Origin of the sequence: Streptomyces sp. NPDC019890, from assembly GCF_044903445.1 — a bacterium.
In the GTDB taxonomy this organism is placed as follows: Bacteria; Actinomycetota; Actinomycetes; order Streptomycetales; family Streptomycetaceae; genus Streptomyces.
Window position 1 is genome coordinate 223,499 of the sequence record NZ_JBJDQK010000001.1, and the last position, 57,286, is coordinate 280,784.

The 57,286-nt window shown below is 69.5% G+C and carries 45 protein-coding genes and 5 pseudogenes (2 of these 50 cut by a window edge); 19 read left to right on the plus strand and 31 right to left on the minus strand.

All coding sequences use genetic code 11. From position 1 onward, the window contains the following. Both ACI2LP_RS00935 and ACI2LP_RS00940 read right to left on the minus strand, forming a co-directional pair. Window positions 1-176, minus strand: partial view of an ABC transporter substrate-binding protein gene (locus ACI2LP_RS00935; protein WP_404722398.1) — the 5' portion only. The gene continues 1,153 nt to the left of window position 1, outside the view; the window shows 176 of its 1,329 coding nt (coding positions 1-176); its start codon is at window positions 174-176; its stop codon lies beyond the left edge, outside the window. Between the two features lie 98 nt (window positions 177-274). Next, window positions 275-2,017, minus strand: coding sequence for an alpha-amylase family glycosyl hydrolase (locus tag ACI2LP_RS00940; RefSeq protein ID WP_404722399.1), 1,743 nt, complete (start codon window positions 2,015-2,017; stop codon window positions 275-277). 1,001 nt (window positions 2,018-3,018) lie between these two features. Between ACI2LP_RS00940 and ACI2LP_RS00945 the strand changes: the two genes are divergently transcribed. The 3 genes from ACI2LP_RS00945 to ACI2LP_RS00955 all read left to right on the plus strand — a co-directional run bounded on the left by ACI2LP_RS00945 (window position 3,019) and on the right by ACI2LP_RS00955 (window position 5,601). Further along, complete coding sequence (locus tag ACI2LP_RS00945) at window positions 3,019-3,525, plus strand: PadR family transcriptional regulator (RefSeq protein WP_404722400.1); 507 nt, start codon at window positions 3,019-3,021, stop codon at window positions 3,523-3,525. Window positions 3,526-3,902: 377 nt separating this feature from the next. Next, on the plus strand, window positions 3,903-4,358 hold the full coding sequence (locus ACI2LP_RS00950) for a GNAT family N-acetyltransferase (RefSeq protein WP_404722401.1): 456 nt from the start codon (window positions 3,903-3,905) through the stop codon (window positions 4,356-4,358). Window positions 4,359-4,782: 424 nt separating this feature from the next. Next, window positions 4,783-5,601, plus strand: a complete 819-nt coding sequence (locus ACI2LP_RS00955; RefSeq protein WP_404722402.1) for an alpha/beta fold hydrolase — start codon at window positions 4,783-4,785, stop codon at window positions 5,599-5,601. A gap of 93 nt (window positions 5,602-5,694) precedes the next feature. On the opposite strand, the gene ACI2LP_RS00960 is transcribed toward ACI2LP_RS00955, so the two are convergent. Beyond that, window positions 5,695-6,291: a DUF1349 domain-containing protein gene (locus ACI2LP_RS00960; protein WP_404722403.1), complete on the minus strand. Its 597-nt coding sequence runs from the start codon at window positions 6,289-6,291 to the stop codon at window positions 5,695-5,697. A gap of 620 nt (window positions 6,292-6,911) precedes the next feature. Here ACI2LP_RS00960 and ACI2LP_RS00965 point away from each other — a divergent pair. Then, window positions 6,912-7,155, plus strand: a pseudogene (locus ACI2LP_RS00965) (transposase); the annotation flags it as partial. A gap of 121 nt (window positions 7,156-7,276) precedes the next feature. Here the strand turns inward: ACI2LP_RS00965 and ACI2LP_RS00970 are convergent. Beyond that, window positions 7,277-8,062 (minus strand): aminoglycoside adenylyltransferase domain-containing protein, encoded by a 786-nt coding sequence (locus tag ACI2LP_RS00970; RefSeq protein WP_404722404.1) that lies wholly within the window; start codon window positions 8,060-8,062, stop codon window positions 7,277-7,279. A gap of 104 nt (window positions 8,063-8,166) precedes the next feature. On the opposite strand from ACI2LP_RS00970, the gene ACI2LP_RS00975 reads away from it, so the two are divergent. Beyond that, the gene (locus ACI2LP_RS00975; protein ID WP_404722405.1) at window positions 8,167-8,454 is read left to right on the plus strand and encodes a hypothetical protein; all 288 of its coding nucleotides are present in this window, start codon (window positions 8,167-8,169) and stop codon (window positions 8,452-8,454) included. Window positions 8,455-8,505: 51 nt separating this feature from the next. After that, a complete protein-coding gene (locus ACI2LP_RS00980) occupies window positions 8,506-9,120 on the plus strand; it encodes a gamma carbonic anhydrase family protein (RefSeq protein WP_404722406.1) in 615 nt (204 codons plus the stop codon). An 809-nt stretch (window positions 9,121-9,929) separates the two neighbouring features. Here ACI2LP_RS00980 and ACI2LP_RS00985 read toward each other — a convergent pair. From ACI2LP_RS00985 to ACI2LP_RS01010, 6 genes are all read right to left on the minus strand, one after another. Next, a complete protein-coding gene (locus ACI2LP_RS00985) occupies window positions 9,930-10,838 on the minus strand; it encodes a GlxA family transcriptional regulator (protein ID WP_404722407.1) in 909 nt (302 codons plus the stop codon). Window positions 10,839-10,848: 10 nt separating this feature from the next. Further along, entirely contained in the window at window positions 10,849-11,448 is a 600-nt protein-coding gene (locus ACI2LP_RS00990; protein WP_404722408.1) for an isochorismatase family protein, read from the minus strand. A gap of 81 nt (window positions 11,449-11,529) precedes the next feature. After that, window positions 11,530-11,760: a hypothetical protein gene (locus ACI2LP_RS00995; RefSeq protein ID WP_404722409.1), complete on the minus strand. Its 231-nt coding sequence runs from the start codon at window positions 11,758-11,760 to the stop codon at window positions 11,530-11,532. A gap of 189 nt (window positions 11,761-11,949) precedes the next feature. Continuing rightward, on the minus strand, window positions 11,950-14,082 hold the full coding sequence (locus ACI2LP_RS01000; RefSeq protein ID WP_404722410.1) for an AAA family ATPase: 2,133 nt from the start codon (window positions 14,080-14,082) through the stop codon (window positions 11,950-11,952). Between the two features lie 17 nt (window positions 14,083-14,099). Next, window positions 14,100-15,590 carry an HAD-IA family hydrolase gene (locus tag ACI2LP_RS01005; protein WP_404722411.1) on the minus strand — a complete coding sequence of 497 codons (1,491 nt, stop codon included), beginning with the start codon at window positions 15,588-15,590 and terminating at the stop codon, window positions 14,100-14,102. A gap of 30 nt (window positions 15,591-15,620) precedes the next feature. After that, on the minus strand, window positions 15,621-15,788 hold the full coding sequence (locus ACI2LP_RS01010; protein WP_404722412.1) for a hypothetical protein: 168 nt from the start codon (window positions 15,786-15,788) through the stop codon (window positions 15,621-15,623). A 711-nt stretch (window positions 15,789-16,499) separates the two neighbouring features. Between ACI2LP_RS01010 and ACI2LP_RS01015 the strand changes: the two genes are divergently transcribed. Beyond that, window positions 16,500-17,798, plus strand: coding sequence for a DUF2254 domain-containing protein (locus ACI2LP_RS01015; protein WP_404722413.1), 1,299 nt, complete (start codon window positions 16,500-16,502; stop codon window positions 17,796-17,798). Window positions 17,799-17,808: 10 nt separating this feature from the next. Here the strand turns inward: ACI2LP_RS01015 and ACI2LP_RS01020 are convergent, their stop codons facing one another. Continuing rightward, the gene (locus tag ACI2LP_RS01020) at window positions 17,809-18,156 is read right to left on the minus strand and encodes an ANTAR domain-containing response regulator (protein ID WP_404722414.1); all 348 of its coding nucleotides are present in this window, start codon (window positions 18,154-18,156) and stop codon (window positions 17,809-17,811) included. Between the two features lie 426 nt (window positions 18,157-18,582). On the opposite strand from ACI2LP_RS01020, the gene ACI2LP_RS01025 reads away from it, so the two are divergent. The 6 genes from ACI2LP_RS01025 to ACI2LP_RS01050 all read left to right on the plus strand — a co-directional run bounded on the left by ACI2LP_RS01025 (window position 18,583) and on the right by ACI2LP_RS01050 (window position 27,588). After that, complete coding sequence (locus tag ACI2LP_RS01025; RefSeq protein ID WP_404722415.1) at window positions 18,583-21,036, plus strand: glycosyltransferase; 2,454 nt, start codon at window positions 18,583-18,585, stop codon at window positions 21,034-21,036. Window positions 21,037-21,146: 110 nt separating this feature from the next. Next, the gene (locus ACI2LP_RS01030) at window positions 21,147-22,724 is read left to right on the plus strand and encodes an ArnT family glycosyltransferase (RefSeq protein ID WP_404722416.1); all 1,578 of its coding nucleotides are present in this window, start codon (window positions 21,147-21,149) and stop codon (window positions 22,722-22,724) included. Next, window positions 22,721-23,944 carry an alkaline phosphatase family protein gene (locus tag ACI2LP_RS01035; RefSeq protein ID WP_404722417.1) on the plus strand — a complete coding sequence of 408 codons (1,224 nt, stop codon included), beginning with the start codon at window positions 22,721-22,723 and terminating at the stop codon, window positions 23,942-23,944. The genes ACI2LP_RS01030 and ACI2LP_RS01035 overlap by 4 nt, the downstream gene beginning before the upstream one ends. Window positions 23,945-24,041: 97 nt before the next feature. Beyond that, window positions 24,042-25,022 carry a hypothetical protein gene (locus tag ACI2LP_RS01040; protein WP_404722418.1) on the plus strand — a complete coding sequence of 327 codons (981 nt, stop codon included), beginning with the start codon at window positions 24,042-24,044 and terminating at the stop codon, window positions 25,020-25,022. 26 nt (window positions 25,023-25,048) lie between these two features. After that, entirely contained in the window at window positions 25,049-26,125 is a 1,077-nt protein-coding gene (locus ACI2LP_RS01045) for an endo-1,3-alpha-glucanase family glycosylhydrolase (RefSeq protein ID WP_404722419.1), read from the plus strand. Then, window positions 26,122-27,588, plus strand: coding sequence for a metallophosphoesterase (locus tag ACI2LP_RS01050; RefSeq protein ID WP_404722420.1), 1,467 nt, complete (start codon window positions 26,122-26,124; stop codon window positions 27,586-27,588). The genes ACI2LP_RS01045 and ACI2LP_RS01050 overlap by 4 nt, the downstream gene beginning before the upstream one ends. Here the strand turns inward: ACI2LP_RS01050 and ACI2LP_RS01055 are convergent. The 6 genes and pseudogenes from ACI2LP_RS01055 to ACI2LP_RS01080 all read right to left on the minus strand — a co-directional run bounded on the left by ACI2LP_RS01055 (window position 27,578) and on the right by ACI2LP_RS01080 (window position 35,555). Further along, a pseudogene (locus tag ACI2LP_RS01055) lies at window positions 27,578-29,149 on the minus strand (aldehyde dehydrogenase family protein). The gene ACI2LP_RS01050 and the pseudogene ACI2LP_RS01055 sit on opposite strands and share 11 nt — an antisense overlap. 318 nt (window positions 29,150-29,467) lie before the next feature. Further along, window positions 29,468-30,106 (minus strand): HAD family acid phosphatase, encoded by a 639-nt coding sequence (locus ACI2LP_RS01060; protein WP_404722421.1) that lies wholly within the window; start codon window positions 30,104-30,106, stop codon window positions 29,468-29,470. A 238-nt stretch (window positions 30,107-30,344) separates the two neighbouring features. Then, window positions 30,345-30,449 (minus strand): annotated as a pseudogene (locus tag ACI2LP_RS01065) (sugar phosphate isomerase/epimerase); the annotation flags it as partial. A 109-nt stretch (window positions 30,450-30,558) separates the two neighbouring features. After that, window positions 30,559-31,739: pseudogene (locus ACI2LP_RS01070) on the minus strand (ROK family protein). 145 nt (window positions 31,740-31,884) lie between these two features. Next, window positions 31,885-32,847, minus strand: coding sequence for an FAD binding domain-containing protein (locus tag ACI2LP_RS01075; protein ID WP_404722422.1), 963 nt, complete (start codon window positions 32,845-32,847; stop codon window positions 31,885-31,887). Beyond that, entirely contained in the window at window positions 32,844-35,555 is a 2,712-nt protein-coding gene (locus ACI2LP_RS01080) for a molybdopterin-dependent oxidoreductase (protein ID WP_404722423.1), read from the minus strand. Before ACI2LP_RS01080 ends, ACI2LP_RS01075 begins: the two co-directional genes overlap by 4 nt. A gap of 177 nt (window positions 35,556-35,732) precedes the next feature. On the opposite strand from ACI2LP_RS01080, the gene ACI2LP_RS01085 reads away from it, so the two are divergent. Further along, complete coding sequence (locus ACI2LP_RS01085; RefSeq protein ID WP_404722424.1) at window positions 35,733-36,281, plus strand: TetR/AcrR family transcriptional regulator; 549 nt, start codon at window positions 35,733-35,735, stop codon at window positions 36,279-36,281. Window positions 36,282-36,363: 82 nt separating this feature from the next. Next, window positions 36,364-39,132, plus strand: a complete 2,769-nt coding sequence (locus tag ACI2LP_RS01090) for a LuxR C-terminal-related transcriptional regulator (protein WP_404722425.1) — start codon at window positions 36,364-36,366, stop codon at window positions 39,130-39,132. A gap of 23 nt (window positions 39,133-39,155) precedes the next feature. On the opposite strand, the gene ACI2LP_RS01095 is transcribed toward ACI2LP_RS01090, so the two are convergent. The 3 genes from ACI2LP_RS01095 to ACI2LP_RS01105 form a co-directional block, all read right to left on the minus strand. Beyond that, the gene (locus ACI2LP_RS01095) at window positions 39,156-39,830 is read right to left on the minus strand and encodes a GntR family transcriptional regulator (protein WP_404723029.1); all 675 of its coding nucleotides are present in this window, start codon (window positions 39,828-39,830) and stop codon (window positions 39,156-39,158) included. Window positions 39,831-39,922: 92 nt separating this feature from the next. Then, window positions 39,923-40,399, minus strand: coding sequence for an NUDIX domain-containing protein (locus ACI2LP_RS01100; RefSeq protein WP_404722426.1), 477 nt, complete (start codon window positions 40,397-40,399; stop codon window positions 39,923-39,925). An 89-nt stretch (window positions 40,400-40,488) separates the two neighbouring features. Beyond that, window positions 40,489-41,436, minus strand: a complete 948-nt coding sequence (locus ACI2LP_RS01105; RefSeq protein WP_404722427.1) for a beta-ketoacyl-ACP synthase III — start codon at window positions 41,434-41,436, stop codon at window positions 40,489-40,491. 287 nt (window positions 41,437-41,723) lie between these two features. Here ACI2LP_RS01105 and fdhD point away from each other — a divergent pair, with 287 nt between their 5' ends. Further along, window positions 41,724-42,563, plus strand: a complete 840-nt coding sequence (gene fdhD / locus ACI2LP_RS01110; protein ID WP_404723030.1) for a formate dehydrogenase accessory sulfurtransferase FdhD — start codon at window positions 41,724-41,726, stop codon at window positions 42,561-42,563. A gap of 24 nt (window positions 42,564-42,587) precedes the next feature. Here the strand turns inward: fdhD and ACI2LP_RS01115 are convergent, their stop codons facing one another. The 6 genes and pseudogenes from ACI2LP_RS01115 to ACI2LP_RS01140 form a co-directional block, all read right to left on the minus strand. Continuing rightward, window positions 42,588-44,261, minus strand: a complete 1,674-nt coding sequence (locus ACI2LP_RS01115) for a PHP domain-containing protein (protein ID WP_404722428.1) — start codon at window positions 44,259-44,261, stop codon at window positions 42,588-42,590. 29 nt (window positions 44,262-44,290) lie between these two features. Next, window positions 44,291-44,512 (minus strand): annotated as a pseudogene (locus tag ACI2LP_RS01120) (Tat pathway signal sequence domain protein); the annotation flags it as partial. Window positions 44,513-44,893: 381 nt separating this feature from the next. Further along, a complete protein-coding gene (locus ACI2LP_RS01125) occupies window positions 44,894-46,258 on the minus strand; it encodes a PP2C family protein-serine/threonine phosphatase (RefSeq protein WP_404722429.1) in 1,365 nt (454 codons plus the stop codon). A 54-nt stretch (window positions 46,259-46,312) separates the two neighbouring features. Beyond that, window positions 46,313-46,687 (minus strand): hypothetical protein, encoded by a 375-nt coding sequence (locus ACI2LP_RS01130; RefSeq protein ID WP_404722430.1) that lies wholly within the window; start codon window positions 46,685-46,687, stop codon window positions 46,313-46,315. 122 nt (window positions 46,688-46,809) lie between these two features. Next, the gene (locus ACI2LP_RS01135) at window positions 46,810-47,229 is read right to left on the minus strand and encodes a (2Fe-2S) ferredoxin domain-containing protein (protein ID WP_404722431.1); all 420 of its coding nucleotides are present in this window, start codon (window positions 47,227-47,229) and stop codon (window positions 46,810-46,812) included. Then, on the minus strand, window positions 47,226-48,353 hold the full coding sequence (locus tag ACI2LP_RS01140; protein WP_404722432.1) for a bile acid:sodium symporter family protein: 1,128 nt from the start codon (window positions 48,351-48,353) through the stop codon (window positions 47,226-47,228). Before ACI2LP_RS01140 ends, ACI2LP_RS01135 begins: the two co-directional genes overlap by 4 nt. A 125-nt stretch (window positions 48,354-48,478) precedes the next feature. Between ACI2LP_RS01140 and ACI2LP_RS01145 the strand changes: the two genes are divergently transcribed. After that, window positions 48,479-49,381, plus strand: a complete 903-nt coding sequence (locus ACI2LP_RS01145; RefSeq protein ID WP_404722433.1) for a LysR substrate-binding domain-containing protein — start codon at window positions 48,479-48,481, stop codon at window positions 49,379-49,381. Here the strand turns inward: ACI2LP_RS01145 and ACI2LP_RS01150 are convergent. Further along, a complete protein-coding gene (locus tag ACI2LP_RS01150; protein WP_404722434.1) occupies window positions 49,368-50,054 on the minus strand; it encodes a hypothetical protein in 687 nt (228 codons plus the stop codon). The genes ACI2LP_RS01145 and ACI2LP_RS01150 overlap by 14 nt on opposite strands. A gap of 79 nt (window positions 50,055-50,133) precedes the next feature. Then, window positions 50,134-51,111 (minus strand): Lrp/AsnC family transcriptional regulator, encoded by a 978-nt coding sequence (locus tag ACI2LP_RS01155; protein WP_404722435.1) that lies wholly within the window; start codon window positions 51,109-51,111, stop codon window positions 50,134-50,136. Window positions 51,112-51,227: 116 nt separating this feature from the next. Between ACI2LP_RS01155 and ACI2LP_RS01160 the strand changes: the two genes are divergently transcribed. Together ACI2LP_RS01160 and ACI2LP_RS01165 are read left to right on the plus strand one after the other, a co-directional pair. After that, entirely contained in the window at window positions 51,228-52,727 is a 1,500-nt protein-coding gene (locus ACI2LP_RS01160) for an MFS transporter (RefSeq protein ID WP_404723031.1), read from the plus strand. Between the two features lie 232 nt (window positions 52,728-52,959). Beyond that, the gene (locus tag ACI2LP_RS01165) at window positions 52,960-54,759 is read left to right on the plus strand and encodes an AMP-dependent synthetase/ligase (protein WP_404722436.1); all 1,800 of its coding nucleotides are present in this window, start codon (window positions 52,960-52,962) and stop codon (window positions 54,757-54,759) included. 77 nt (window positions 54,760-54,836) lie between these two features. Here ACI2LP_RS01165 and ACI2LP_RS01170 read toward each other — a convergent pair whose 3' ends face one another. The 3 genes in view from ACI2LP_RS01170 to ACI2LP_RS01180 are tightly spaced (at most 54 nt apart) and all read right to left on the minus strand, a layout consistent with a single transcriptional unit that may run on beyond the window. Continuing rightward, complete coding sequence (locus tag ACI2LP_RS01170) at window positions 54,837-55,928, minus strand: PQQ-dependent sugar dehydrogenase (RefSeq protein WP_404722437.1); 1,092 nt, start codon at window positions 55,926-55,928, stop codon at window positions 54,837-54,839. A gap of 54 nt (window positions 55,929-55,982) precedes the next feature. Then, entirely contained in the window at window positions 55,983-57,005 is a 1,023-nt protein-coding gene (locus ACI2LP_RS01175; protein WP_404722438.1) for a chitinase, read from the minus strand. 5 nt (window positions 57,006-57,010) lie between these two features. Next, window positions 57,011-57,286 carry the final stretch of a carbohydrate-binding protein gene (locus ACI2LP_RS01180; RefSeq protein ID WP_404722439.1) on the minus strand. It continues 1,452 nt past the right edge of the window, so only the last 276 of its 1,728 coding nucleotides appear in the window; its start codon lies off the right edge, out of view; it ends in the stop codon at window positions 57,011-57,013.

Below are 57,286 nucleotides of genomic sequence, written 5' to 3' on the forward strand. Positions count from 1 at the left end.
TTCTTGAAATTGTCCTGCTCGGCGTTGGTCCACACAGCCGCCACAGAAACCGTCTGGCCCTTGAGTTCCTGGCCGCCGTTTTCGGAGGACGAGCCGCCCTCGGTGCCGCCGCCGCAGCCGACTGCGGTGAAGACCAAGGCTGCTGTGGTGATACCTGCTCCCACGGTGCGCTTCATTGCGTTTCTCCTGTCTGGGAAGACCTACGGGTTGGAGGTTGGAGATGGGGAGGGACGGGGTTGGGGGGCGGTCCCCTTCCGGGGCCGGCCGTTGTGCGTCAGGCGGTGAGCTGGTCGCAGATCCACCAGGCCGCTGTGTTGCCCGGCAGGGTGGCGGGCGGGCAGTCCCGGCTGGCCAGCAGGGGGATTCCGTCCACTGGCGCCGGTACAGAGGTGTCGCCGAAGTTGATCGCGCACACCAGGCCGTCGCCGCGTACGAAGGCGAGAACCTGCGGAGGAGACTCGAGCCAACGCAGCGGACCCTCGCCGAGTTGAGGCAGGCTGCGCCGCAGGTGGAGGCCGTCGCGGTACAGGTGCCAGAACGACCCGGTGTCGGCCAGCGCCCGCTCGGTGGTGTGATTGGCGAACCATTCCGGCTGAGGGAGCCACGGCTGAACCGCGGTGTCGCCTGCGGTGAAGCCGAAGGGGGAGGCCTGACCGGACCAGGGAAGCGGGATCCTGCAGCCATCTCGGATCCCCTGGCGGCTGCCCGTTCGCCGGAAGATCGGGTCGGTGAGGACGTCGTCCGGCAGGTCGACGACCTCGGGCAGGCCGAGCTCCTCGCCCTGGTAGACGTAGGCGGCGCCGGGAAGGGCCAGCATGAGCAGCGCTGCGGCGCGGGCACGGGCGCCGCCCGGGTCGGGCAGTGCGGCGTCGTCCGTAGGCGTGGGCGCGGCGTATCGGGTGACGGCCCTGACCTGATCGTGGTTGTTGAGCACCCAGGTGATCGTCGAACCGGTGCCGGCGATGTCGCGCAGTGCCTCGGCGATGACCCGCTGGAAGGTGTTCGCGTTCCAGGGGGCGGTCAGCAGGTGGAAGAAGAAGGCCTGGTGAAGCTCGTCGGGACGGACGTAGGTGGCCTGTTCGGCGGGGGTTGACACCGACACTTCGCCGACCAGGAGACGGTCGCGGCCGTCGATCGCGGTGTACTCCTCGCAGATTGCCCGCCATCTGCGCCACACGCCGTGCACCTCGGGCTGGTTCCAGGCCAGCGGGTTGACCGAGTCGCGGGTGCGCTCGTCGGCCTCAGGGTCGGGCGAATCCGGCAGGTCGGGGTGTTTGAAGAGGCCGGCCGCGACGTCTATTCGGAATCCGTCGATGCCGCGGTCCAACCAGAAGCGCAGCACCGTCTCGAAGTGCTTCTCCACTGCGGGATCGCGCCAGTTGAGGTCGGGCTGTTCCGGTGTGAACAGGTGCAGGTACCACTCCCCCGGAGTTCCGTCCGGTTCGATGACTCTGGTCCACGCCGGTCCGCCGAACATCGCCCGCCAGTTGTTGGGAGGCAGTTCGCCGTGCTCGCCGCGTCCTTGCTTGAAGTGGAACCGCGAGCGGAAGGCACCGCCGGGTTCCTCGGCGAGTGCCTGTCGGAACCAGGGGTGCTCGCTGGAACAATGGTTGGGGACGATGTCGACCAGGGTCTTCAGCCCGAGCCTGTGCGCGTCACTCACCAGGCGGTCGAAGCACGCGAGGTCTCCGTAGACGGGGTCGACGTCGCAGTAGTCGGCGACGTCGTAGCCGTGGTCCTGCTGCGGTGAGGGGTAGAAGGGACTGATCCAGATTCCGTCGACGCCCAGCCGCTTCAGATAGGGAAGTCCGGCACTGACGCCGGCGAGGTCGCCGATTCCGTCGCCTGTACTGTCCAGGAAGCTGCGAACGTAGACCTGGTAGATCACTGCGTCGCGCCACCAGGGGTGCGGCGAGGGGGTTGCCGCCTGGCGCTCATTGGAGGGCCGCGGCCCGGGAACCTGGGCGATCCGCGCTGTACCTCTCGGCGGGTCGTCGCCAACCGGTGCGTCGATCATCCCGTCCCCATCCTGAACTGTCGTGTAGCTGTGCATGAAACAGATCGCCTGTTCGAACAACGTCCTGCGTCGCCGCCTAGGCGCGCGAGGAGGTGCGTTAGGGAGCACTCCGATGTGGCTGTCAGCTCGTGTGTCAGCTCTGCGGAGTAGCTACATGTTATGTATAACCGTCGGTCTGGTGTCAACGGCGAGAACAGCTTGTTTCCCGCGGTTGCGGAGACGTCCGCGAGATCGGCGGTGACTGCACCTGCATGACAGGGATGTGTCGGTGGCGTTACGGGGCGTAACTCAAGCGGATGCGTCCAGGCGGGCAGGGCGCTGACCTGCAAGGGACCACCGTCGGCACGCCGCCTTGGGTCGACCCGCCGGCCCGGCACTCACGGCACCGGCACCGGCACGTGACGGAGATCCGGCCGATCGTCTTCGACGTTCCCCTTGGTGGACGCTTGGACCGAGGTACGAGCCCCTCCACCGGCCGGGACCGCTGCGGCGGATCCGTGCGAGCCGGCCGCCCCGGCAGATCGACAACGCCGACGCCAGAATCAAGACGGCCGGATGGAGGCTCTGCAGGACGGCGAGGTATTCGCTGGGACAGGGTCCAGGATCAGATCGTCGGCACTGATGATGACGGGCCTTGCCCCTCCTGACCTGCGGCCGACCAGCGTCTCCTTCCTCTTGACGCAGGTTGCCGCAGCTGATGTCGAACATGTGCACCTAACCAGGGGCCCCGGGACCGGTACTGTCGGAGTCCGCACAGTCGGCCGTGGCAGCGGTACGCCCCCGGCGCACTCCGACCCGCGGTCCGCGGTCCGCCGACGGCACCAGTTCCCCCCGGCGCATCGCCTTTGCGGGACGGGAACGTTAACCTTTCTGTTATGTATGCCTCGCATGCAGAGCGAGGGAGACGAGACCATTGATGACGAGGGCATCTTGGGGGCCCGATCGGGGGCCGGACCGACAGCCCTGTGATGTGCAGGCACGCAGGGAGGAGGCGGGGCACCGTGCGCCTGGCGCTACTTGCGCTGCTCGCAAAGGAGCCCGCGCACGGTTACGAGCTCAAGCAGAGCCTCGAGCAAACCTTCGGCGCGGCGTATCCTCAGCCCAACATCGGCCAGATATATGTCACCCTGAGTCGACTGGAGCACAACGGGCTGATTCAGGGTCAGAATGTCAGCCAGTCCAGCCGCCCGAACAAGCGGGTCTACGAGATCACCGAGGCTGGCCGTGAAGCTGTCGTCGAGTGGTTCGCGGAGCCAACCGACGGTCCTCGAGTGCGCGATGAGTTCTTCATGAAGCTCGTACTCGCCCCGGCAGCCGGCGTGACCGACCGTGCGGCACTCATCAACAAGCAGCGCCGCCACTACCTCAACTTAGTGCGCGGACTGTCGCGGCTCGCCGCCGCGGAGGATCGGGACAATCGCGCCGCGCAATTGCTGATCGAGGGAGCGGCGTTGCACCTGCAGGCTGACCTGGATTGGCTCGAGCGCTGTCAAGAGGAACTCGAATGAGCCACCGGGATGTGCTGCCTCCCATTACCTTTTTCGTGGCCCCGTAAGGGAGCCACAGGCCTCCGGTTCCGGGATGACTTCCCCCTATTACTCATGAGCGAGGCCCGGATTCTGGCCGAGATCGGCGATGACAGGAGCCGGTTCGAAAAGGCCGGATCACTCAAGGCCTATTCCGGAAATACGCGCCACAGCTCCGCCAGACACCCGCCGTTGCCGCAGGTACCCGAGTCCAGTAGGTCGCCCGGCATCACGCGGGTGCGCCGTTCGTGCATGGCAAACTCGTCGAACGCCCCAAAGACCAGCCCCAGCCCCACGCCGCCTGAGGAACGCGATACAGCACCAGAGGCACCCCGTGGCCCGAAGAAGGACGAGCAGGAATGAAGATCGCGATAGACGACCTCTCCGGACCTGAGATCGCCGGGTTCCTCGACGAGCATGTCCAGCAGATGCGGTCCATCTCGCCTCCGGAGAGCAAGCACGCGCTCGATCTCGATGCCCTCCGCAGGCCCGAGATCACGTTCTGGTCGGTGCGGGACGGTGACCTGCTGGTGGGCTGCGGTGCGATCAAGGGGCTGGACGCGGGCCACGCGGAACTGAAGTCGATGCGCACCATGGCGGCGCGCAAGCGGAGCGGGGTCGCGTCCCTGCTGCTGGAGCACATCATCACCGAGGCCAAGCGGATGGGTTTCACGAGGCTGAGTCTGGAGACCGGCACGGCCGAGTTCTTCCTGCCCGCCAGGAAGCTGTACGAGAAGTTCGGGTTCATCGACTGCAAGCCGTTCGCGGACTACCAGCCCGACCCGAACAGTGCATTCATGACAAGAAAGCTCTGACTGATCTCGATCCACAAGTCTCGACGAACTCGTAGGAGAGGGGGTCCTCAGCCTGGTCGGTCCGGGGCCTGGGCTCCGAAGCCGGATGTGAGGCTCTTGTCGCCGGAGCCTGGCGACTGCCTTGGCCGGGTTGCCGTCGAGGAACATGGCAACGGCCTCTGAGGCCCAGTAGCGTGGCCGGGCAGCCGAACAGCCCCCAGTCAGTGGCGTGAGGGGCGCGGTAGATCCATTGAAGGCCAGTTACTCGGACCCTGCCTGAGGCGCCTGCGACACGTCCGGTACACGGGGCCCTCCGTCAACGTACGCCGAATGCCCACCCGTGGGAGGCGGTTGCGGCGTTTACAGGCTCGGCAGGTCCGCAAGGTGACCGCACGCAAGGCAGAATCCCCTGCGAAGGCTGAGCCGAATCGGGAAGGCGGCCGTTTTGAGCACCATCGACGTGGGCGGTGCCACGCTCTACTACGAGCAGCGTGGTCACGGCCCCCCGGTGCTGTGCATCTCCGGAATCACGGGCGACGCCGAGCTCTGGACCCGGATGGCCGAAGAGCTCGCGGACGAGTTCACGATGGTGTCATACGACCGTCGCGGCAACTCACGCAGTCCGCGCCCTGAGAACTGGATCTCGACCTCCCTCGATGAGCAGGCCGATGACGCCGCAGGGTTGCTGCGCGGGCTCGATCTCGCGCCGGCCGTTGTGTTCGGTGCGAGCGGTGGAGGAGTCATCCTGACCAACCTCGTGCTGCGCCACCCCGAGGTGGTACGCGGAGCGATTATCCATGAACCACCGTTCGTCTCGGTCAGCTCCGACCCCGATGCGGTGGGCAGGCAGTTGAGTCTCCTCTTCGAGGAGGGCATGGCGCGTAGCGGCCTGATGGGTGCGATGGAGGCCCTGGTCCGCTGGGCCTGGGGCGACGACGGCCTTGCGGCCGTCGAACCAGAGGTGCGTGAGCGGCTGATGTCCAATGGAGAGGTGTTCTTCGGTTTGGAACTCGGCGCCTTCATTGAGTACTTGCCCACACCTGACGAGCTTGCCGGCGTGCAGGTTCCGCGCATCGTTGCAGCTGGCGCCGAGAACCGCGCGCCCACAGCGGCGTACCACCACGGGTATGAAGAGTCGCAATGGCTCGCCGCCCAGATGCACACAGAGCTCGCAGAGCTCCCGGGCGGGCATGCGCCCAACCTCACGCATCCGGCCGTGCTGGCTGAGGCCCTGCGCCCTCTGCTGCGCGCCCTCACGAGGTGAACCCGGCAGCGAAGGCTCCTGCCGACCGGGCGGTCTGCTGCCGCCGCATTCCAAGGGTCTGCTCCCGGACAACGCACCAATCTGCGGGGACTCTTACGGGCCTTCGTGCAGGCCGATGTCGGCCGGCCCAAACGTGAAGCCGGTGAAACGCACCTGCAGGCCCTCACGCTGAGGTGAGCAGCAGAACGGCCCCGCAGTAGCGGTCGCGGCCGACGAAAGATGCGCGAGGCGGACCATCCGCCAGGGGCCATCGCCGCTGCGGGCGCGAATGGTCAGCGCGCCGCCGGAGCGGCTGGCGCGCACAGTGACAGGCTTGCCGGCCCACTCCGGGACAGGGGCCAGCGACCAGTCCGAGGTGTCGTGGGTGACCACGGCCCCCAGATGCGGGGTACCGTCCGTCGCTTCGACGCCCGCCTTCACCCAGGTCCGCTCGTCCACGCGGACCATCACTCCTGCCTGGTCGTACAGGTCAGGGAGGTCAGATTCGAAGGTCACTTCGACCGCGGTGCCCTCCGGAAAGCCGGCGAGCAGGGCGTGCCCGTCGTCACGGATGAATCCGTAGCTGGTGCGGCGCCAGAAGTCGCTGCCGCCCGCGGTAGTCACCACCAGGTCATCACCGTCCCGTTCCACCGCAGGCGGGCGGTTGAGCCACACAGCCTCGTCCCAGGGTGTGATCCCGCTGGAGCCCACAACTATCCCTCTTTCTGGTATCTGGGGATGCCTTCGTCTGCCCGACACAGCGCAGTGGGACGCCCGCATCAGCTGGCAGCGCCTCGAAGCTTCCTTGAGTCTCGACAGCCTGCCCCTGACCAGCGACGGCAGAACTACTCATCTCCCTACTCACTCGGCCTCTTCTGCCTGCTTCGCCGACCCACATCCGCCCACGCTCATGCTTGGTTCGGCTCGGCGGGTGTGAGTCCGCGTCCGCCGCTTGCTTGTGAGGGGGCGCGGTGGCCATGTCCAGGCCATAGCCCGTTTCTCTGGCTATGTTTTCGGTCTGAAGATGACTGCGAAGGGTGAGAGCCTCATGGCGGCCATCTCGGAACGGTTCGGCCGCGCTCTCGGCCGCCACCGCAACGACCGCCCGATCCGAGTTCCCGTCCTCGTCGACCCGTCCTGCCCGAGTCTCGTCCCGATGGAGGTGTCTGGTGGACTTTGGGACGGCCAGGGCTCCGGACGGTTGTGACGTTGCTACCTGCTGCCACAGGCGGGGCGGACGAGGGGACGAGCCAGTCCATCTCGCTTGCCTCACTCCTGTCTGATCCTGCGCCTGTCCGCCCCAGCATGCGCCGCGGGGAGCCGTGCCGGCCATCGCTACAGCTGACACATTCCTTCCCACCGGCCGGCCCTGTCCGAGTGATCTGTCAGATGCCCACTGGGAGTTAATACAACCCACGCTGACCGCCTGGCGGACCGACCACAGGGGAACAGGCCCCGGCATCGGCCGCCCCCGACCACGACCCGCGCCTCGCCGCGGCGCGGCGCGGCGTAGAAGCGATCTTGTACGTCCCCAGGACCGGGGTCCCCGCGCGCTACCTCCCTCACGATTTCCCGCTCTGAGAAACAACGTGGGGGGGCCGCGGAGTCCGCGTCGTCGAAGAGGCACAGCTTCTAACTCCAGGCGTCAGGGGTAGAGCGAGGATGTCCAGCCGGGGACGTCCCCGTCCCTCAGCCCTCAGGTCGTTGCCTCCACCTCCCGCAAGACCCAGAGCATGAACGCCTGCACATCGGCTGTGCGCAGATCGGCGGCCGATTGCCTGGGCAGGGCGAAACTGTGCAGCGCGGCCGTGATGAGCCCGGCGAAGGCGCCGGCGGAGGGCAGGACCTGTTCCGCCGCGGCTGTCTTCGGCATCCAGCGTCCCGTACGGGAGTACATCAGCGACCGACAGCCGTTCAGGACACGGTTGTCCGGCAGATGGCCGATGCCCGCGGTGTGTTCGCGCACCGATGACCTCACCGCGGCGAGCAGGTCCTGCCGTGAGCCGGGAGCGATGACGTCTCGAGGATGCCGCCCCAGCAGAGGCAGTCCCGACTGGTGGGCGATCGAGCGGTCGATGACGTACCAGAATGCCGACGAGTCCGAGACGTCGAAGCTCGTCTTCTCCGGTAGCAGGGAACCGGTGTTCAGGTCCAGGAGGTATCCGGCGTCTTGCGAAGAGGCGGCGACGAACTCCGCCGAATACACCACCAGTTCCAGCCCTGCCGCCGGGCACGGTAGATGCGGGTGGCGCAGCGCGGCGGCCAGCTTCCGCAGGGAAAGCTCAGGTGTTTCCTCGCCCACTACAACGAGGACGTCGACGTCGCTGCGTCCGTGACGGTAGTCACCCAGCGCGACGGATCCGACCGCGGCTACGGTTACCAGGTCCTTTCCGCAGACGGCCTCCGTCCGGCGACCCAACTCGGCCAGGTATGGCTCCAGTTCGGGGGGCAGCCGGCCCTGCCCTGCGGTCGTATCCTCCATCATGTCCTCCGTTGCTGTTGTCCGGGTGCATCCGCCCAGGGCGGATGCACGATCAAACGGCGGTCAGCAGGGAGGGTATCGCCGAACCTTTCCGCCTCCGCCCCATGTCAAAAGTCCAGGTCGACTCCAGGTATCTGGTGCTGGCCATGGAGTTCCCCAACCAGGTCACCGTCCCGCCGCCCAAGCCGAATTCCGACGCCTGCGGCGGCGAGAAGTACGCCTGCCTCGTCCAGCGGCGCCGCCAGTCCTCGGCCCGGATCTGCGTCGAGCGCGCCAACGCCGAGCTGCGGCTGCGCGCCTGCCACGAGGCCGGTTTCGCACCTACGACCCGGCCAGCACCTCCACCCCTCCCCCTTCACTTCGCTTTCCCACGGCCCCGCGAAGTGCATTGAGCTGTCGTCTCGACCAGTGGAAAAGTCTGAGGGGGAGCCTTTGGGTGCTGCATGATCCTGGGCATGCTCATTAACCATGAGGGTGCTTCGCCGACTGTGCACCCATCGGCCTACGTCGCGCCGACCGCGACTCTGTCCGGCGACGTGCGCGTAGGTGCTGGATGCCGGGTGCTGTTCGGCGCAGTGCTGACCGCGGAAGGGGGGCCCGTGGAGCTCGGTGACGGCTGCATCGTGATGGAGAACGCAGTCTTGCGCGGGACACGCCGCGATCCGCTGCGGCTGGGGCGGGAGGTTCTGGTGGGTCCTGGCTCGTATCTGACCGGCTGTTCGGTGGAGGACGGGGTATTCCTGGCTACCGGCAGCCGGGTCTTCAATGGTGCCCGGATCGGCGCACGTGCAGAGGTGCGGATCAACGGAATCGTGCACCTACGCACGGTGCTTCCAGCGGATGGGATGGTTCCGATTGGCTGGGTAGCCGTCGGTGACCCGGCGCAGGTGCTCCCGCCCCAGGAGCACGAAGCGATTTGGGCAGTGCAGAAGGAGCTGGACTTCCCTGGCTATGTTTTCGGTCTGAAGAGGCCTGCCAAGGGTGAGAGCCTCATGGCGGCCATCTCGGAACGGTTCGGCCGCGCTCTCGGCCGCCACCGCAACGACCGCCCGATCTGAATCCCCGTCCTCGTCGACCCGTCCTGCCCGAAAGAGGGTCTCGTCCCGATGGAAGTGTCTGGTGGACTTTGGGACGGCCAGGGCTCCGGACGGTTGTGACGTTGCTACCTGCTGCCACAGGCAGGGCGGACGAGGGGACGAGCCAGTCCATCTCGCTTGCCTCACTCCTGTCTGATCCTGCGCCTGTCCGCCCCAGCATGCGCCGCGGGGAGCCGCGCCAGCCATCGCTAGGGCTGACACATTCCCTCCCCTGCCCCCGAGCACAGTTGAGTAGAACTACTCAGACCTCGTTTCTCATGGCAGCGAGCTCTGCAGCCCCAAGCCATGTGTCAATAACTGAGGACATGATTGAGTGGTCTGGCGGCCATGATGGTGCATGGGTGGGAGGTCAAGTGCTACGGGCCGAGGAACGGTTTCGGGAGGCGGTCTGGAGCCTGACGGAACTGGTAATCACCGAGGACATGGCGTACTTCGATGCCCTGCCCGAAGCTGTTGATCGGGAGCTTGGCACTCCTCTGTCCATGCTTGGGCTCGCGTTGGAGGAGGGTCGTCCCGTGGAGAAGTTGCAGCAGGGGGCTGTCCTGGTGGTGACCGGCTGGTCGCAGTGCGGGCAGCTGCGGGTCGCGGCGGTTCCAACGGGTCCCGGGTAGGCGGCTGTTGCACCCGCGGGGATGTTCCTACGTTCGGCGAGCTCACCGCCGACCCGGCCGGGTCGGCCCCACCCGCGGGGATGTGCCGCCCTGGCTCCACCAGTAGGTAGGCACTGGAGTCAGTTGCACTGGCCAGGGGCGTTCGGTTGTCTGACGCAGTCAGGCCGTGCGGGCGCGGAGGCGGCGCAGCATGCGTGGGTCCTCGAAACCGACTGAGCGGGCGGCGGCGTCGATCGTCGCGCCGTGGCTGATGAAGTGCTGGGCGCGTTCGAGGCGGAGGGTCTGCTGGTAGCGCAGTGGCGTGAGCCCGGTGGCGCGGCTGAAGAGGCGGGTGAGGGTGCGTTCGCTCACGCCGACGGCCGAGGCCAGGGTGGGCAGGGGGAGCGGTTGGTCGAAGCGGGCGTCGATGAGGTCTTGGGCGCGGTGCACGGTGTCGTCGAGGTGGGACCGGTGCCGGAGCATCGCGCTGGACTGTGGCTCGTGGCCGTTGCGGCGAGCGTAGACGACCATGTCCCGGGCCACCTGGGCTGCGACGGCCGGGCCGTGCCGGGTGGCGACCAGGTGCAGGGCCAGATCGATGCCGCTGGCGATGCCGGCCGAGGTGATCACCCGGTCGTCGGTGGTGAACAGGACGTCGCGAACGACCACTGCCCTGGGGTGGCGCAGAGCCAGCTCGTCCTGCACGTCGTGGTGGGTGGTGCAGTGGCGGCCGTCGAGCAGGCCGGCCTGGCCGAGCGCCTCGGCTCCGGCGCAGACGCTGGCCACCGTCCCGCCCCTGGCGTGGTGGTCCCGGAGGACCTGTAGGGAGGCAGCGCCGATGGCGGGGTCGTCGGCCAGGGTCACTGTCCGCCAGCCGGGCACCACGATCAGATCCTCGGGCTCGAGCTCGGGCCAGTCGAGCCCGGCCACCAGCGGCAGCCCCTGCGCGGTGGAGACCTGTGGCTGCTCGGCGACGTAGGCGAGCGTGTAGGGGTGCCCGAAGTCGGCGGCCGTGGAGAAGACCTGCGCGGGGCCGGCCAGGTCCAGCAAGTGGACTCCGGGCACCAGGAAGAAGACGATGTGGCTCACGATTCGGTCATCATGCCTGAAGTTCTGCTGCGGCCTCCAGCTGGTCGACCGTCGCGATGGTGGCGAAGCGTCCGGCGAGGGCGTACTCGGTGCGCCGGATGACCTCTTCGGCAGGCAGTGTGCGGGGGTCGGCCAGCAGCTCGGCGACGCTCTGGTCGGCGGGAGCGTCGCGGTGCGGGATGGGATTGGTCGCGGTCGCGTCGATGACAAAGGTGACCTGGTAGCCGAGGTCGCTGGCGACGCGGGTGGTGGTCTCCACGCACTGCTCGGTGCGGATGCCGCAGACAGTGAGCTCGCGGATACCGCGCTCGGTGAGCAGTTGCTGCAGGTTGGTGGTGGTGAAGGCGTTGTGCGAGGTCTTGTGGATCAGTGGCTCCCCATCCGCTCGCTCCAGCTCCTCCATCAGCCGGACATGGCCGAGGGCCGGGTCGAAGACATCGCCGCTGCCGGGCTCGGAGTGCAGTATCCACACCACCAGGTCCCCGGCCTGACGGGAGAGCCGGACCAGGCGGCTCACCTGGCCGGCGATCTTCAGGTCGGAGGTGGTTTCCCACAGCGGACGGGCGCGGAAGGACTCCTGGACATCGATGACGATCAGTGCTCGGGTCATGTCCCCAATCCTGAGCCGCGCGGGCGGGGCGGCGACAGGCCGCATCGGGTCCCGCAGCGGACCGATCCGGTCAACAGTAGGTCAGGCGGTTGAGCAACCAAGCAGGGGCGAGGAACTGCTTGATCGGTAGGCAGCTGCCTGTGCCCTCCCACTGGTCGAGTCACCGCGCGGGTCGTAGGTGTACGAGGTGTCGGTCTTCGTCGTGAGATCGGTGGCCGTGAAGTGCTGGACCAGCGAGGTGCGGCCCAGCGCGTCCGTCCACGTCTTGACCGCGCGGCTGCCGGACAGCGGCGTGGTGCCGTCCGCCGACATGCCCGTGCGGCTCAGGGTCCAGTCGCCCTTGTACCGGGCCGTTGAGGTGTGCTGCGGTACGTCCTTGTCTGGCGGTACCGCCTATGGCTGCGTCCTACCAGCCCAGCTGTCGCAGAAGACGGGTGAGCCTCTTGGTCCGCGACAACGCGACGACACCTGCGGAGGCGACGAGACGCGCTTCCGTCAGCGTCAGTAGCCGGTGCGCGGGATACGGCGGCGGGCTCCGCTGGGGAGGGCAGCCAGGAGCGCACGGCATTCGCTGATGCCTCGTTCGCTTCCGACGCGGTCGAAGTACGCCTCGGCCTCGGCAGCGAGGCTTCGCGCCCGCGCGTGATTCCTGGCGGCCGCCTCGATGCGGGCGAGGGCGTGGAGGGCCTTGCCCGCATCCTCCCACCAGCCGCATTCCAGCGCCTGGTCGCGGCTCTCGGCTGCGTAGGCGCGGGCTACGTCGAGGTCTTCGGCGGCCAGGGCGATGTTGGCGAGGACGCAAACGGCGCGGACCTTCTCGATCACCTCGCCCGCCGCGTCGGCGCTCGACAGGGCTTCTTGGGCGAGGGTCTCAGCCTCCAGGGGGCGGCCGGAGAGGGCTAGGGTCTCCGCAGTGTCGTTCAGAAGCCGGCAGATGCCGTGGACGTTCTCGCAGGTTCTCATGATCTCCAGGCCCCGGCCGAAGAGTTGAAGCGCCTCCTCGATGTCGCCGGACTCGCGGGTCAGGTAGCTGGACAGGCGCAGCAGACTGCCCAGCTGGTAAGAGGGGCGGTCCGGGTCGACGAGGCGTTCGGCCTGGTGGCGGTAGTAGGCGGCGCGGGTCAGCCGTCCCATGAAGAAGGCCATGTAGCCGAGATAGGTAAGGAACCGGGCCTGCGACACGTCGTCGCCGCATTCCTCTGCCGAGGTGGAGCCCGTCTCCCACGCCCACACCGCGTCCGTCCAGAGGCCGCGCGCGTGCAGGTAGTACCCGAGCCCGCCGACCAGGCTTCTCACGTCCTCGTGGGCGCCCTCCTGGGCACCCCATCCGATCAGGTGGAGAATGTTGGGCCGGTCCGGGTCGATCGAAGCGTACTGCGTGGCCTGCACATGCTGGGTCCGCTCGTCCCCGATCAGCCCGCCCAGGTGCTGTATCTGGTACCGGATCGCGCGCCGGAGGATGGCATCGCGCTCGCCCGCGTCGGTCTGCGTCACGTGCCGACGCACCAGCGGGTGTATGTCCCAGGTGCCGTTCTGGCGTTGCAGCAGGGAGAGATGGACGAGGTCGTGGAGAGCGGCGCGGACGGCTTCCACATCAGCGATGCCCGACGCTCCGGCGGCCAGTCCGAGGGTGACCGGGGCAGGGAGGGCAGCGACGGCCCGCATGACCTCGACGCGGCCGGGTCGGGTCGCGATCCGCTCCCAGATGCCGCTGAACGAGTAGCGGGTCAGGTCGTCGCGGCCGGAGGACAGGTCCTCGACGACTTCGTCGAGTGTCATGCCCAGCCGCATGCGGGCGGCGGACCAGACGATGGCAAGGGGGAGTCCGCCGGTCAGGCCGACCAGGCGGTCGATGTCCCTGTCGGCGTCGCCGCCCACGTCGACAGACTGCGACGCGAGCTGCCGCAACAGGCTCCGGGACTCTCCCGCCGGGAGGTTGCCGAGGCTCACGGAGACGGCCACGTCGATGCGGTAGCGCGTGGTGACGATCGCCTTGGCAGGCGCGGGCAACTCCCTGAGGAAGGACTCCACGCTCATGTCGTCGATCGCTTCGAGATTGTCTACCACGAGCAGCGTCCGCTGGCGTTTGAGGGCAGCCCGGACGAGTTCGACGCGGTGGTCCGCCGGTGCGCGCGTGATGTCCTCGCGGCCCAGACAGATCGCGATTGTCTCGAAGATGTCGTCGAGCGTCCGGTGCCGCCAGGGGCGGTTCTGGGCCCCTCGCGCCGTGAGCAGGTTCTCCTTCGCGGAAACCCAGATGATGGCGTCGAACCTCTCGCTCCGGTCGAGCTTGAGATGATTCATCACGTAGTACCTCGCGACCTCCAGTGCGAGGGCGGACTTGCCGCTCCCCCCGATGCCGTCCAAGGCCACCAGGGCGTGCTGGGAATGGGGATAGGGCCGGAGGATGGAGATGACCCGGTCCATTTCCTCATCACGGCCGATGAGCCCCGCGTAGTCCGGCGACGGCAGATTCTCGACCTGTTTCTCCGACGCCTCTTCCCGCTCCGACCGCTCACTGCGGCGCCGGCGCCTCTCCGCGGCCCATTCCCCCAGTGAGCGCTGCCCAAAGAGGATCAAATATAGGAAGCCCAGAACACCGACGATCACGGGTAAGGCGACTTCCGGCGACATGATTTCCCCCCGTCGTGTCACACGTGGACCGGATGAGTCTCCTTCCTGGCGATGAGGAAGATGCCTATCCCTCGGCGGCTGCGAAGCCCCAGCTTGCTCGTCTCCAGAAGCATCAGCTCCTCCAGGATCCGGCCGGTCAGCCGTGAGAGTCGGCGCGGGCGCAGCATTGCGCGGGCGGCGGGGGCCGCAAGGCGATTGCGTTCTATGCCGAAGGCGAGCCAATAGACCAGGAACCAGCGGCTGCCGGCCAAGACGGTGTGGAAGCCGGTACGCTCGGCAGCCTCGATCAGGGAGTCCAGGGTGTACTCGCGGATGTGCCCGGCCGAGAAGCTCTTGCGCTGGATGCCGCGGAACGGCGGCCAGGTGCCCTCAACACTGTTGGGCACGGTTAGCACCAGCAGTCCCCCAGGGCGAGTGATCCGCGACAGTTCGCCGAACACGGAGTCCGGGTCAGGTACGTGCTCCAGGAGTTCGGCGCAGAAAGTGAGGTCGCTGGACGCGTCGCTCAGGGGCAGCCGCGCCGCTTCCGCCTGGATCGACACCGGGCCGGAGGTTGTGCCGGACAGCGCGGACCTCCGTCTCAGGGCCGCCTGTGTCAGGTCGATACGCACCACTGGACAGCGGAACAGCCGAGTTATGCCCTCCGCGTGGAAGGAGCTCCCGCAGCCGACATCGACGGCGAGTGCCAGTGACGGGGCGGCGACCGCTCGGTGCACATAGCGGACGAAGGAGAGGTTCTCCGAGTGGTACCAGTCCGGGAGCCTGGCTATCCGGCCCGCCGACTTGTCGCGCTCACGGCGCTCGTAGACCTCCCGGTACTCGCGGCTCACGCCGGTACCAGGCCGTCGGCCGGGGGCGGCGCCATTGACCAACTTGAGCACGTCTCTGATGTCGTCGACCACGAAGTCCGCGGAGGAGAGATCCTGTTCCAGGACGGACGGCTTCCCCACCGTCACCAGGCCGACGGCGTTCCCCAGGGTGATCCCCTGCGTCATGTCCTCGACCAGCACGGTGCGCCCGGGCTCCAGGCGGAGGTCGCGCAAGATCGTCCACAGGGCCTCGGGGTCCGACTTGGGGGCCTTGGCTCCCCGGGCGGCGACAACGAGGTCGAAGTACCGCTCCCATCCGAAGTGGCGGATGCAAGCGCGGAGGCAGGATTCGATCTGGTTGCTGAGGATGGCGACCTTCAGGCCGGCGTTCCTCGCGTCGCGCAGCGCCTCAGCAGCTCCCTCGAACGGGCGGACGCGGGGGAGGTATTTCTCGAAGTACGCGGCGAAGACGTCGGGGGCTCCGCGCATGGCGCGGGTCGGGATTCCCTGCTCCCGGTACAACTGCCGCCAGTCGTCGGAGATGCGTGATTTCCATTGCTCGGCGGTAAGCGGGCGGCCTCCCATGGCGGCGATCGTACTCGCGTGGGCCTGCGCCACGGCGTCGATTTCATCGGCCAATACGCCGGACCAGTCGAAGATGACACCGTCGATCGCGCGACCGCCTGGAGATGACGCCATATCAGTCATGTTAGGGCACCGAACGGCATTTCACGGGTACTCGAATGTCGTGTGGGGCGTAGGTGAATTGGTGGGGCCTGAATGGTGTCCGGGGAACTCCTGGGGCAGCGCGAGGGCGAGTCCGTCTCGCAGCGACCGGGCGATCTCGGTGACGCCCGCGCCCTCCATGTCCGGGCAATGCAGGGCGATGGCCAGCATGTCCTCGGTAACCAGAAAGGCACGGACGTCGGCGAGAGCGGCGACGACGCCCGGATCCGCTGCGCCTTGGGACAGGGCATGTGCGATCCGGCCTGCCCCCCAGGCGAGTTCGGCGGAGCGCTGGGTCGGGTAGTCCTACCGAGCCCTGCCCTGTCCGGCGACGGGAGCAGGCGCTGGGCTCTATGCAGCGCGCCGCGAGCCCTGCCCAGATGGAAGGTCGGATCCGACGCTGCCGGGTTCGACCCGGCCTATCGCCGCTGACCCTCAGGCCGACCTGCAGGTGACCGAGAATCCGGTCGAGATGCTCAATCAGCGTGGCGCGATAGGCGGGATCAGCGGCGGCGAGCGGCGTCTGGGCGGTCGCACGAAGGCGCACGTCGGCGGTGTCGAAGCGGTCCCCCAGCGTCGTCACGTGCATGGCCATTCCCAGTCTCCCTTTCGACGTGGCCAGGCCGTGATCGTCCCACCCGCACAAGGGCGTCACCCAACGGATTGTGGACAACGAAGGAACTGTGGAAGCAAGCCGTTTGGCGAGGCGCCTTCCATGTCGCCCGTCAGCTGCCGCACCAGTGCAAGGTCGGCGGCCCTTTTACCGAGCAAATGGTGCTGACCGCTCCGCTGAGGGCTTGCCGGCCACAAGCTCGAGCCCACACCCCAGGCCGTACAGCGTGTATCCATACATATGCGCAGGGTGACGCTACGGTCGACTGTGTGAGTGATCGCAGCTATCGCCCTTCGCTCGCGCAGCTGCGCGAGCATCTGCGGGACACCTTCTGGTTTGCGCCGACCGTAGGACTGGTCCTGTCCGTCGTGCTGTGGTGGGGTGCCTCCTCGCTGGACAACAAGATCGTCCGGTATCTCCAGGACGAGCAGGCATACGACGATCTCAGCGATCTGATCTCGATCGTCGAGGACACCAAGACGATCGTCACGACGATCAGCTCGGCAATGATGACCTTTATCGGTGTCGTCTTCAGCATCTCGCTGGTCGCCGTGCAGATGGCGAGCGGGCAGCTCACTCCCCGCGTGGTGCGGATCTTCGTACGGAGCCGGATCAGCAAGGCGACGCTGACGGTCTTCCTGGCGACCTTCCTGTTCTCGCTGCTCGTGCTGACCTCGTACGAGAGCGAGGCCAATCCGCGGCAGGTCACCTCCGTGCCGTGGCTGCAGAGCCTCCTGACCATGGTGCTGCTCGCGCTGAGTCTGGTGCTGTTCATCATCTATGTGAGCTCCATGCTGCGGCTGATGCAGGTCGGGCCGGTCGTCGACCACATCGCGCGGGAGGCCCTGCACGTGGTGGGGAGAGCGCCGGCCGGGGAGCGGGAGCCCGCGCCGCTCGCGCCGGAGAGTCGGTGGATTCCGTATCGGGGGCGGCCCGGGGTGCTGCGTGATGTGAATGTCGCGCGGCTGGTGCGGGCCGCCCGGCGGCAGGGTGTCGTGCTGCGGCTCATTCCGCGGATCGGGGACTTCGTCGTGCCCGGGACGCCGATGCTGGCCGTGCACGGGAGCGGCGAGCCTTCGCGGTCGGCGTTGAGATACACCGTGTCCGTGGGGGTTGAGCGGACCTTTCTCCAGGATCTCGGTTTCGGGCTGCGCCAGTTGTCGGACATCGCGCTGAGGGCACTGTCGCCCGCCGTGAACGATCCGACGACCGCCGTGCAGTGTCTGGACCGCATCGTGCAGTTTCTGTCGGTGGTGGCGAGGAAGCCGCTGGGGACCGTGCATCACCGGGACCGCAAGGGCGCGGTGCGTCTCGTGCAGGACATGCCGGAGTGGACGGATCTCGTCGACCTCGCACTCGCCGAGGTACGGCTGCATTCGACCGGCAATCCGCAGGTCAGCCGACGGCTGATCGCCGGGATCGACGATCTGCTGCTGCTCGTGCCCGAGGAGCGCAAGGAGCCGCTGCTCAGGCATCATGCGCTGCTGGTTCAGGCGGTGGCGCGGGCCGTTCCCGAGGCGGCCGAGCGGGAGTTCGCGCTCCTGCCCGACCGCCAGGGGATCGGCTAGCACGTGCGGTTCAGGTGGCGCCGGCGAAGTCGGCGGCTACGGCACGGACCTTGCGGTGCTGGCTGCGGGAGAGCGAGACCAGCATCTGGAAGGCCGTTGCCTCGTCGCAGCCATGCCGCGTCATCAGCATTCCTTTGGCGCGCTCGATCAGGGCTCGCCCTTCGAGGGCATCCTTGAGCTGGCGGTTCTCGGTGCGGAGGGCTTCAAGGACGTCTTCGGGGGCGGGCAGAGTTCTGAGCTCCTGCTCGAGCTGGCCGCTGAGGCTCTCCAACGAGGCGAGCACGGCCCGTACGGCGCCCAGCAGGGCAGCCACTCGGTCCATGGGGTCGAACGACGCTGCGTCGCGGTCTGGCGGCATGGTCTTCATGCTGGCGGCGGAAGCGACGCTTCAGGAGGGGGACCGGAAGAGATTAATCCCGATGTAACCGGCCATGGCCGAGATGATGCTTTTGCCGTACGCGTGGATACGCCCGGGCGGGGCGGGTGGGACACCTGGAGGCGGCCGTGCATACACACAACCCTCGCAAGTAAACACCGCGCTAATTACCGTGGGATACAACGGGAACACAAAGCGAAGTCACCGGCCGCGCTGCTAGCGTCATGTCTCCGTTCGGGCCCCTGACCATGGAGCCGCGATCCAGTACGTGAGTACGTACGTCCCCGCGCCGCGTCGAGACCGTACGCCGCCAGGGGCATCCACTACAGGTGCCCGCCACTGGTCCGTCTCGTCGGTCCTTCCTCGCGGCTGGGCACCCCCTCATTCCGGTTTCTCAGGGGGGATTCCATGGCGCACATCGTTGATGCCCGTACGAAGACGGACGGGTCTGAAGTTTCCGCGGTCGACGAAGTCTTCGAATTGGGCGGCGGTGCCGACGCACTCGCGCCGCCCCGGCTGACCGTCCTCGTCCCCACCCGCAACGAGCAGGAGAGCGTGCCACTGCTGCTCGATCGGCTCGGGCGGGCCGCCGCGCCGCTCGGCGCCGAGATTCTCTTCGTGGACGACAGCGACGACGGGACGGTGCAAGAGGTCCGGTCGCTCTCGGCCAACTGCCCCGTTCCGGTACGGCTGCTGCACCGGCCGCCCGGGCTGCGCGGGGGTGGTCTCGGGGGCGCCGTCGTCGCCGGGATGCGCCAGGCCCGCGGGGCCTGGGTGCTGGTGATGGACGGCGATCTGCAACATCCGCCCGAGGCGGCGGCGCTGTTGGCCCGTACCGCGATGCGCGAGGGCGTCGACATCGCCGTCGGGACCCGGTACGCCGGCCGGGGTGCTGCGGCGGGGCTCGACGGAGCCGCGCGGGTGGCAACGTCCGGCGGAGCAACTCGGTTGGTCAAGGCGGTCTTTCCGCGGCTGCTGGCCACCGTCAGCGATCCGCTCAGCGGGCTGTTCGCCTTCCGCCGGGACGCGATAGACACGAATCGGCTCAGTCCTCTCGGCTTCAAAATCCTGCTGGAGATACTCGTACGACATCCGTCGGCACGGGTCGCGGAGGTCGCGTACTCCTTCGCGCCCCGTGCGGCCGGCCACTCGAAGGCTTCCCTGAGGGAAGGGCTGGCCTTCGTCCGGCACCTGGGAAGGCTGCGCCGCGGCCGGCTGGCCGGGCAACTGCGCCACGAACGGGACGGGCGCCAGTGGATACGCATGGGCGCGTTCGGCGTCGTGGGCCTGTCCGGCGTGGCAGTCAACACTGCCTTCCTGTGGGGGTTCTTCGAAGTGCTGGGAGTTCATCACCTCCTCGCCGCCGCGCTCGCCACCCAGTTCTCCACCGGATGGAACTTCCTGCTCACCGAAGGGCTGATCTACCGCGGACGGCGGCCGGGCACCCGGACAGGCCGGGCCGGGCGGTTCTTCGCCCTCAACAATGCGCTGATGCTGGCCCGGCTGCCGCTCATCCAGTGGCTGGTGCTGGCGGACACCGGGGTGCTCACCGCGAACGCCGCCACGCTCTTGCTGCTCTTCCTGCTGCGCTTCTTCGTCAGCGACCGGGTGATCTACGGCGAGGGGGAACGCGAACGGCGTGACCCGGTGCGGATGCTGGTCGATCCTGCGCCCGCCGCTCCCGCCGTGCAGGCGAAGAAGCGGCCCGTGTATCTGCCGTACCGCTACGACGTGGCGGGGACGGTGACGATCGGATCCCAGATCCGGCTGCCCGAGCTGGAGTTCTTCCGGGCCCAGTGGGTACCGGACGGCGAGGTCGACATCGCGGTGCGGGTCGGGGACGTGGGGCGGCGCGGCCCGCGCCGCCGGGCCGCGCTCACTGAACACGACGCTCCCGCGGCGCTCAGGTACGAGGAGCATCTGGGGCGGTTGGGCGCCAACTTCCGGGTCCACCTCGGACCGCCGGTCACCGTCGAGGTCGGGCCGCTGCTCGCCCGGTCCCCGCACGTCGTCTACACCAACATCGTCGAGGCGCTGCTGCGGTTCGTGCTCATCTCGCGTGGCCGGATGCTGCTGCATTCGGCGTGCGTGGAGCTCGACGGACACGGCGTGATGCTGTCCGCCCTCACCGACACCGGAAAGACCGCGACGATCCTTCGCCTGCTGCGCGAGCACGGCGGGCGGTTCCTGTCCGACGACATGACGGTCGTCGACGCGAGCGGCACGGCGGTGTGCTTCCCCAAACCGCTCACCATCAGCTCCCACACACTGCGGGCCGTCCAGGCGGAGGACCTGACGAGCAAGGAGTGGCGACGGCTCAACTTCCAGTCGCGGCTGCACTCCAAGGGCGGCCGGTCCATCGCACTGATGCTGAGCCGCTTCAACCTGCCCATCATGGGCATCAACGCGCTCACCCAGATCCTGGTACCGCCGCCCAAGTACAGCGTCGACCGGCTGGTGCCCTGTCGGCTTGGCAGCTCCACCCAGGTGCGGGACCTGTTCATCATCGAGCGCGGCGCGCCACGTCTCGCCGACCTCGACGGTGCCTCGGCCCTGGAGCAGATGCTGGTCAACACCGAGGACGCCTACGGATTCCCGCCATACCGCTATCTCGCCCCTGCGCTGCGCATCAACGGCATGGACTACGACCGGCTGCGGGCGCGCGAACGGGAGATTCTCGCCGGATTCCTCTCGGGCGTGCGGACGCGGGTGCTGGCATCGGACTGCTTCGGGTGGGCGGACGAGATCCCGCGGCTGCTCGCCGAAGAGCGCCATGGATACGTCGGGCCGCGTGCCGCGGTCGAGGCCTGGCCGCGGTGGGGCATCCGGGTGGCGCCAGGCTCCGCCGGGTCCGCCGCGTGAGGGAGCGGTCCGTGCGGAAGGACGGCCCCGCTCCGGGGCCGGATGGTGGTCAGGCCCCCGGCCACGGAGCCGGGCACGGAGCGCGCCCCGCGCCCGGCGGTCCGGCCGCCGTGAGCAGGGGCACTGTCACTCCGCCCGACGGCGGACGTACGGTGCCCCGCACCCCGGCCACCGCGGGCGCCGGGATGCAGGGTTCCCTGCTGCGGGCTGCGCCGCTGACGGTGGTGCTGCTCGTGGCGGGGTTCCTCCGCTTCTGGCGGCTGACGGACACCGGACTCAACAGCGACGAGGCGGTCTACACCGGCACGGCCGCCTCGCTCTCCGGGGACAGCGAACTGGGCGCGCTCTTCCCGGTGTTCCGGGCGCACCCGGTGCTCTTCCAGTCGGTGCTCTCGCTTGCGCTGCGCGTGCATCCGGGCGACTGGACGGCGCGTGCGGTGCCTGCCGCGATCGGCGTCGTCACCGTCGCACTCACCTATGTGCTGGGGCGGCGGCTGTACGGACACCGGGCAGGCCTCGTCGGCGCACTGCTGCTCGCGGTGATGCCGTACCACGTGGTCGTCAGTCGCCAGGTTCTGCTCGACGGGCCGATGACGCTGGGCACGACCGCGACGCTGTACTGCGTGGTGCGGTACGCCGAATCGCCCGCGCCGCGGCGGTCGGGAGGAGGTGGCCGGTCGGCCGGCCACCTCTTGGCAGCTGGCGGGGCATTGGGACTTGCGGTGCTGGCCAAGGAGACCTCGGCCGTACTGCTCGGTTCGCTGTACGCCTTCTTCGCGCTGACCCCGGCCGTACGGATGCGGGCGGGGTATCTGCTGCCTGCGCTCGCCGCTTTCGGCGCGGTGGTGCTCGCGCATCCGCTGTCGCAGCAGCTGGCCGGGCACCGGAGCGCGAGTGGCAGCTATCTGTTGTGGCAGATGTTCCGGCCGGCCAATCATCCACTCACGTTCTATGCCGTCGAAGTGCCGTCCGCAGTCGGGGTGTTGGTGCTGGTTGCTGGGTTCGGCGGGCTGGTGTGGCTGCGACGCGAGAACACCTGGCGGGAGCGGCTGCTGCTGTGCTGGATCGCCGTACCGCTGCTGTTCTTCACGGTGTGGCCGGTCAAGGGCTTCCAGTATCTGCTGCCCGCCGCGCCGGTCTTCGCGGTCCTCGCCGGGCGCACGCTGGCCGCGCTCCACCTCGACGCACGGGGGCGGGCGCGGCGCTCGCTGGCCGTCCTCGTCGCGTGCACGGTGGCCGGCTCGCTGGCCGCACCTGCTTGGGCCAAGACCGCGCCGCCCACCGGGACGCGCTTCCTCGCCGGGTCCGGCGGACTGCCCGGGGGGCGGGAGGCGGGCCAGTGGGTGCGCGGTCATGCACCGCAAGGGGCCCGGTTGCTGGCGATCGGGCCGTCGATGGCGAACGTGGTGCAGTTCTACGGGCGCCGGCCGGTCTCCGCGCTGTCGGTCAGCTCCGATCCGCACCGTCGCAATCCGAGTTACCGGGCAGTGCCGAATCCGGACCGGGCGATGCGGGACGGCAGGTTCCAGTACGTGGTGTGGGACGCGTACACGGCGCGGCGCACGCCCTTCTTCACGAGGAAGGCGACGACGCTGGTGGAGCGGTATCACGGGCGGGAGGTCTTCACGGCGCGGGACGGCGAAGGCCGGGCGCTGGTGGTCGTGTTCCAGGTGAGGGGGGCGTCATGAGGGTGCTGTGGAGGGTGCTGGTCGTGCTGATGGTGGTGCTTGTGCCGGTCTCAGCTCCGGCATGGGCAGCGGCAGCGGACGGGCCCGCACCGCGCACGCCGATCAGGCACTTCGTCTATCTGATGCAGGGCGACCGGACCTTCGACCACTACTTCGGTACCTATCCGGGGGCCGACGGCATCCCGGCCGGGATCCGCATGCCACGCGATACGCGGCGGCCGACGGCCGGCTCCGTCGCTCCGTTCCCGCTGCACGGGAAGCCGCCGGTGACGCTCGCCGCCGGGCGCAGTGTCATTGCCGCGCAGTACAACGGCGGGGCCATGGACGGCTTCGTCGCGGCGTACGAGAGGCAGGGACGAGACGGTGCGGCGGCGATGGGGTACTACGACCGGCGCGATCTGCCCGTGCACTGGAACGCCGCCGACCGTTATGTGCTGTTCGACCGCTTCTTCGCGTCGTCGCAGGACGGGATCCGTGCCAACCGCGCGCTCTGGGTGGCGGGGCGGGCCGATGCCGGGGCGCCGACAGTCTTCGACCGGCTGGACGAGGCGGGCGTGAGCTGGAAGTTCTATGTGCAGGACCACAAGGCGGGGCGCAAGACCGTGCGGGTGCCGCTGGCGGCGGACGATCCGCATGTGGTCGACCTCGATGAGTACTACCGGGACTTGGAGCGAGGAACACTGCCGGCCGTCGCGTACGTCGCGAGCTCGGGCGCGAGCGAGCGGTCGGCACGGTCTGTGCCGGCCGGGCAGAAACTGGTGCGGTCACTGGCGACACAGTTGATGCTGAGCCGCTACTGGGGGTCGTCGGCGCTGCTGTGGTCGTACGACGGGTCGGGAGGCTGGTACGACCATGTGAAGCCGCCCGCGGGAAACGGATTCCGGGTCCCGGCGGTGCTGGTCAGCCCGTATGCGGCGCGGGGCAAGGTGGACCATACGGCGCGGGATGCGGCGAGTGCGCTGCAGTTCGTGGAGGAGAACTGGCGGCTGCGGCCGCTCGGGGGGCGCGTCGCGTCGGCTAACAGCCTGGGCACCGCCTTCGACTTTGCGTCGCCGCCGCGGCGTGCGGAGCTGATCCCGGACGGGTCCACGACCGAGCCGCCGGTGGCCCGCCCCGTCGACAACGCCCTGGTGTACGGGGTGTACGGGGGTGCGGTGGGAGTGGCGGCCGTGACACTGGGCGCGGCGGGGTGGCGGGGGCGGCGGGATGGAGCTGCCTAGCGGTGCGCGACGGCGGTGGATGTCCCCCACCCCGCGCCTTCCCGGAACTGCGCGCTCTGCGCGGAGCGCCCTCGCGGTTCGGATCGTGGTGGCCTTCATGGCCGCGCTCGCCATGGGCGTCGGGGTGGCCGCCACCCCCACGTACGCCGCTCCCCGGCGGAGTGTGACCGTGACTCTGCGGACCACGCCCGTCCTTGCCGGAGTGCGGTTTGTGTTCGACGGTCGGGTGTTGACCACAAATGCCCGCGGCGTCACGTCGTACACCGGGGCGCATGACTTCGAGCCTCACCGGCTGGAACTCAGCAGCACCTCCCTCACCAGCCGCAGCGCGCGTTACCGGTTCCAGCGCTGGGCTGGACAGCGGGATCCTGATCAGGCGTACCGCCCCGTCGTCGGCGGGCTGCCGCTGAGGGCCGACTACACCGTGACGGCCGCCTTCACCGCCGGGTTCCAGGTCGTGCTTCGATGCGTGGACCAGCAGGGGCGGCCGGTCGACGGTGGGCGCATCACGTCGATGACCGTACGCAGTGACACGGGCCATCTGCAGGGGGTGCCCGTCGGGCGACCCGTGTGGCTGGCCGGACTCCTCGTCGTGTACCGGAGAAGCCAATTGACCACGCGTCAGCTGACGTACTCCGTACAGACGGCGATGTCCGCCGGGACGAACGCCATCGACGCGGGGCGGCAGCGGTTCACACCCGCGAGGAACGCCGAGGTCGTCGTGACAACGCCGTTCCACGACCTGACGGTCACCGCGCGCGACGCGGTCTTCGCCGGGCCGGCGGGTAGAGCCGCCAAGGTGACGCTGCCCGACGGGTCGGTGCGGACGGTGCCGTTCGGCGCGGATCACACGGCCACGATCGGCAGACTGCCACGCGGGCAGTACCAGGTGGGCGTCTTGGGGGCGAGCGGTCAGGCCGCCACACAGCAGGTGCGGCTGTCCCGTTCACAGAAGGTGGAGCTACGCGTGGTGAGCCGCCTCGACCTGGCGACGGCCGGCGGCGGAGCGCTGCTGATGGCTGCGGCGCTGCTGCTGGCCGGCAGGCTGCTGCCCCGCAGAGACGGGCATGCGGAATGAGACGTGTCGCGTGGTGCCTGGCCGTGATGAGTCTGCTGGTCCTGGGGACGGCGCTCGCCCCGACCACGACCACGGCCCCGGCCCCGGTCCCGGCGGCCCGCGTGCCCGTACTCGCGTACTACTACCAGTGGTTCGAGGCCCACTCCTGGCAGCGTGCGAAGACCGACTACCCGCGCCTCGGCCGCTACTCGAGCGATGATGCCGAGGTCGTCGCGACCCACATCCGGTGGGCGCGCTCGGCCGGTATCGACGGGTTCGTCGTCAGCTGGAAGAGCAGCCCGGTGAACAACCGGCGGCTCGCCCTGCTGCTGTCCCTCGCCCGGGAGCAGGACTTCAAGGTCGCCGTCATCTATCAGGGGCTCGACTTCAACAGGCGGCCACTGCCCGTCACCCGGGTCGCGGCGGACTTCGTGCTGCTGCGAGACCGCTACGCCGCCGACCCCGCCTTCTTCCGTCTCGACGGCAAGCCGCTCACGGTGTTCAGCGGGACATGGGAGTACGCCAAGAACGAGGTCGAGCAGGTCACGGCGCCGGTACGGGACACGCTACTCGTACTCAACACCGAGAAGAGCACGGACGGTTACCGCCGGCTGGCCGCCGTCACCGACGGGGACGCCTACTACTGGTCCTCGGTGAACCCCGAGACGAACACCCAGTACGCCACCAAGCTCAAGGAGATGGGCGAGGCAGTCCACCGGGAGAACGGCTACTGGCTGGCTCCCTTCGCGCCCGGCTTCGACGCCCGCATGGTCGGCGGTACGAAACAGGTGCCGCGCCGTGACGGGCGCACGCTGCGTACCGAGTACGCGACGGCCGCCGCGTCCGCACCGGATGCCCTCGGGCTCATCAGCTGGAACGAATTCAGCGAGAACTCGCACATCGAGCCGTCCGTCGGCCACGGCGCACGCTATCTCGACGCCGTACGCGAACTGCGCGGCCCGCAGGGACAGCCGCCCGTGTCCGTCTCGGAGCCGGCCGGCGGACCGCCGGGCCCGCAAGGCCCCGACTACCGGCCCAATGCCCTGCGCCTCGCGGGGTGCGTCGCGGTACTCGTCGGCTCGGTGAGCGTACTGGCACGACTGAGGAGAAGGAGACACTCATGAACAGAGCGACCACAGCCATCCGCGCCGTACTCGCCCTCGCCCTGGGGGCGAGTACGGCGCTGTTCATCGCGAGACCCGCGCACGCAGATCTGCCGGGCGCCAACCCCCAGTTGACCCGCGCCCCCTATCTCACGGACGTCACCACCACGTCCGTGCAGGTGAGCTGGGCGACGACCACCCAGAGCCGGGGCGTCGTACGGTACGGCCCGCTCGGCGACTGCGCCTCGCAGACCGCCACCTCCGCCACGCTCGGCAGCCCGATCACCGTGGAAACGCAGCGCCAGTACAGCAATACGGTCGCGCTGACCGGGCTCTCGGCGGGCAGCGGCTACTGCTACCGCGTCTACACGGGCGGTGCCGGCCCCGTCGATCTGCTGGGCACACTCGCCACCCCGTCCTTCACCACCCTCGATGCGGCGGACAGCGCCGCGCCGTTCACCTTCGCCGTACTGGGCGACACCGGAGAGACCACCAACAGCGGCGTCAACGACGGCTCGGTCAATGTGCATCAGGCACAGGTGCACGCGCTGGTGGGGGCCGCCGGGGCGCGGTTCGTGATGCAGACCGGCGACATCACCCACCCGGGCACATCACAGACGCAGTACGGCGACCTCTTCCACACCGGGCCGGATGTCAGCTCGTGGTTCGGGCCTTCCTACTGGGCCAGGACCGGGATGACGCTGCCGCTCTTCGCGACCGTCGGCAACCACTCCATGACCAGCACCTTCACCTCGGTGTGGAAGGAGCCGGCGACGACCGCTGCGTCGGGCGGAGTCTTCGACCTGGTGAGCTATCCCTCGTATCTGGGCTCCGCCCCGATCAGCTATCCGACGACGTACTACGCCTTCACCACGGGCGGGGTCCGTTTCTACGTACTGGACACCGCGTGGGGGAACAGCAATACGGGAAGCGCGACCGGCGGGTCCTGCGGCTCGCACTGCAAGATCTACCAGCTGGACGCGCTGGCGCACTGGCAGCCCGGCTCGGCCGAGTACCAGTGGCTGGCCGCCGATCTCGCGGCGCATCCCACCGGGCCGAAGTTCGCGTTCTTCCACTTCCCGCTGCACTCGGACAGCGCGAGCGAGCCGAGTGACTCCTACCTCACCGGCGTGGAGAACCTGCTCGTACAGAGCGGCGTGGATCTGGTCTTCAACGGCCACTCGCACATCTACCAGCGCAATACGGCGGGGCCCGGCGGCCTTGTCTCGTATGTGACGGGCGGCGGTGGTGCCGATGTCAACTCCGTCGGCACCAAGGGGTGTGCGGCCACCGATGCGTACGCCCTGGGGTGGTCGTACAGCCAGGACCGAGGCTCGGCCTGTGGCGCGGCCCCGGTCCCGACGGACGATGCGAAGGTCTACCACTTCCTGAAGGTGCGGGTGGACGGCACCTCGGTAACGGTGACGCCCACCAACTCGCTCGGGCAGACCTTCGACGTACAGACCTATGCGGTCACGGGATGAGCCGGTAGTCAGGGAAGTTGCCCGGGAGGCGTTCGCCCCCCGGGCCTTGGGTGACGGCGTGCACGAGGAGCTTCCCGCCGACGAAGGCGCCCCGCCAGGACGCCCCGAAGCCGCCGAAGAGTTCGTCGCGGTCGCCCCGGGAACGGGGCTTTCCGTGGCCCCTCTTGAAGGCACGGATCTGCGGGGCAAGCCGTTCGTACGTCTCCTGATCGTCGGTCGAAAGGGTGGCGACCAGCGCGCCGTTGGAGGCGTTCATCGCGGCGAGCAGCTCCGCCTCCGTGTCGACCAGGACGATCGTGTCGACCGGGCCGAACGGCTCCGCGTGGTGCAGTGGCGAGGAGGGCGGCGGGCCCAGCAGGGTCACCGGCGGCAGATACGCCGACGTGTCCTGGCCCGCCAGGAACGGGCCGTCGGCCAGTGTGCCCCGGTGCAGCGGCACGGCCCCCCGGTCGATCGCCTCGGCGACCTGGTCGCCCAGCTCCTTGGCCTTCGCCGCGTTGATCAGTGGGCCGAAGTCCAGGGCCGGCAGCGGGTCGGACGGGTTCTCGACCGCCAGCGGGTGGCCGGTGCGGATGGAGCGTACGGCGGGGAGATAGGCCGCGAGGAAGTCGGCGAACAGTTCGCGCTGGACCACGAAACGCGGGTACGCGGTACACCTCTGTTTGCCGTAGTCGAAGAGCTTGGGGATCACGGCGGTCAGCGCGTCCCAGTCGCTGTAGTTCCAGATGCCCCAGGTGTTCAGGCCCTCCTACTCCAGGATGTGCCGCTTGCCGAGGTCGGCGACCGCGGTGGCGATACGGGCCCCGGTGTCGCGGCCGCCCACGAAGGAGACGCAGCCGATCTCCGGGGAGCGGACGAGCGCTTCGGAGAGCTGGCCGCCGCTGCCGCTGACCAGGGTGATGGGGATGCCTTCGCGGGCGGCGAGTGCGCTCGCGAGGGTGAGGCAGGCAACGCCGCCGTCGGTCGGGGTCTTGGCGATGACCGCATTGCCCGCCAGCGCCTGCACAAGCATGGCGTGGACGAGGACGGACATCGGGTAGTTCCAGCTGGCGATGTTGGAGACCGGGCCGGTCAGCGCGGTGCGCCCGGCCAGCATCGGCTCGATTCCGTCGACGTACCAGCGCACTCCGTCGATCGCGCGGTCGACGTCGGCCTGGGCGAGCCGCCACGGTTTGCCGATCTCCCAGACCAGCAACAGGGCGAGCAGTTCACGGTGTTCGGTCAGCGCGTCGAGGGCGGCGGCGACGCGGGCCCGGCGCTCCTCGATGGGCACATGCCGCCAGGCGCGGTGCTGGTCGAGCGAGGCGCGTACCGCCTGCTTGGCGGTGGCGGCGTCCAGCCGCGGCGGGCCCGCGATCGGGCTTCCGTCGACCGGGCTGCTGGCGGGCAGGGCGCTGCCGTCGGCCTGCCAACTCGCCGACCAGAGGTTCAGTACGCGGTCGTCCCGGAAGGCCTCGGGTGCTACGGCGAGAACGCGCTGCCAGGCGTCGGACCAGGCCGTGCCCGGCTTGAGCGTGAGAGTCGCTGCGTTGACAGTGGCTGCGGTGAGGGTGGGTGCCATGAGGGTGGTCTCCGCTCGGAAGAGGGCGGGAGTGGCCGGACGGTGGGCCGTGAGTGGGTGGCACGCACTCGGCTTGCTGATGTGGTCGGCGATGTACGCCGCGGCGCGCTCCTCGGTGTCACGCGGACGAGAAACCTATCTCCCGCAGCTCGTACATCAGTTGATAGATGAGCATGCCCGACGTGGAGACGATTCCCATGCGACCGGGCTCGGCAGCGATGTCCCGAGGCAGGGACCTCGACCGGCCTCGGCCGAATCGAGCACAGCCAGGGGCGGGCCGCGGCGGCCGGGAATCCGGTTCGCCGCGGCCACCCTGAGTCAGGACAACTGGCCGTCGTAGTCGGGCAGCTTGAACGTCCGCTCGGCGTGACCGCCCACCAGGTCACTGGACTTGTTGCCGATGTTGGCGATGATGGTGTAGCCGTTCGCCTCGATCTCCGTGCGCTTGCCGGTCTTGTACTCGCTGACCTCGTCGAACAGGTCGGGCAGATCCCGGACGTACAGACCGGAGACCGGGTATCCGACCTTCTTCAGGTTGTACGCGGTGAGCGAGTAGATGATGCCCGGACGTGCGGTGACGAAGAAGACCTCGACGCCGCGGGAGTCCGCGAAGCGGGCGAGGTCGAGGACCGGCTTGACCGCGGGGGTCGGGTACTTCCAGAAGCCGTGGAAATCCGTCTCGAGCGAGGTGTTGTCGATGTCCAGGACGATCGCCAGCTTCTGGCCGGAGGCGTTCGAGGTGCGCTGCTCGATGTAAGGGTGGGCAACGGCGGCGACGGCCGCCACATCACGCTGCCACGTCCCGTAGTCGACATCCAGAACCTGCGCGGTGGCACGGGTCGACTGTGCCGTTTGTGCCGTCTGATGTGACGCGGCCGATGCCACGGGTGTGGCCATGGTGAAAGCCAGCGCGGCGACGGTTGCCACCGACCGGATTCGCCAATTGCGTACATGCATGGGGGGGTTCTCCTGGGTTTCGGAACAGCTCAGGGCAGCCTTTCGGTCCCGAACGGACGGAAAGGGTCTTGGCATGCTCGCGGCTCATGATGTACGGAAGGCAACGTTCCCTCTACTGATCGGTAGCAAGATCGGCCCCGAGCACGCGAGACGCCCGTCGGCGACGTGCGCCGACGGGCGGTCAACGGGCGGTGTACGGGCGGACTACGGCGGGCCGAGGCCGTGCTGACCAGCAATCCCTCTCGCGCAGCGAAAACTGGCCCACGTGTGCCCAGTAGATGTCCATCTCCAGATGGACCAGCTCGGGATCGGTCTCGGCGAGCAGGACGTCGTAGAGGCGGACCCCTCGTGCGGGTGCGGCCGGTGAGCGGGCAGGGCGTTTCCAGGTGTACGTGCGGGTCCTGCGGGTCGTACGAGCGGGTCCTGCGGGTCGTACGTGCCGGCATGGTCGATCAGGCCGGGGAGAACAGATGGTCGCTGATGAGCCGGGCCGCGCCGATCACTCCGGCGGCGGCCCCCAACTCGCCGAGCACGATGGGGAGATTGCCGGTCGCCAGTGGCAGCGACTGGCGGTAGACCTGGGTGCGTACGCTCGCCAGCAGCGTGTGGCCGAGGCCGGTCACCCCGCCGCCGATCACCACGAGTCCGGGGTTGAAGAAGCTGACGAGTCCGGCGATGACCTGGCCGACGCGGTAGCCGCCGTCGCGGATGAGGTCGAGCGAGGTGGCGTCCCCGGCGGCAGCGGCGGCCGCGACATCGGCGGCGGTGAGCCGTCCCGCGCTCTCGAGCCGGGCGGCGAGCTCGTCCGACCGGCCCGTGCGGGCCGCCTCCTCGGCGTCGCGGGCGAGCGCGGCTCCGCTGAAGTGGGCCTCCAGGCAGCCCTTGTTGCCGCAGGCGCAGGCGCGCCCCTCCGGTTCGACCTGGATATGGCCGATGTCGTCGGCGCTGCCGGTCGTGCCGCGGTAGACCTCGCCGCCGACCACGATGCCGCAGCCGATGCCCGTACCGATCTTGACGCACAAGAAGTCGCCCACGGAGCGTGCGACGCCCGCGTGCTGCTCGCCCATCGCCATCAGGTTCACGTCGTTGTCGACCATGACGGGGCAGCCCAGTTCCTGGCTGCGCGCCTCGCGCACCGGGAAGCCCTCCCAGCCGGGCATGATCGGCGGCGCGACCGGCACGCCCTCGGGGAAGCGGACCGGGCCGGGGACGCCGATGCCCGCTCCGTCAAAGCCTTCGGCGAGTCCGGAGGCCCTGAGCTTGGCCGCCATCGAGAGCACCTGCTCGAAGACGGCGACCGGGCCCTCGCGTAGTCCATGGGGTGGTTGAGATGGCCGAGCACCTCCAGCTCGGCGTTGGTGACGGCGACATCGACCGAGGTGGCGCCGATGTCGACGCCGAGGAAGCGCAGGGCGGGGGCGAGCCGGATGTTGTGGGAACGGCGTCCGCCGCGCGAGGCGGCAAGGCCGTCCGCCACCACGAGACCCGTCTCAAGGAGCCGGTCGACCTCCACGGCGAGCTTGGAACGCGACAGGTCCACCTGATCGCCCAGCTGAGCACGGGAGTTGGGCCCACCGTCACGCAACAGTCTGAGCAGTCGCGCCTGATGGGCGTTCGCGGGTCGAGCGGTCATGCGTCTCACGTGCCCCTCCCCGCCTCTCGGGGCATTCCGTCGGGGTTTGGAGGGGAACGAAGCAGCGCTTTCCCCAACTGGGAAAAACTTGCGCGGAGTTCCGGCACAACTTTCTCCACAACCGGGACAAAGATCTGAGCAGTTGTCAGGTGGTCTCGGCCCCGACCGCCTTTTCGAGCACGTCGAGCACGGTGTCGCGGAGCAGCTCCACCTTGTAGCGGGTCTGCGGCAGGGGCGAGCAGCGTTCAGTGGCCGCGGTCGCGGTCGCGGCGGTGAGCAGGTTCTCAGGGGTCGGCTCACGCCCGAGCAGGGCGTCCTCGACTTCCGGCAGCCGCAGGGGCGTGTGGGCGATGCCGCCTGCAGCGACCGCGACCGCGGTGACGACGTCGTCGGAGACGGTCACCCGAGCCACAGCCTCGACCAGCGGCCATTCCGCCTTGGCGCGGCTGATGGCCCGGTTGTAGGCGGCCCGTTCACCGGGGAGCGGAGCCGGCAGAGTGACGGCGGTGAGGATCTGCTCAGGGGCGAGCAGATGGTCGCGAGTTGGGTCGGATCCGTCGCCGTACAGGTCGGCGACGCTCAGGGTCCCGAGTTCATGTACGTCGATCCGGGCGTCATAGCTGAGCAGGGCGATCGCGATCGATGAAGGGTTTGGAGCGATGCAGGGCCCTTGGTCGATCACCGCCGCGTGCAGGTGGATCCCGGTGCGTGCGGGACAGCCCTCGCCTCCGTCGCGGTAGCAACTGAAGTGGGGATTGCGGTAATACCAGCAGCGGTTGTGCTGGAGAAGGTTGCCGCCCAGTGTGCCGGCGGTACGGATCTGCGGCGTGGCCAGGGCGCCCGCCGTCTTGGTGAGGGCCGGGTAGTCCGCCTGCAGTCCGGGGGCGGCGGAGATCTCGGCCACACCGGTCAACGCTCCTATCCGCGTGGTCCCGTCGGCTTGTCGGGTGATGCCGTGCAGGGCGGGAAGCAGGGGAATCTGGACGGAGGCGCTGCGAGTGACTCCGCCGCGTCGGCGGGCGGTGGTGTCCGTGCCGCCGGCCCGCAGTTCCGCGCCGTTGTCGAGAACGGCGGCCGCGGCCTCGTCGAGGGTGCGGGGCTGGTTCACGGGCGCAGTCCTTCCAGCAGGCGGTCCGGGCGGATCGGCAGGTGATGGGGGCGCCAGCCGGTGGCGGCGTGGACGGCGTTGCCGATGGACGCGGCCACCGGCATCGTGCATACCTCTCCCAGGCCGACGCCGCCGCCGTCGACGTGATCGAAACCCTCCTCGTGGAAGTGGATGTCGATCTCGGGAATGTCGCCGATCCCGGGGATGCGGTAGTCCTCGAGGTTGTCGGTCAGTACGACACCGGTCAGCGGGTCGGTGATGCGCTCCTCGTACAGGGCGTAGCCGATGCCCTGGATGACGCCCCCCTGGCACTGGTTGAGGGCAGCAGCCGGCGAGTAGATGCGACCGGCGGCGATCCCGCCCCAGACGCGCGTGACGCGCGTGTGGCCAAGGCGGGTGTCGACCTCGACCTCGGTGACATGAACGGCGCCGGTGAAGCCCCTGCCGATGATCACGCCACCGACCCGTACGGGAGTGGCGTAGCCACGGCGGTCCCGTCGGCGCTTGCCGACCACCCGCAGGCCCTCGCCCTCCGCGAGAAGCTGTTCAACGGAGCCGCCGGTGCCCTGCGCCGCCTTGGCGGCCAGCGCGGAGCGCAGGCGCACGGCGGCATCGCGGGCGGCGGGCGCGATCGACGGGGTGGTCCGGCTGCCGCCCGAGGTGGGTCCGTGGACGGTTCCGGTACGGCCGATGTCGACGCGTACCCGATCCGGACGCAGCCCCAGTTCGGCGGCGATCACGTCGGCGATGACGGACCGGGCGCCCTGGCCCATGTCCTGGGTGGCCGTGCGGGCCACCACGATGCCCTCTTCGACGGTGAGTTCGACCTGCGTAGCCGGGTCGAGGAAGTACATCCAGTTGGCGGCGGCGACGCCGACGCCGCGCCGGAAGCGGCCGGTCCGGGAGCCGACGGCGGGCCGCTGCGTCCACAACGGCAGAGTCGCTGCCACGTCGTACAGAGCTCGCCGCTTGGCGTTGCCGTCCCAGCGGCGGCGCAGCGCGATGGGGTCTTCCCCCCGGCGGTGGGCCGTTTCGTCGACGGCTTGCTCCAGTGCCCAGGCCAGGGGCGGCCCGCCGGGTCCGCGGAAGGGGGCGGCAGGAGGCCGGTGGGTGACGATGTCGAAGTCCCGTAGCCGCCGCGGGGCGTTCCCGTAGATGAACCGCGCCAGCGCGGCCACGCCCGAGCCGACGGACGTGCCGCCGTCTCCGTGCACATCGAGGGTGAGCGCGGCAAGATTCCCGTCGTCGTCGGTGAGCATGGCGATGTCGGCCCGGGTGCCGGGCCGGTGGCCGCCGTCGGTGAGTTCCTCGGCCCGGCTCAGCACGACCCGCACCGGGGCCGTGTGCAGCCGGGCCAGTTTCGCCGCGGCGACGATGTCGCTGGTCAAGGTGAGTTTCGAACCGAATCCGCCGCCGACGTGGACTGCGTAGGCATGCACCTGCCCGGGTCGCAGACCGAATCGCTCGGCGGCGCGCTCGGCAACCTCGGCGACAGCCTGGGTGGATACCCAGAGATGAAGGTCGCCGGCGCGGTCCCACGACGCCAGGCACGCGTGCGGCTCCAGCGGTGTGTGGACCTGTGGTTCGGTCGTGAAGGTGGCCTCGACCAGACGCCGGTCCTCGCCGCGCGCGCGGGCCTGCTCGATCCGCTTCAGGGCGAGCGAGCCACGCCAGTTCATCCGCACCGGGCCGCGTACGTTCCCGTCCCACTTGGCCGGTGTCATCAGCCCCTCGGCAGAGGTGGGGGCCTGCTTCCGTTCCTCCTTGGTGGGATAGACGACGAGACTGTCCGGGCGCTCGGCCCGGGCCAGGTCGACGGTGGCGGGCAGGACCTCGTACTCCACCTGGACCCGCTCGGCGGCGGCGTGGGCCTCGGCGAGCGTCCCGGCGGCGACAGCGGCGATCGGCTGGCCGACGTATCGGACCGTGCGGTCGGCGGGCAGCAGGTCGACGAGCCGGTCTCCGCCGGTCACCGACCTGACGCGGGCATGCGCGTGCCGGGAGCGGATGATGACCCCGTCGAGGAGGCCGTCCGGCTGGACGTCCGTCGTGTACAGGGCCTGGCCGGTGATCTTCTCCATCGCTTCCACGCGGGGCGGCGGAGCGTCATCCGTGTCGTGTGCGCCCGTGCACGCCGCAGCGACAGCCGCGTAAATCCCCTCGTACGCACCGCAGCGACACAGGTGTCCCGCCAGAGCATCGGCGATCTCAGTCCGCGACGGAGCGGTGTCGCCGTGCACGGCCCGCCAGCGGTCCACGAAACTCGAGGCTTCCATGACGAACCCGGGCGTGCAGTAGCCGCACTGCAGCGCGTCATGCGCCGCGAAGGCCCGTTGCACCGGGTGCTTGCCCTGCAGACCCTCCACGGTGGTGACGGCCTTGCCCTCCAGGACTGCCGCCGGAGTCAGGCAGGCGACCTTCGGGACACCGTCGACGTGGACCGTGCACGCCCCGCACACACCCGCCCCGCAGACCAGTTTCGTCCCGGTCAGGCCCAACGTGTCGCGCAAGAGCTGGACCGCGGTGGCGTCTGGTTCACTCCCGACCTGACGCGCAGATCCGTTGACCGTTACATCCATTTGCGAAAGTCCTTGGAAGAGGAGAGAAGCCCGGTACCTGCCGCTTGTCGCTGCCGCGCGGCCCGCTTGCTGCAGTCGAGACAACCCTGGTGGCTCACGAGCGCAACGGGATGAGCAAAAACTGCTCATTTCCGGTTCCGGCACGGCACCCGGGCACCCGCATCAGCTTCAAGTGCCATGTGTTCTTGAGTGTCAGTTTGCTGCCACAGACGGTTCCCGGCACGCCACGCACAAGACGGGTGGTCCCCGTTGCACAATCTGACGTTTCACGCATAGAGTGTCAGCATGACAAGTCGAGGGCGAGCCATGAACTCCCGACTCGATCAGGTGCTCGACGCGGCGTACGTGACCTTCACCAAGCACGGCGTGCGCCGCACCACCATGGAAGACATCGCCCGGGCGGCGGGCATGTCCCGCGCCGCCGTCTACCAGTACGTACGCAACAAGGACGACGCCTTCCTGCGGCTCGCCGAACGCCTGCACGGGCAGGCGTTGGCCCAGGCCGAACGGGCCGCGGTCGCCGAGGGCACGGCCCACGAACGCATCCGCGGGATCCTCGGCGCCAAGCTCGACCTCTTCCAGAAAGTCGTCGAGGACTCCCCGCACGCCTCGGAGCTGATCGACACCACTGACCGGCTCTGCGGGCCGACCGTTCAGCAGTTCACCAAGGACCTGCACGACCTGCTCACCGAAGCCTTCGCCACGGCCGGCACCACGACAGTGACGCCGACGCAGGCCGCTGACATCGCCATCGCCCTTGTTCTGGGCCTGGAATTGACGCCGGACGGTGCCGCGCTGCTGCGCCCCGCCACCGAAGCCCTCATCGTCGGACTCACCGAGAGAGACACCCCATGAACGCATCGCCCGGGCCGCTCACACCTGATGCGCCGGCCCATGCCGCCGCAGAGCGCTGCGGACCTTGAGAGGTGCTGTGACCGTGCCTGGTTTTGCGGATGTGTTCGTTGGCCGGGGCGAGCAGTTGGGGCTGTTCACCCAAGGGCTGGCGAATCGACGGTGCCAGGGATTCGTCGTGTCCGGGCCGGCGGGCGTGGGCAAGTCGCGGCTGGTCGAGGAGTGCCTGGCGCGGGCGGCGGGCAAGGGGCTCCGGGTTGCGCGGGCGACCGCAACCGCGGCGGCAGGGATGGTTCCGTTGGGTGCGATCGCTCATCTGGTGCCGGCGGGGGCGGATTTGTCCGATCCGGTGACGGGCTTCGCCGCAGTGGCACGGCAGTTGGCCGGTCGGGACGGGCGTGAGCTGATTCTGCTCATTGATGACGTACACCTGCTGGATGCCGTCTCGGCGGTACTCCTGCGGCAGTTGATGGATGCGGGTGTGGTGCGACTGCTCGGGACGATCTGCTCCGGTGCGCCGGTGGGGGATGCGGTCGAGGCACTGTGCCGCGGCGACGCAGTGTGGCGGGTGGATCTGGCGGAGCTGGACCGTGGCGACGTCGAGGAGCTGTTGCAGGCGGTGCTGGGCGGGCCGGTGGCGCAAAGGACGCTGCGGGAGCTGTATGCGGCAAGCCGTGGCAATGTGCTGTACCTGCGGGAGCTGGTGACCGGTGCGCTGGACCGGGGGGCCCTGGTAAGCGACGGAGAGATCTGGGAGTTGGCGACTGGTCCGGTTCGCGGGACGAGCCGGCTCGTGGAGCTGATCAGTGCGCGGCTGGCCGCGGCCGGGGCCGGGGCTCGTCCGGTACTGGAGTTGCTGGCGCTGTGCGAACCGCTGTCCCTGACCGACGCGGAGCAGGTCGCGTCACCTGAGGCGGTGACCGGGCTGGAGTACGCCGGGTTGGTGCGGGTGGGACAGGACGGACGGCGCACATCGGTGGCGCTGGCGCACCCGTTGTACGGAGAAGTGCTGCGAGCCGGCCTCCCGGTGACGCGTCGACGGGCGCTGCTGTTGCGCCAAGCTCGAAGGGTCGAGGCACGAGGCATGAGACGTCGCGCCGACGCGCTGCACGTCGCGTCCTGGCGGCTTACGGCGACCGGCACGGCTGATCCTGCGGCGCTGACCGAGGCGGCGGCGCTGGCCCGGTACGCCCACGACTACGGGCAGACCCGTGCGCTGCTGCAGGCTCTGCCCGAAGAGCACCACACCACCGCCACCCGCCTGATGCTGGGCGAGGCACTGTTCGAGCTGGGCGAACCGCAGCGGGCCGAGACAGTGCTGGCCGCGGCCGTCGCGGGTGCCGAGAGCGAGAGGGACAGGCTGGCGGTCACGATGGCGCGCACCTTCAATCTGTTCTGGGGGGCCGCGGAGGCGGACGAGGCGCTGGCCGTCAACGACGCCGCCCGCGCTCGGGCCACGAATGCTGACGCCGTGCGGATGCTGCAGTACTGCGAGGGGTCCATGCGGATCGCCTCGGGCGAGGCGGTACGTGGCCTGGCCCTGCTGGAGGACATGGAAGAAGACATCCACCACGCTCCCGACCCGGTGGCCTGGCTCACCGGCGCCTTGATGAAGCCACTCGGGCTGGAACTGGTCGGCCGCACCGGCGACGCAGTGGCCTGGGCCGAACGCGCCTACGCCGCCCACCTCACAGTCGACCACCACACCCTCTATCCCCACCCGGCAGTCCAGCTGATCTCGGTGAACCACGCTCTGAGCAGCCATGGACGGCTGGCCGAAGCCCGCGAGGTGGGCCGGCGCGGCTACGCCGAGCTCGCCCGGGTCATCTCAACTCCCGTACCTCAGATCTGGCTGGCCTGCAGTCTGGGCCGCACCGAGTGGCTGGCCGGGCACCCGGCAAGTGCCCGCCGCTGGTACGCCGAGGCCGCCGCGCTGGCTCGCGCATCCCACCACATCAGGCCGCTGGGCCCGGCACTGAGCGGTCTGGCCGCCTGCGCAGCGGTACTCGGCGACCTCGATGCAGCCGAACTGGCCTGCGCCGAAGCCCGGAAGTACCTGTGGCCGGACGTCTTCGCGGCCGAGGAGTATCTGGGACGAGCCTGGCTGCATGCCGCCCGGGGCCACCTCGCCCAGGCCCGTACGGTCCTCGCCGACGCGGCCCGGTGCGCCCGCACCGCCGGCCTGATAACTCCTGAGGCCCAGCTGCTCACCGACATCGCCCGCCTCGGCGGCGCCAAGAAGGTGGCCGGGCGGCTTGCCGAACTCGCCCGCCAGAGCGACGGCGTGCTCACCGGCACCGGCGCCCGCCTGGCCGCCGCCCTGGCCGCCGACGCACCCGACCAACTCCTCGCCGTCGCCATCGCATTCGAGCAGGCCGGCGCCGACCTGCTGGCCGCCGAAGCCGCGACCGCAGCCGCCGCCGCATGGCAACGGGCCGGTCAGGCCCGCCGCGCCACCGCCGCCACCGGCCTGGCCGCCGCCATCGCCGGCCGCTGCGAGGAAGCCCGCACCGCACTGCTGACTGCCGCCGCCCCCACCGCCCGGCTCACCGACCGAGAGCGCGAAGTCGCCCTGCTGGCCGCCACCGGCACCCGCAGCAAGGACATCGCCGACGCCCTGCACCTGTCGGTGCGCACCGTCAACAACCACCTCCAGCACGCCTACGCCAAACTCGGCGTCACCACACGCCGCCAGCTCGCCGACGTCCTGGAACGGTCCGAACCACAGCAGGGACCCGCGCCTCGCCCCGCCATACAGGACGCCACCGGCCACCGCGCCGACCTGTTGCGGGTTCTCCGAGGTGAACGCCCCGGTGCTCGGGCCGAGTTCACCACGAGCGGATCACCCGGCTGAGCCGAGGGCGCGAGCGGCCCGTCCTACTGCTCGCGTTGGTGGTAGGTGTTGCGCGTGTGCTCCGTGTGCGCCCGCATGACCTCCGTCGCGCGCTGCTCGTCACGGTCCGAGATCGCAGCGATCAGCGCCCTGTGCTCGATCCACGACTGGCGGCCGCGCTGCCGTGCGACAGGTGTGTAGTACCAGCGCACCCGGCGGTCCACCTGCGCCGCCAGCCCGGCCAGCACGGGATTTCCCGCGAGTTCCATCACCTTGGCGTGAAAGGCCGCGCTGGCGGCCACGGCCAGGTCCACATCGTCTGCGGCGACGGCCTGTTCGCCCTGTGCGCAGAGCTCTTCGAGCGCGGCGATGCCCGCGGAGCCGGAGTTCGCGGCGGCCAGCCGGGCGGCCTCCGCCTCCAGGAGCGTACGGACCGACAGCAGCTGGTCCGCCTCCGCCTCGATCGGCTCATGGACGAACGCGCCCTGCGCCGGGCGCAGATCGACCCAGCCCTCGGTGTTGAGCCGCTGCAGCGCCTCGCGTACGGGCTGGCGGGACACGCCCAGCTGGCCTGCGAGTTCGCTCTCGACCAGGTGCTGGCCCGGGCGCAGCGTACGCGTGGTGATCAGCTCGAGCAGTGCTTCGTAGACCCGCTCACGCAGCGGACCGGGGCGTTCCAGCCTGGGCACGGTTCCCTGCGGCAGTCCTGCTGACAACATCACGGTCCCCCTCCCGGGCCGGCAACGGCGAGCGGGTAATTGGCTATCGTCTACAGTCTACCGAGCGCAATCCCCGCCGACCGGGATCCGCGTCATCTCCGGCCGGTGTCGAGCAGTTCCTCCAGCCGGTCGAGGAAGGCGCGCTGACCCGGCACCAGCTTCTGACGCGCCTCGTCCATGCCGGTCCATTCGGCACGGTCGATCTCGGGGAACTCCTGCATCCGGCCCGAGCGCATGGGCCACTCCATGGTGAAGGTGCCCGGCACCACGAGGTCCGTGTCGAGGTCGCCCTCCAGCGCCCAGACGGTGACGATCTTGCCGCCCGGCTGCCGCGCTTCGCCGAGCGGCAGCCATTCACCCTCGGGCGGCGCGAGGCCCAGCTCTTCCTCGAACTCCCGTCGGGCGGCCGCCATCGGCTCCTCCTCCGGGGTGTACTCACCCTTCGGCACGGACCAGGCCCCGACATCGCGGGCCTCCCAGAAAGGCCCTCCCATATGCCCGATGAGAACCTCGGTATCCGTACTCCGCCTGCGGAACAGCAGCAGGCCCGCGCTTCGCTTCACCGCCATGCCGTTCAGTCTGCCCCGGTCCGGCGACACTCCGCGCGCGTTTGACAGCAGTCGGTGAGCTCACCGCTGCCGGACCGGTCCCTGAGCACTCAGGGGCAGCGGATGACCTGACCCGCGTACGAGAGATTGCCGCCGAAGCCGAAGAGCAGTACCGGGTCGCCCGACTCGATCTCGCCGCGCTCGACCAGCTTGGAGAGCGCCATCGGGATCGAGGCGGCCGAGGTGTTGCCGGACTGGACCACATCGCGGGCGATCACGGCGTTCACCGCGCCGATCTTCTGGGCGACCGGCTCGATGATCCGCAGATTCGCCTGGTGCAGGACGACCGCGGCCAGCTCCTCGGGCGTGACTCCGGCGCGCTCACAGACCTTGCGGGCGATGGGCGGGAGCTGGGTGGTGGCCCAGCGGTAGACGGACTGGCCCTCCTGCGCGAAGCGGGGTGGGGTCCCCTCGATCCGTACCGCATGACCCATCTCCGGGACCGAGCCCCACAGGACGGGGCCGATCCCGGGCTCGGCGCCCGGGGCGGTCGCCTCGACGACCGCGGCGCCTGCGCCGTCGCCCACGAGCACACAGGTCGTACGGTCGCTCCAGTCGGTGACGTCGGCCATCTTGTCGGCCCCGATGACCAGCGCGCGGGTCGCTGATCCGGCCCGTACGGCGTGGTCGGCCGTGGCGAGCGCGTGCGTGAACCCGGCGCAGACGACATTGAGGTCCATGACGGCGGGCGAGCCCATGCCGAGCCGGGCCGCGACGCGGGCCGCCGTGTTCGGCGAACGGTCGATCGCGGTGGAGGTGGCGACCAGGACGAGATCGATGTCGGCGGGCACGAGACCGGCGGCGGCCAGCGCCTTCGCGCCGGCGTGCGCGGCCAGTTCGTCGACCGGCTCATCGGGTCCCGCCACATGCCGGGTCTCGATCCCGACGCGGCTGCGGATCCACTCGTCGCTCGTGTCGACCATGGCCGCCAGGTCTTCATTGGTAAGCACCTTGGCGGGCTGGTAATGGCCGAGCGCGACGACGCGTGAGCCGGTCATATGTGGTCCCCCTCGTCCGGATACAGGAATCACCCAGTCTTGGCTGCTACCACCCGGTACGGCGGCATGTGATCCCACAGGATTCGGGGTGCTGAATTTGGAGCTTCCCGAAGGGTGTGACGAACACCTGACACCCATGGAGGATACTGTAGACAATATTCTGTCGACGCTTTTCCCGCAGCTTCCCTCATCACCAGGGGCCGCGGGGTGTGTCCGTCTGTGCCGGAGAATGACATCGTCAAGGATCGCTTCGGCTTCCAGCACGTACAGAATCGGAATTGATCACCATGGGACGGGTCACCGAGCGCCGCCGCACCATCCGCATCAGGGACGGCGCTGTCACGTCCCGCCCGGACACCCTCGTGGCCGAGGAGCCGCTGGAGATCCGCCTCAACGGCAAGCCGCTCGCCATCACCATGCGCACCCCCGGCGACGACTTCGCGCTCGCGGCGGGCTTCCTGGTCAGCGAGGGCGTGCTCGGCTCCGCGGCCGACGTACGCAACATCGTGTACTGCGCCGGGGCCAAGGACGACGGCACGAACACCTACAACGTGGTGGACGTCCAGCTCGCGCCCGGCGTGCCCGTCCCCGACATCACCCTCGAACGCAACGTCTACACCACCTCCTCCTGCGGTCTGTGCGGCAAGGCGAGCCTCGACGCCGTACGCACCACCGCCCGCTTCCCGATCGCCGACACTCCCCCGGTCCGTGTCGAGCCCGCGCTGCTCTCCGGCCTCCCCGACCGGCTGCGGGCGGCACAGCGGGTCTTCGATCGGACCGGGGGGCTGCACGCGGCCGCGCTGTTCTCCGAGGAGGGCGAACTGCTCAACATCCGGGAGGACGTCGGCCGCCACAACGCGGTCGACAAGCTGATCGGCCGGGCCCTCCAGGACGACCGGCTGCCGCTGGCCCGGGTGATCCTGCTGGTCTCGGGACGGGCCTCGTTCGAGCTGGCGCAGAAAGCGGTGATGGCCGGCATCCCGGTGCTTGCCTCGGTCTCCGCGCCCTCCTCGCTCGCCGTCGACCTGGCCGCCGAGACCGGTCTGACCCTGGTCGGCTTTCTGCGCGGCGCCAATATGAACGTGTACGCGGGCGACCGGCGCATCGCCCTGAGCACCGAGGTCTGAGGCGTGTCCGCCGCACGGGATACGTCAGCGGACCACGTCCACGAAGACCGGGTTGGTGTAGCACCAGGTGTCCAGCCACGGGTCGCCGTTGCCCGGCTCATGCGGAATCGGACCGTGCGGGTCGATCGCCGCGCCCAGGAAACCGGACCCATTGCGCTTGCCGTCGCTGCCGCGCAGCCGCAGATAGAAGGACTCCTCGGCCCTCCCCACCGGGATGCGCAGCGTGTAACGGCCGGTGCGGCCCTCGACGTCGGCGGTGTGCACGACGCGGGTATCGGGTGCCCGCCACTCGTCGCGGTCGGCGACCGGGCCGCAGACCGCGCCGCGGATCACATCGAGGTGCGCCAGTCGCGGTACCTCACCGTGGTGATTCGGGCGTGAGGCCGTGGTCAGGGTGACATTGAGGACGATCTTCTCGCCGCGTCGTACGCGCAGCCGACCGCCCAGCGTCACACCGCGGCCGATGCCGTGCTCCCGGTTCACCCGTACGTCGATGCCCTCGATGAGCTGACCGTGGTCGACCCAGACCCGGCCCGCCCGCAGGCCCGCCATCACATGCCGGTAGCCGTAGCGGGTCACGCCGACATGCGTACGGCTGAACTGGCCGGGCCAGAAGTCCCCGCCGGGCTGCGGCTGGGTGGTGTTGACCGGGTCGGGCAGCCGGCCGGTGTTGTCGAAGTTCTGACCGGGCAGCCAGTCGCCGTTCTTCCAGGTGTCGTACGCGACGCGGTGCACGTCGGAGTTGGAGGTGATGGAGAACAGCCGGCCCTCGGCAAGCATCGAGTCCCACAGCCCGCCGACCGTCGCGGTCGCCCAGTCGAAGCCGCCGTACGTCACATAGGCCGCCGCCGGGTAGCCGGGCCAGGAGTTCTCGGACGGCTTGTTCACATACTCGCCGCGGATGCTGTTCGGTCCGGCCCAGCCGGGGAAGGCACCCGCCTGGGCGCCGGGCGCGCCCTCCATGCCGATCATGATGCCGGGAGCGGCGTCCCGCCAGCCGCGCATCTCGTGCGGGGAGTCGATGCCCAGGCGCAGCGGGTGGTTGGCGAGGACCAGCACGTCATCGACATAGCCGCAACGACGCTGCTCCTCCAGCCACTTGAGCGCCTTGACGGCGTGGGCCTCGTTGCGCGCGGTGTCCGGGTGGCCGGGTGCGCCCGCGGTGTAGCCGAGGAGTTTGCCGTCGTACTCCTGCTCGAAGCGGGTGAGCAGTTCGACCTCGTGGCGGCCGGGCGGTGAGAAGACGGTGCAGTGCTCGGCGCCGGGGATGTACCACTCCAGGCCCTGGAAGATCAGCATGCGCCGGTTCTCGGCCCGGGCCCTGAGGATCTCCTCGTGCTCGGCCCGGGCGCCGCCCGCCTTGTGGTGGCCGATGTTGCTGTGCTCGGTGAGGACCATCCAGTCCAGGCCGTACTGGGATGCCGCGCCCGCGAGCTGGGAGAAGGTGTACTTCGCGTCATGACTGTAGACCGAGTGCACATGGTGGTCGCCGACGAGATAGGAGAGGGCGGGGTCGCCCAGGGCCGGGGTGTGCGCCTCGGCCGCGGTGGGCGCGAGCAGGCTCCCGGTCGCGAAGGCGGCGCCGAACAGGCCCGCGCTGCGCAGCAGTCCGCGCCGGGAGAGTCCCTGCGGGTCGAGTGAGTCGGCGGGTATTGCGGGGTCGGCCCAGCGCGGCAGGGGCTGATCGTTTCTGTGCACGGTGTCCTTCTCCTTGGCTGGCTGAGCGGTCAGGCGTTCATGAAGTCGGGGGCGGGCAGGGCACGTTCGACGATCCGGATGTCGCCGAGCCAGCCGTGCATCAGCTGGTCGAGGGTGCCGCCGTATTCGTAGCCGCCGAGCAGCCAGGGCAGGCCGAGGGTGGCGAGTCCGGTGGTACGCGTGGCGGGGTTACGGGCGACCGGGCAGCCGTCGACGTACATGGTGGTGTGCTGTCCGTCGTTGACGACGGCCGGGGCTGTCGAGGTCGGGACGCCAACTGGCAACGTTGTCAGCGGTGTTCCGATGAGACAGGGCGACGGCGGGGGTGGCGGCGGCAAGCCCAAGTCCCGCGGCAGCGGTCGCGGCGCCGGTGAGCCCGGCCACACGCAGGACGGTGCGACGACTGGCGGTGGGGCCGGCCGACAGCGGGCCGTCGGGCTGGTGGAGCGGACTGCACATGGACTCTCCGCGGGACGATCGACGGGGTGATCGAGTGCACGGTAGCGAGGGGCCGTGGTCGGCAGCGGCGCCGGAACGACGACGGCTGGGCGAAGAGTTCGTGAATGCGAGTGGCTGGATTCGGTCGGCCGACGGGCCGGGCGGCTCCCGCGCCGGGCGCCGACCTGCTGACCTCAGTCGGCGGTGGCGGTGGCCGACTCGGGGCTTTCGTGGCGCGCGGGGATACGGACGGCGATGAGTGCCACATCGTCGCTGCTGGCCTGTGCGAGGCCGGTGAGCAGCTCGTCGCAGAAGGACTCCAGGGGTTCCTGGGCGAGGGCGGCGGCGTGCTGGCGCAGCCGGGCGGCGCCGCGGTCGAGGATTTCGGTGCGCCGTTCGATGAGGCCGTCGGTATAGAACAGGACGGTGGAGTTCGACGGCAGAACTTCGGTGGCGTCAGGACGTAGTTGGGTGGAATTCACCCCCAGCAGCATGCTGCGGCCCTCCGTCAGGAATCGCGTGTCGCCTTCCGCGGTGATCAACAGCGGCGCGGGATGGCCGGCGGCGGCGTATTGCATACTCCACCGCTGATGCTCGTCGGGCTTCACCACCAGTGCGTAGATGCAGGTCAGGGTCTGGTGCGGGTAGAGAATGCTGATAGCTGCGTCCAGCCGGCCCAGGATCTTGCCCGGTGGCTCTTTGCGGTCGCTGGCGATGCCGCGCAACATGTTCCGCATGTGGCTCATGGTCACGGTGGCCTGCAGGTCGTGGCCGGCGACGTCTCCGATGATGAGGGTCATGGCACCGCCGGGCAGCACGAACGAGTCGTACCAGTCTCCGCCGACCTGGGAGGTGGCCAGGGCGGGCTGGTAGCGGGCGGCGAGCTCGAGGTATCCGTCGGTGGGCAGATCGGGCAGCAGGGAGCGTTGGATGCGCTCCCCCGTACGCTGGACCTCGCCGTGCAGACGTGCGTTCTCGACGGCGAGCGCGACGCGGTGTGCCAGGTCCTCCGCCAGCGGAAGACTGCCCTCGTCCAGCGCACCGGTAGCCGCTGTGCGTGCCAGTGTCAGGGCGCCCACTACCTGGCGGCGGGCCCGCAGCGGCGCGATCACCACCGTCTCGGCTCCCAGGTGGTCGAAGAGTTCCAGCTCCCTGGCGTGCAGTGGATCGGGTGCGCCTGCGGGTGCGGTGAATTTCGTGACGAGCAGTGGGCCGGCGCCCCGCAGCGCGCGGGCCACCGACGCGGCCGACTCCTCGGACACGGGTGGCAGCTCACCCTCGTACAGGCCGGGTGACAGCAGATCCGACTCACGGTGCTCGATCACCCGTCGGTGCAGGCGGCCGTGTTCGTCGAACAGATCCACCGCGCACCAGTCGGCGAGACCCGGCACCAGCGTGCGGCACAGGCGTCGCAGTCCCTCGCCGATGTCGAGGGTGCCGGCCAGCGCCTCAGAGGCGTTGGTCAGCAACGTCAGCCGGTCCAGGGCGTGCTGTACTGCCCGGTCCACCTCATGGACGGCCTCGGCCGGCTCATCGTGACTGTGCGACTTCGACCCCATGCACATGCACCTCTTCCGCGTCTGCCGGTCCGGCCGCAGTCGAGGGCGACCTGCTCAGTGGTCGGAGTAACTGAAGTCCCCTACGGTCCAGGCGCTCACGTCCTTGATGGCGATGCGGTACATCCCGCCGGTCTCCGGAATCCCGAGACTGCCCTGGAGGATCCTCGCGACATGAAAGTGCAGATGTGAGGGTCGGTCGCCCTGCTGGGCGGAGGCGCCCGCCACGGCGGTCACAAAAATTGCGGCGAACGGGCCGAGCCGGTCCGAATCCTTGAGGACCTCAGCCACCCGCGCCCTCCACATGGCCTCAGGAGCCAGCCGTCCGGTGATGACGGCACCGGGGACAACCACGGTCAGGGACATCTGATTGGTTTGCTCCGACTCCACCATGGCGGCGACGTCGACGAGCAGATCATCAGGCTTCGACATGAGTACCGATTCTACTCTGCGCCGACCGCTGGACGGGGCCGGAACCCCGGCCACAGTGCGGGCCGACGGCTTCTGACCGGCAGCACATCTGTGCCCGGCCGGCGATGCGGGTCGATGCCACGTCAGCCCCGGCGCGAGCTGCGGGCGCGGCGCCGGGTTTCCGCCGGGGCCGGGATCGTCTGGAGTTCGAGCGTGGCCGGGAGTTCCGCAAGGCCCGGGCCGCCCGACCGCACCCAGGCCAGGATGTCGTCCGTCGCGTCGTCGTCCAGCGCCCAGCCGATCCAGGCCGCGCGAGCTCCTCGACGGCGGCCCTCCGTGGAGGGCTGGACCACGATCACATTCGCCTGGCCGCAGGGGCCGAGGCAGTCGCTCGTACGCACCGCGAGGCGCCCGTCGGAGTCCGCGGCGGCCTCGCGCAGCCTGGCGAGCTGGCCCTCGTGGTCGGTGCCGGGGTTCTTGCGGGCGTCACCGCAGCAGCAGCCGCGGCATACGACCAGGGTGCAGGGGCGGGGCCCGAAGGGGCGTATGGCGTACGTCGTCACCCGGCGATCTTGTCAGTCGCAGGGCGCGTCGGGGTCGGCGATGCGCCCCAGCAGGGCGACGAATTGATCACGTTCGGCGGGGGTTCCTGCCCGAACTGGCCGTGATCCACGAGTCGATGGCCTCCCCCGTCCCCGGGGAAAGCCATCGCCCCCGCATCCCGCGACCTCCGCTTCGCCAGCACCACACACACCATCAACTGCATCTGATGAAAAAGCATCAACGGCAGCACAGCCGCCGCCGCCTGCGCCCCGAACAGCACAGTCGCCATCGGCAACCCCGCCGCCAAGCTCTTCTTCGACCCCGCGAACTGGATCGCAATCCGGTCCGCCCGCGCGAACCCCAGCCGCTTCGCCCCGTACCACGTAAGCAGAAGCATCGCGGCCAGCAGCACCGCCTCCACCCCCAGCAGCGCCACCAGCCGCACTGGAGTCACCTGGTGCCAGACGCCCGCGACCATGCCCTCGCTGAAGGCCGTGTAGACGACCAGCAGGATCGACGCCCGGTCGACATACCCGAGCGCCCTCTTCCGACGCGTCAGGAACCCGCCGACCCAGCGCCTCAGCAGCTGCCCCGCCAGGAACGGCACCAGCAGTTGCAGGACGATCCTGATCAGCGAGTCCGTCGAGAAGCCGCCCGCGCTCCCGCCCAGCAGGAGCGCCGCCAGCAGTGGGGTGAGCACAATGCCGGCGAGGCTGGAGAAGGAACCCGCGCAGATCGCCGCCGGCACATTGCCGCGCGCGATCGAGGTGAAGGCGATCGAGGACTGGATCGTCGACGGGACGAGGCAGAGGAACAGCAGCCCGCTGTACAGCTGCGGAGTGAGCACCTGGGGCTCAAGGACCCGCGCCGCGAGGCCCAGTAGCGGGAAGGCCAGGAACGTCGCGGCCAGCACCGTCAGATGGAGCCGCCAGTGCCGCAGACCGTCCAGCGCCTCGCGCGTCGACAGGCGCGCGCCGTACAGGAAGAAGAGCAGCGCCACCGCCCCGGTCGACGCTCCGCCCACCACATCGGCCGCCGCACCAGACGCCGGGATCAGTGCCGCGAGGCCCACCGTCCCCAGCAGCGCCATGATGTACGGATCTGCCGGCAGCCAGGACGGCAACTGCGGCGTGCGGCGGCTCATGTGCCCACTTTGCTCTCGGTACGGGTGGTGTCCTTCTCCATGCTCCCCCTGGCCGGGCCGATCGGGAATCCCGGACACCGCTCTGACTGTCATCACGATTCGCGATAGCGAGCTAAGCTCGAAGGGTGTACGACCCGGCCCAGCTCCGCACCTTCCTCGCCGTCGCGCAGACCCTGAGCTTCACCCAGGCGGCGCGCCGCCTCGGACTGCGGCAGTCGACGGTGAGCCAGCATGTGCGGCGGCTCGAGGACGCGACCGGGCGGCAGCTGTTCGCGCGGGACACGCACAGCGTGGAGCTCACCGAGGACGGCGAGGCGATGCTCGGCTTCGCCCGTACGATCCTGCAGGCGCACGAACGCGCGTCCGCGTTCTTCGCGGGGACACGGCTGCGCGGGCGGCTGCGCTTCGGGGTCTCCGAGGACTTCGTGCTGACCCGGCTCCCGGAGATCCTTCAGTCGTTCCGCCGCGATCACCCTGAGGTCGATCTGGAGCTCACCGTCGAGCTCTCCGGCACGCTGCACAAGCGCCTCGAGGCGGGCCGTCTCGATCTGGTGCTCGCCAAGCGGCGCACCGGTGACACCCTCGGCGAGCTCGTCTGGCAGGACACCCTGACCTGGATCGGCGCTCCGCAGCTGCGGCTCGACCCGGACCGCCCGGTGCCGCTGATCGTCTTCCCACCGCCCGGCATCACGCGCGCCCGTGCCCTGGAGGTGCTTGAGGCGCACGGCCGCCCTTGGCACATCGCCTGTACGAGCACCAGCCTGAGCGGCCTGATCGCGGCTGCACAGGCAGGTCTCGGCGTGATGGCCCACACCCGCGGTCTCATCCCGCCGGGCCTGGTCCCGGTCCCCGCCCGCGCCGGCCTGCCCGAACTGGGCGATGTGGACTTCGTACTGCTGCACAACCGCCGAGCGGGCGCGCAGCACGGCGCACAGGAGGCGGCGGATGCGCTGGCCGCGTCGATCCTCGCGGGCGGCGACCGGCTGCACCGCCCGGCCGGGCCGCGGCTGCCGGTCAGTCGCCGGTGAAGTCCGTGAGTACGCAGCCCTCCACCAGCGCCTTCTCCTTCTTGTAGCCGCTCGGAACGGCGAAACTCGGGTTGCAGTTGAGGATGAGCAGCTGCGACTGGCCGAGTCCGCGGACCTCGTCGTCGCCGACCGCCACGACCGCGAAGTCCTGACCGATGGCGAAGCCGCCGTTCAGTCCGGCCTCCGGGTCATCCTTGAACTGCTTGTACAGATCGGCCTTGTAGGCCCCCTGGAACTTCTTCATGTCGCTCACCATGAAGATCCGGGTCCACTCCTCCCGGTGGCCCGTGCTGCACACACCCCGCTCCGTCACGCCCCAGCCGGCGTCCTTTTCGCTGTCCCCGCTGTAGAAGCGCTCGTCGTCGGGGCGGGTTCCGAGATCCTTGCAGCGGGAGTACGTGGCGACATAGTCGAAAGCGGCCTTCATGCTGCCCGCGACCGGCAGACCGTCGAAGCCGGTGGCGCCGTCCGGCGCGGAGCCGTTGACACCGCCGTTCTTGGTGGGGTTCTCGAGGGTGCCTTCCTTCGGGTCCGCCGGATTGTCGCCCTGCGACTGGCCGGTGCCCGCACCGGCGCCGTTCACTGCGTCCTGCGGCGTCATGCCGCCGCCGCTTCCGCAGGCGGTGAGCACGAACAGGGCAGCGGCGGCAGTGAACAGCGGTTTTGTACGCATGGATGTGACGATCCCCCGAGTGAACGACCTTGGACGGCCGCGACTCTAGAGTGATCATCATGTCCACGGCAAACCGGCTTCAGCGGCGCTCCTCGTACCTCAGCTGCTTGACCGTCCGCAGCACCGGCGCGCACTCCACATGCTGTACGCCCGCAAGCCGGCCGAGGCTCTCGTTCAGATAGCGGTAGACGGATGCCGTGTCACGGCAGACGATCACCGCGACCAGATTGCAGTGCCCGGCCGTCGCGGCGGCGAAGGCCACCTCGGGATGGGTTGCAAGCGCGCGGCCGACCGCTTCGAGGGCCGAGGGCGCCGCGGTGATCCACAGCAGGGCGCGGGTGCCGTAGCCGAAGGCGTCGGAGTCGAACTGCACATCGATGAAGAGCGCGCCGGAGCGCAGGAGTTGGTCGAGCCTGCGGCGTACGGCGGACTCCGAGCGGCCGGTGGCCTTCTGGAGCTCGGCGAACGACGCCCGGCCGTCCGCTTCGAGGGCGGCGACGAGCGGTTCGTCGTCCTCGGTGATGCGCGTGACGCCGCTGGCCGACGGCTCCTCGAACACCGGCCGCAGCGCTTCGGCCTGTTCGGGAGTGAGCGCGCCCTGTTTGCCCAGCCAGCCGGCCGGCCCGCCGTAGAAGCCGTGCAGCAGTTGATGGGCGCGGATCTCGACGATGCTCGGGGTGCGCGGAAGCTTGCCGAGGAGCAGTTCGTCGTGCTCGCCACGGGTCCGCATCCGGATCATGCCGACCACCTCCGTACCGCCCGAAGCGAGACCGATCCAGGCCGTGTCGGGACGGCGTGCGAGAGCGCGGGCGATGGCGAACGCCGCGTCGGGGGTGCAGCGCAGTCGCAGCATCCACCGCTCCTGGCCGAGGCGTTCGACGTCGCGTACGCCGACGACGCGTACGCCGACGTCCGCTCGTAGCCGCCGGAAGCGCCGGGCGACCGTCTGGTCGGAGACGCCTAGTACGGCGGCGACCCGGCTGAACGGGGCGCGTCCGTCGATGTCCAGGGCCAGCAGCAGCTGCCGGTCCAGCGTGTCCGGTGCGTGCGATTCCACCGCTGAACCGCCCTTCGGTGTCGGATTCCGGCGCCGGTCCACGATCGACTGCGGGATCGCGGGCTGGTTCTCGGATCGTACGGCAGGTAGGAACACCGATGCCGACGGAGGACGTCATGGGCAAGTGGAGGCCGCTGACCGCGGTCTGTCTGGGGACTTTCATGCTGCTGCTGGACGTGACGGTGGTGATCGTCGCGCTGCCGGACATGGCGGGTGCGCTGGACGCCTCGCTCACCGATCTGCAGTGGGTGATCGACATCTATGCGCTGGTGCTGGCAGCGCTGCTGCTCGGCGCGGGGGCGGCCGCCGATGTGCTGGGAAGCCGCCGGATGTATGTGGCGGGCATAGCGCTGTTCGCGGCGGCGTCGCTGGGCTGCGGCCTTGCGTCGGGTCCCGCGGCGCTGATCGCGATGCGCGGCGTGCAGGGGCTCGGCGCCGCCGCGATGTTCGCCACCACGCTGTCGCTGCTCGCCGCCGAGTACCAGGGGCGGGAGCGGTCCGTTGCGCTCGGGGTGTGGGGCGCGGTCAGCGGAGCGGCGGCGGCGCTCGGCCCGGTGCTCGGCGGCGTGCTCACCCAGAGCCTGGACTGGCGGTGGATCTTCTTCATCAATCTGCCGGTGAGCGTGGCGGCGATCTGGATGACGCTGCGCGCGGTGCGGCCCTCCGAGCGGGGCTCGCGGCGCGTCGACTGGGCGGGGACGGCGTCGTTCGCGCTGTTCGCCGGGGCGGCGACCTACGCGGTGGTACGGGCCGGGGAGGCCGGCTGGGCGTCGGCCCGCACCGGTGTGTGGTTCGCCGTCGCGGCCGCCGGTCTTGCCGCCTTCGTCGTGGTGGAGCGCCGGGTGGCCGATCCGCTGATCGATCTGTCGCTGTTCGCGCGGCCCTCGTTCCTGGCCGTGATGGCCGCGGGCCTGGCCTACAACGCGGCCGCCTTCGGGGTGCTGCCGTACACCTCGATCTGGCTGCAGACGCTGCTCGGGATGAGCCCGGTGCGGGCCGGGCTTGCGCTGTTGCCGCTCGCCGCAACGGCGTTCGTGGCGGCCGCGGCCTCGGGCCGGCTGCTGCACGGTGCGCCGCACCGGTGGGTGATCGGCGGCGGGCTGCTGCTGATCGGCGGCGGCACGGTGGCGCAGGGCGTGCTGGACGCCGATTCGGGGTGGGCCGCCCTGACTGCCGGGCTCGCCGTCGCGGGCATCGGTGTCGGTCTGGTCTCGCCCGCGCTCGCGGGTGCGGCGCTGTCCTCCGTACCCCAGCGGAACGCGGGCATGGCGGGCGGCGCGGTCAATACGTTCCGCCAGCTCGGCTATGCACTCGGCGTCGCGGTCTTCGGTACGATCGCCGCCGCCCGGATGACGACGTCGCTCGACGGCGCCGGCGTCGACGGGGCCGCGGGCGCGGCGCACACCCTCGCGGGCGGCGGCGCCACGGCCCTGCGTGCCACGACGGCCGAGACAGTGCTGCGGACCGCCTTCGCGTCGGGGCTGAACACCGCGGCGGTGGCGGCAGGGATCGCCGGGCTGCTGGCCGGCCTCGCGGTACTGGTGTGGGTGCGGGCCCCGGCCGCGCCGGAAGCACAGGTACGGACCAATCCGCCAGTAGCCGTAGAGCGAGGGTGATCGCACCGTACAGATTTGGTGGAGATTCGGGCGCGGCTTACTTACTCTGCGGTCAGAAGCCCGCCCGAACCTCCCTCCCCGTGACCGGCTATCCGTACCTGACCTGTACTGATGCCATTCGTCCACAGTTCTGGAAGGCTCTCCCGCCCGGCGGCCCGGTGGGGTAGCGTCACGGCGCTGTGCGGGGAGCGCCACGAGGAGCAGGCCATTGCGCGAGTTCACTGTCCCACCCATGGACGCAGCGCCTCAGGTCGGCGGACTTGCGGACGCGGTCTTCGACCATGCCGACGACGATCCGGACCGGGTCGCGCTCGGCCGCAAGGACACGGCGGGACTCTGGCAGGACATGACCTCCGCGCAGTTCCGCGACGAGGTGCTGGCGCTGGCCAAGGGGCTGATCGCGCACGGTGTGCGGTTCGGGGACCGCGTCGCGCTGATGTGCCCCACGCGCTACGAGTGGACCCTCTTCGACTTCGCGATCTGGGCGGTCGGCGCGCAGTCCGTCCCCATCTACCCCACCTCGTCGGCCGAGCAGGTCTTCTGGATGCTGTACGACTCCGAGGTCACGGCGTGCATGGTGGAGCACGAGGACCACGCGATGACCATCGGCTCGGTGGTGGACCGGCTGCCTCAGCTGAAGCGGCTGTGGCAGCTGGACACCGGGGCGGTCGCCGAGCTCTTCCAGGCGGGCGAGCACATCGACGACGAGGTGGTGCACCGGCACCGGCGGGCGGTCACCCCCGACTCGATCGCCACCATCATCTACACCTCGGGCACCACCGGCCGCCCCAAGGGCTGTGTGATCACACACGCCAACTTCATGTTCGAGGCCGACACGATGATCGCCCGCTGGGAGCCGGTGTTCCACTCCAAGCCGGGCGACGAGGCCGCCACCCTGCTGTTTCTGCCTCTTTCGCACGTCTTCGGCCGGATGGTCGAGGTGGCGGCGATCCGCGGCCGGGTCAAGCTCGGCCATCAGCCGGTACTGCAGGCGAGCGCGCTGCTGCCCGACCTCGCGTCATTCCGGCCGACGTTCATCCTGGCCGTCCCGTACATCTTCGAGAAGGTCTTCAACGCCGCCCGCCGCAAGGCCGAGGCCGACGGGAAAGCGGGCCCCTTCGACAAGGCCGTCGAGGTCGCGGTGAGGTACGCGGAGGCACTGGAACACCGCGCCTTCGGGCTCGGTCCCGGCCCCTCCGCGGGACTGCGGGTGCAGCACCAGATCTTCGAGAAGCTGGTGTACGGAAAGGTCCGTGACGCGATGGGCGGCCGCGTGCGGCACGCGATGTCCGGCGGCTCCGGCATGGACCGGCGGCTCGGCCTCTTCTTCGAGGGCGCGGGCGTCACGGTCTTCGAGGGGTACGGACTCACCGAGTCCACCGCGGCGGCGACGGCCAACCCGCCCGAGCGCACGCGGTACGGCACGGTCGGCCAGCCGATCCCGGGCACCACGGTGCACATCGCGGAGGACGGCGAGGTGTGGCTGCACGGCGGCCATATCTTCGCCGGGTACCTCGGGGACCCCAAGTCCACCGACGCCGTGCTGCACGACGGCTGGCTGGCCACCGGGGATCTCGGCGCGCTCGACGAGGACGGGTATCTGACCATCACCGGGCGGAAGAAGGAGATCCTGGTGACGTCGGGCGGCAAGAGTGTCTCGCCCGTGGGCCTCGAGGAGCGGGTGCGCCATCATCCCCTGGTGGCGCAGTGCATCGTCGTCGGCAACGACCGTCCGTACATCGCGGCCCTGGTCACCGTGGACCAGGAGGCCGTCGAGCACTGGCTGGCCATGCAGAACAAGCCGCCGCTGCCACCGGCCGAGATGGTGCGGGACCCGGAGCTGGAGTTGGAGATCCGCCGGGCCGTGGTGGCCGCCAACACCCTGGTGTCCAAGGCCGAGTCGATCCGTACCTTCCGGATCCTGGCCCATCCCTTCAGCGAGGAACACGGGCTGCTCACGCCTTCGCTGAAGCTCAAGCGGAAGGCGATCGAGGCGGCGTACGCGGTCGAGGTGGACGCACTCTACGGCTGACACGACATTCCTGGACATCGCGAACTGCCCGGCGCGGGCAGTGAGTTCCGCGCCGGGCAGCAGTCCCCCAGTAGCGGCTAACCGATCGTCACCCGGAAGATCTTGTCGGATCCGGCCGGCTCACCCCCGTTCCCGTCCGCGTTCGTCGTCGAGAGCCAGAGCTGGTTCGCCCCGGGCACCTTCGTGACCGAGCGCAGCCGCCCGTACGTGCCGACGTAGTACGCCTTCGCCGTGCCCACGTTCTCGTTGTCCGCGTTGATCGGGATCTGCCACAGCCGCTCGCCCCGCAGCGCCGCCATGTAGACCGCGCCGTCGACGATGGCGATACCGCTCGGCGAGGCCTCCGCCACGCCCCAGGTCTTCTTGGGGTTCGTCATCCCGGAGACGGAACAACTGCCCTCGCAGGTCGGCCAGCCGTAGTTCTTGCCCGCCTTGATGAGGTTGAGCTCGTCCTTGGAGCTCTGGCCGAGCTCGGCCTCCCACAGCCGGCCCTGGGCGTCGAAGGCTATGCCCTGCGGATTGCGGTGGCCCAGGCTGAAGACGTAGTTGCTGAACGGGTTGCCGGGCGCCGGCTTGCCGTCCTTCGTCAGGCGCAGGATCTTGCCGTTGAGGGAGTTCCTGTCCTGTGCGTCGGCCCCGTTCTGGGCGTCGCCCGTGGTGGCGTACAGATAGCCGTCGGGGCCGAAGGCCAGCCGTCCGCCGTTGTGGTACTTGTTCTTCTTGATCCCCTGGAGCAGCGCCTTGTAGCCGCTGAGGGGCTTTCCGTCGTACGTCATCCGCGCGATGCGGTTGCCGTCGGACGAGGTGTGCATGAAGTACACATAGTGGTTCGACGCCCAGCCGGGGTCCACGGCGAGGCCCATCAGCCCGCCTTCGCCGCCGGTGGTCTGGGAGTTGGGGACGGAGCCGACCTCGGTGCGCGTGCCGGACGGTGTCACCTTGAAGACCTTGAACGAGTTGCGCTCGGTGACCAGGGCGCTGGAGCCGTCGGGCAGCCAGGAGGCGCCCCAGGGGATCGTCCAGCCGGTGGAGATCGTGGTGATGCCGGTCGGCGAGCCCGCCGCGCCGGTCTGATTCGGTTCGGTGGCGTTCGCCGACTGGACGAGCCCGGCGACGAGCGCCACCGTGCCCGCCACCGCCGCCGTGCCGGCCAAGTTCCTGCGTCGCATGTGTTTCCTCCGTGGGGGGATGGGGGGTGAGGAAGGTATGCCACCGACGGGGTGTCAGCCCCCGTACTGGGCGACGACCTTGGTGTAGGCGTAGGGGGACTGGGAGACACCGCTGCACGCGTCCCCGGCGCCGCCCGAGCCGCAGCTGCGGTCGCGGTTGACGGACCAGAAGGCGTAGCGCGCGATGTGGTGCTGCTGGGCGTAGGTGAGGATCGTCTTGAAGTCGTTCAGCGTGACGGTCTCCCCGGCCTCGTCCGTCTTGCCGTTCATCGACGAGACCCCGATGTGCCGGTAGGCGACGGAGTCGCTGTATGCGTACGCGCTCTTGACCGCGTTCTTGAGGCCTTCCAGGGCGCTGACCGAGGCCTGGCCCATGGTGCCGCTGTGCCCGCCGAAGTCGAAGGGCATGACCACCCAGGCGTCGGCGGCCAGACCCGCCTTGGCCCCGCGCTTGATCAGATCCTTGCCGATGGCGTCCGGGCCGCTGGGCGTGGTGCCCATGGTGATGTACGTGACGATGCCCGGGTTCTTCTGCTCGACGATCTTCAGCGCGTCGACCACCCGCTGCCGCACGGTCGCGTTCCCGAACTCGGTGTTCTCGATGTCGATGTCGAAGGCTTTGAGCCGGTAGGCGTCGATCACTTTCTGGTAGGCCCCGGCGAGCGCGGTCGCGCTGGAACACTTCTCGCCGAGCTTCGCGCCGCTCCAGCCGCCGACGGAGACGACGATGTCGCCGCCGGCCGCGCGGATGGACTTGATGGCCGACTCGTCGGAGCCGCCCTTGAGGGCGCGGCTGCCGTCCCACTTCGGGTTGCAGCCGCCGTCGGAGAGGATGAAGGCGAGTGTGAACCACTTGACGCCGGTGGCGGCCATGACGTCGGTCGGCTTCTGGGGGCTGCCCCAGCCGAGGTATTCGTACGGAGCGGCGGCCAGCGCGCCGGATGCCTTGGGTGCCGCGGCCGGCGTCTGGGGCGTGGCGCCGGCGGCGGGGAGGGCCGCCGGCGCCAGTGAGCTGAGCAGTCCGATGGCGCAGGCGCCGATCACGGAGTTACGGAGCCGTGTGGTGGGGGGTCGCACGTCGGTCATCCCCTGTCGAGGTAGTCGAGGTTGGGTGCGCCGTTCGCCGTGGTGGCGGTGACGCGTACGGTGTTCGAACCCGCCCTGAGCGGGACGGTGAGGGTGGCGTCGGCCCAGGTGGTCCAGGCGCCGGTGCCGTCGAAGGCGCGGCCCGCCGAGACGACGGCGCCGTTGACGGACACATCCATCGGGCGGCCCGCGGCGGTGCCGTTGGCGTACCGGAAGATCAGTGCGGCATCCCGGGCGGTGGCCGACTCGACCGTCCACTCCACATACGCCCC

What these genes read in the sequence shown, in the direction of transcription:
- ACI2LP_RS00940 (WP_404722399.1), bottom strand. Translation starts at nt 2,017, where the DNA reads ATGATCGACGCACCGGTTGGCGACGACCCGCCGAGAGGTACAGCGCGG.
- ACI2LP_RS00950 (WP_404722401.1), top strand. Translation starts at nt 3,903, where the DNA reads ATGAAGATCGCGATAGACGACCTCTCCGGACCTGAGATCGCCGGGTTC.
- ACI2LP_RS00970 (WP_404722404.1), bottom strand. Translation starts at nt 8,062, where the DNA reads ATGGAGGATACGACCGCAGGGCAGGGCCGGCTGCCCCCCGAACTGGAG.
- ACI2LP_RS00975 (WP_404722405.1), top strand. Translation starts at nt 8,167, where the DNA reads ATGTCAAAAGTCCAGGTCGACTCCAGGTATCTGGTGCTGGCCATGGAG.
- ACI2LP_RS00980 (WP_404722406.1), top strand. Translation starts at nt 8,506, where the DNA reads ATGATCCTGGGCATGCTCATTAACCATGAGGGTGCTTCGCCGACTGTG.
- ACI2LP_RS00990 (WP_404722408.1), bottom strand. Translation starts at nt 11,448, where the DNA reads ATGACCCGAGCACTGATCGTCATCGATGTCCAGGAGTCCTTCCGCGCC.
- ACI2LP_RS00995 (WP_404722409.1), bottom strand. Translation starts at nt 11,760, where the DNA reads ATGTCGGCGGACGGCACCACGCCGCTGTCCGGCAGCCGCGCGGTCAAG.
- ACI2LP_RS01000 (WP_404722410.1), bottom strand. Translation starts at nt 14,082, where the DNA reads ATGTCGCCGGAAGTCGCCTTACCCGTGATCGTCGGTGTTCTGGGCTTC.
- ACI2LP_RS01005 (WP_404722411.1), bottom strand. Translation starts at nt 15,590, where the DNA reads ATGGCGTCATCTCCAGGCGGTCGCGCGATCGACGGTGTCATCTTCGAC.
- ACI2LP_RS01010 (WP_404722412.1), bottom strand. Translation starts at nt 15,788, where the DNA reads ATGCTGGCCATCGCCCTGCATTGCCCGGACATGGAGGGCGCGGGCGTC.
- ACI2LP_RS01020 (WP_404722414.1), bottom strand. Translation starts at nt 18,156, where the DNA reads ATGCCGCCAGACCGCGACGCAGCGTCGTTCGACCCCATGGACCGAGTG.
- ACI2LP_RS01025 (WP_404722415.1), top strand. Translation starts at nt 18,583, where the DNA reads ATGGCGCACATCGTTGATGCCCGTACGAAGACGGACGGGTCTGAAGTT.
- ACI2LP_RS01035 (WP_404722417.1), top strand. Translation starts at nt 22,721, where the DNA reads ATGAGGGTGCTGTGGAGGGTGCTGGTCGTGCTGATGGTGGTGCTTGTG.
- ACI2LP_RS01040 (WP_404722418.1), top strand. Translation starts at nt 24,042, where the DNA reads ATGGCCGCGCTCGCCATGGGCGTCGGGGTGGCCGCCACCCCCACGTAC.
- ACI2LP_RS01045 (WP_404722419.1), top strand. Translation starts at nt 25,049, where the DNA reads ATGAGTCTGCTGGTCCTGGGGACGGCGCTCGCCCCGACCACGACCACG.
- ACI2LP_RS01050 (WP_404722420.1), top strand. Translation starts at nt 26,122, where the DNA reads ATGAACAGAGCGACCACAGCCATCCGCGCCGTACTCGCCCTCGCCCTG.
- ACI2LP_RS01060 (WP_404722421.1), bottom strand. Translation starts at nt 30,106, where the DNA reads ATGCATGTACGCAATTGGCGAATCCGGTCGGTGGCAACCGTCGCCGCG.
- ACI2LP_RS01080 (WP_404722423.1), bottom strand. Translation starts at nt 35,555, where the DNA reads ATGAGCAGTTTTTGCTCATCCCGTTGCGCTCGTGAGCCACCAGGGTTG.
- ACI2LP_RS01085 (WP_404722424.1), top strand. Translation starts at nt 35,733, where the DNA reads ATGAACTCCCGACTCGATCAGGTGCTCGACGCGGCGTACGTGACCTTC.
- ACI2LP_RS01095 (WP_404723029.1), bottom strand. Translation starts at nt 39,830, where the DNA reads ATGTTGTCAGCAGGACTGCCGCAGGGAACCGTGCCCAGGCTGGAACGC.
- ACI2LP_RS01100 (WP_404722426.1), bottom strand. Translation starts at nt 40,399, where the DNA reads ATGGCGGTGAAGCGAAGCGCGGGCCTGCTGCTGTTCCGCAGGCGGAGT.
- ACI2LP_RS01105 (WP_404722427.1), bottom strand. Translation starts at nt 41,436, where the DNA reads ATGACCGGCTCACGCGTCGTCGCGCTCGGCCATTACCAGCCCGCCAAG.
- fdhD (WP_404723030.1), top strand. Translation starts at nt 41,724, where the DNA reads ATGGGACGGGTCACCGAGCGCCGCCGCACCATCCGCATCAGGGACGGC.
- ACI2LP_RS01125 (WP_404722429.1), bottom strand. Translation starts at nt 46,258, where the DNA reads ATGGGGTCGAAGTCGCACAGTCACGATGAGCCGGCCGAGGCCGTCCAT.
- ACI2LP_RS01130 (WP_404722430.1), bottom strand. Translation starts at nt 46,687, where the DNA reads ATGTCGAAGCCTGATGATCTGCTCGTCGACGTCGCCGCCATGGTGGAG.
- ACI2LP_RS01140 (WP_404722432.1), bottom strand. Translation starts at nt 48,353, where the DNA reads ATGAGCCGCCGCACGCCGCAGTTGCCGTCCTGGCTGCCGGCAGATCCG.
- ACI2LP_RS01150 (WP_404722434.1), bottom strand. Translation starts at nt 50,054, where the DNA reads ATGCGTACAAAACCGCTGTTCACTGCCGCCGCTGCCCTGTTCGTGCTC.
- ACI2LP_RS01160 (WP_404723031.1), top strand. Translation starts at nt 51,228, where the DNA reads ATGGGCAAGTGGAGGCCGCTGACCGCGGTCTGTCTGGGGACTTTCATG.
- ACI2LP_RS01165 (WP_404722436.1), top strand. Translation starts at nt 52,960, where the DNA reads ATGGACGCAGCGCCTCAGGTCGGCGGACTTGCGGACGCGGTCTTCGAC.
- ACI2LP_RS01170 (WP_404722437.1), bottom strand. Translation starts at nt 55,928, where the DNA reads ATGCGACGCAGGAACTTGGCCGGCACGGCGGCGGTGGCGGGCACGGTG.